Source organism: Streptomyces humidus (genome assembly GCF_014649655.1).
Taxonomy (GTDB): Bacteria; Actinomycetota; Actinomycetes; order Streptomycetales; family Streptomycetaceae; genus Streptomyces; species Streptomyces humidus.
On the sequence record NZ_BMTL01000002.1, the window covers coordinates 57,672 to 114,484 of the forward strand.

Genomic DNA, 56,813 nt, shown 5'->3' on the forward strand with positions numbered 1-56,813 from the left:
GCTCGCCCATGAACCGCTGCCCTGGATCGCCCACCGCGAGGAGACGGGCGGCGCGCCGGGCGCGGAGGGCCGGGGGGAGCTGCTGATCCGGCTGCGCGACGGCCGCCGTCTGCGCGGCCCCCGTTCGGACCCGTACGCGAGCGCCGGCCAGGTGACGCGGGTGTGGCTGGAGGGGACGGCGTACGACGACCCCGCCCGCCTGATGACGGCGCTGGCCGTGCCGCACGGTGCGGGCTTCGCCGCCGAACTCGGCCACAGCGTCGCCTCGGCGGCACTGTCACGGGCCGGGCAGGATCCCCTCGACGTCCCCTCGGCCGATCCGAGGCGGTGGCCGGCGCGGGACTGGGAGTGGGAACAACGGGTCGTCGACGGGCACCCTTACCATCCCAACTGCCGTTCCCGGCCCGGTTTCTCGGTCGCCGAGCAGCTCGCGTACGGGCCGGAGCACCGGCCGGCGGTGCGGTTGGGCCTGCTGCCCGTGCCCGCCGACGAGTGCCTGGTGTCGGGTGGGTGGCCCGAGCATCTGCGCGACGGGACGCGGCTGTTGATCCCGGTGCATCCGTGGCAGGCGGCGCATGTGCTCAAGCGCTCCTGCGCGCAGGGCGTGACGGCGCGTCCGCTGATGTCGCTGCGCACGCTCGCCCTGCCCGGCGGCACGCACGTCAAGACGGCGCTGAGCACCCGCCTGACGTCGTCGGTGCGGGACATCTCCGTCGGCTCCGTGGCCGCCTCGGCGGCCCTGTCCGACTTCGCGCAGAGCCTCGTGCCGCACGCGGAGGGCCTGCTGCACCTGACCCGCGGCCTGGGCGCGGCGACCGCCCGCTCCCCCGACCTGGCGGCGGTGCTGCGCGAGTCGCCGGACGTGTACGGGGCGCCGGGCGAGCACGTCGTGCCGGTGGCGGCCCTCGGCGTGACCGGACTGCCCGCCTCCCCGCTCTGGCTCGCGCGGTTCGCGCGGCTGGCGCTCGGCGTGGGACTGCGGCTGCTGGAGCTGGGCGTGGCGCTGGAGGCGCACGGGCAGAACCTGCTGGTCGTGCTGTCGGCGTCGGGGACCCCGTTGCGGCTGGTCTACCGAGACCTGGCCGACATCCGCGTCAGCCCGGCCCGGCTGGCCCGGCACGGCGTCGCGCTGCCGGACGGCCTGCCCGCCCGGATCCGCACGGACGACGTGACGGCGCTGCGACGCAAGCTGTTCGGCTCCCTGGTGGCCGGTGCGCTGGCCGGGGCGGCGGGCGGCCGCCCGGCCCTGCGGGCAGCCCTGGAGGCGGCCGTGCGGGACCTCCCGCGCACCCCGGACCTGGCGGCCCTGTGCGAGGAGCCGCTGCCGGTGAAGGCGCTGACGCTGATGCGGTTGTCGCCGGGGACCCCCGGGGACCGCTGGGCGTCACTGCCCAACCCGTTGCGAGCGGACGGGAGCTGAGACCCCGTTTTGTGGCGGGGCGCTTTCGGTCAATAGGATCCGCCGATGATCAGAACACAACGGCTGGCGGCGGGCGTCTGCGCCCTGCTCGCCGCGCTCACGGCCGGGCTAGCGTTCCCGGCCGGGGCGGTCGCCGACGAGACCACCGCCACCGCGCCCAAGGTCGACCTGGTCCTCGACGTCAGCGGTTCGATGCGGACGAAGGACATGGACGGCGGGACGCGGATGGCCGCGGCCAAGCAGGCGTTCAACGAGGTGCTGGACGCGACCCCGGAGAACGTCCTGCTCGGCATCCGCACCCTGGGCGCGAACTACCCGGGGGACGACCGCAAGACGGGCTGCAAGGACACCGCGCAGCTCTACCCGGTCGGCCCGCTGGACCGCACCGAGGCCAAGACGGCGGTGGCCACCCTGTCCCCCACCGGCTGGACGCCGATCGGCCCCGCCCTGCTCAAGTCGGCGGACGACCTCGACGGCGGCACCGGCTCCAAGCGGATCGTGCTGATCAGCGACGGCGAGGACACCTGCGCACCGCTCGACCCGTGCGAGGTGGCCCGCGAGATCGCGGCCAAGGGCATCGGCCTGACCATCGACACCCTCGGCCTGGTGCCCAACGTCACGATGCGCCGGCAGCTCAGCTGCATCGCCGAGGCCACCGGCGGCACCTACACCTCGGTGGAGCACACCGACGAACTCACCGACCGGGTCAACCAGTTGGTGGACCGGGCCGCGGACCCCGTGGTGACCCCGGTCGCCACCGAGGGCGCGGCGTCCTGCGCCAAGGCGCCCACGCTGAAGTCGGGCCTGTACACCGACCGCGCGGAGTTCGGCCAGGAGCGCTGGTACAGGGTCGACGTGAAGCCGGGCCAGGAGCTGCGCACCTCGGTGAGCGTGGCGGCCGACCGGACCGTGAACCCCGGCTACGGGGTGCTGCTGCGGGCGGTCACGACGCACGGCCGGGAGATCGTGCGCGGCGAGGCGGCCGGCAACGGCCGGACCGACGTCGTCTCGACCGGTCTGCGCTATCCGAAGGCGGAGAGCGACGACGAGGACGCCCCCGCCGAGACGGTGTGCGTGCAGGTGACCCACTCCTACTCGGCGGCCGCGGGGGTGAAGACCACGCCGGGCATGCCGCTGGAGCTGACGGTGGACCTGGTCGGCGGCCCTTCGCAGGCGAGCGACGTGGCCTCCTTCGGCCTCGGACGCGGCTGGTGGCTGCTGGGCGCCCTGGTGCTCTTCGGCTTCCTGGCGGGTGTGCTGTGGGGCTGGCTGTCACGCTGGCGTGTCGCGGTCTGGAGGACCAACTGATGCGGATCACACGTGTGTCGAGCCGCGCCCTGGCGGCGCTCGGACCGACGGCCGCACTGGCGGCCGGCCTGCTCCTCGGCCCGGCGGTCGCGCCCGCCGTGGCCGACTCCACCCCCTCGGCGAGCCCTTCGGGCGACGGCTCCGCCCCCACCGAGGCCGGCACGTCGTTCCGTACGGCGACGGAGATCGACCAGGGCCGGACGGCCACGGCGAGCGGCTCCGCGGGTGACTACCTGTACTGGTCGTTCCCGGCCGACTCGGGCCAACGCCCCACGGTGAAGGCGACGGTGAAACTGCCGAAGTCCCACACCGCGCAGACCTGGCAGGTCGACGTGTACGACGGGCTGCGCCGCCGTCAGGCCTGTCAGTACGGCGCGCAGACGCGCACCGCCGCGCCGGGCACGGCCTCGGTGGAGCTGGCCTGCGTGCTGCGCACGGTGCGCGCCTGGTCGGAGCCGTGGGCGAACGATCCGCTGCCGGGCACGTACTACGTCCGGCTGACGGCCCTCGGCCTCACGGCGGCCGACCTGGGCCTGCCGGTCGGCGCCGAACTGCGGGTGGACTCCGCGGACATCGGCGGATCCGCCGCCGTCGACGGGTCGCTGGCCCAGCCGCTGGTCCCCGGCATCGCGGTCACGTCCGGAGGAAAGAAGGACGACTCGTCGGCCTCCGCCGTCCTGTCGAGCACAGAGCCCGACGACGGCTGGTCGTCCGGCTGGTGGTCCGACCGCTGGGTGTGGACCGCGATCGGCGCCGTCCTGGCCGCCCTGGCCGGCATCGGCGGATACACGCTGACCCGCGGACAGGGACGACCCCGGCACGTGCCGCCGGGCGCCTGACGCCCGCGGCCTGACGACCACAGTCCGACAACCACTGTGTGAAGACCGCAGCCTGACGACCACAGCCTGACGCTCCGTCACGCTGCTCACCGGAGAAAAGCGGCAGGGCCCGCCACCCCGTGGCGGGCCCTGCGCCGTCGGCGCCGGCCGAGCCGCACCCGGCTCCGGGGCGCGCGGCGCTCAGGCCTCCCGCAGCTCCTTGGCCAGGGGGCCGTCGCCGCTCACCTCGATCCGCCCGGAGCGCACCGCGTCGAGCACCGTCAACGTCCCCTGTGCGACGGCGGTGCAGGTGTCGGCGCCGAGGTCGAGCCGTGCGTCCGGCTCCACGGGCGCGGGCCCGTAGCCGTACACCGGGCCGTCCTCGGCGCCGACGAACAGATGGAAGTCGCCCTCGTCGAGGCGGACTTCGACGACGCCCTCGCCCTTCAGCCCGCGCGCCAGGGGCAGCGCGAACCAGTGCGCGCGCAGCGCGTCGGTGGGCCGTCGCTCGCCGAGCTCGCCCTCGCCCCACGCCCCCAGCGCCTGCAGCACGGGCAGCAACTCCGCTCCGCGTCGCGTGAGTTCGTACACGGAGGCCGCTCCCGGCGGGGGCAGCCGACGCCTGGTGGTCAGCCCGTCGCGCTCCATGTCCTTCAGCCGTGAGGCGAGTACGTCCGTGCTCACGCCCGGCAGGTCGGCGTGCAGATCGGTGTAGCGGCGCGGGCCGGCGAGCAGCTCCCGGACGATCAGCAGGGTCCAGCGGTCGCCCACCACGTCGAGGGCGCGGGCGGCGGAACAGTACTGGTCGTAGCTTCGGCGAGGTGACATGGCACGCAGTCTAGACATGTCGTTGGACTTTCCAAGCTGGAACTTGGTAAAACCAAGCAACACATCAACCGGAGGGGCGAGCGCGCATGGAGTTCCGGCAGTCGAACAAGCTGAGCGAGGTCTGTTACGAGATCCGCGGCCCGGTGATCGAGCACGCCGACGCGCTGGAGGCGGCGGGTCACAGCGTCCTGCGCCTGAACACCGGCAACCCCGCGCTGTTCGGCTTCGAGGCGCCGGAGGAGATCCTCCAGGACATGATCCGGATGCTTCCCCAGGCGCACGGATACACCGACTCGCGCGGCATCCTCTCGGCCCGCCGCGCGGTGGCGGGGCGCTACCAGGCACTGGGCCTGGAGGTCGACGTCGACGACGTCTTCCTCGGCAACGGCATCTCCGAGCTGATCTCCATGGCCGTCCAGGCGCTGGTCGAGGACGGCGACGAGATCCTCATCCCCGCACCCGACTTCCCCCTCTGGACGGCCGTCACGACCCTCGCCGGCGGCAAGGCGGTCCACTATCTCTGCGACGAGCAGGCCGACTGGTACCCGGACCTGGACGACATGGCGTCGAAGATCACCGACCGCACCAAGGCCGTGGTGATCATCAACCCGAACAACCCCACCGGCGCGGTCTACCCGAAGGAGATCATCGAGGGCATCCTCGACCTCGCCCGCCGGCACGGCCTGATGGTCTTCGCCGACGAGATCTACGACCGGATCCTCTACGACGACGCCGTGCACCACTCGGTCGCCGCGCTCGCCCCCGACCTGGTCGTCCTGACGTTCTGCGGCCTGTCGAAGACCTACCGGGTCGCCGGGTTCCGCTCGGGCTGGCTGGTGGTCACCGGGCCGAGGCAGCACGCCAGGAACTATCTGGAGGGCCTGACCATGCTGGCCTCCATGCGGCTGTGCGCCAACGCGCCCGCGCAGTACGCCGTCCAGGCCGCGCTCGGCGGCCGCCAGTCGATCCACGAACTGACCGCGCCCGGCGGCCGCCTGCACGAACAGCGCACCGTCGCCTGGGAGAAGCTCAACGAGATCCCCGGCGTGTCCTGCGTGAAGCCGAAGGGCTCGCTGTACGCGTTCCCCCGCCTCGACCCCAAGGTCCACAAGATCCACGACGACGAGAAGTTCGTCCTGGACCTGCTGCTGCGGGAGAAGATCCAGGTCGTCCAGGGCACCGGCTTCAACTGGCCGGCCCCCGACCACTTCCGCATCCTGACCCTCCCGCACGCGGACGACCTGGAGGCGGCGATCGGACGGATCGGCCGGTTCCTGAGCGGATACCGGCAGTAGCGGCGGGGGAAGCGGAACGCCCGCGACCGAGGGCGGACGCCGTGTACGGACACGGCTCGGCGACCGCCGGAACGTCCTGCCTGGTCACCGAAGGGCTGCGACCTCATAACAGCTTGAATCGTCCACGACAAAGGGATGGTTTTTCGCCACTCTGACCTGATCAAATGGAGATCACACAAACGCAATCCCTGGGGGGACGAGAAGCATGCATTGGTACGTGGACGTACTGAAGAAGTACGCGGTGTTCAGCGGACGCGCGCGCCGGCAGGAATACTGGATGTTCACCCTGTTCAACGTCATCGTCGCCGTCGTACTGGCGATCGTCGGCGCTGTCATCGGTTCGAACGTCCTGAACATCATCTACACCCTCGCCGTGCTGCTGCCCGGCCTGGGCGTCGCGGTCCGCCGCCTGCACGACACCGGCAAGTCCGGCTGGTGGCTGCTCATCGGCCTGATCCCGCTGGTCGGCGCGATCATCCTGATCGTCTTCCTCGCCAGCGAGGGCAAGCGCGAGCCCAACCAGTACGGCCCCGACCCGAAGCTGGCCCCGGCCGCCTACTGAGGCCGCACGGCTCACGAGGCCCGCCGGGACTCCCGGCGGGCCTTCGCCGTGTCCGCGCCAGTGCGCCACGACGCCTAACCTGTCGGTCATGGGTGATCTCTTCCTCGTCCGGCACGGCGAGACCTCCTGGTCGCGTTCCGGACGGCACACCGGGTCGACGGACGTCCCGCTGACCGACCGCGGCCGCGCCCAGGCGCGTGCCCTGGTGCCACTGATCCGCTCGCACCGGATCGGGGCCGTGCTCGTCAGCCCGCTGCAGCGGGCGCGGGAGACGGCGGAGCTGATCGGGCTGCACGAGGTCCAGCTCGACCCGGACCTGCGCGAGTGGGACTACGGCGGCTACGAGGGCGTCACGACCGCCGAGATCCAGCGCACCAGACCGGACTGGTTCCTGTTCACGGACGGGGTGACGCCCGGGCCGCCCGAGCACCCCGGGGAGACGCCCGAGCAGGTCGGGGAGCGGGCCGACCGGGTGCTGGCCCGGGCCGACGCGGCGCTCGCCGACAGCGAGGGGTGCGTGGTGCTGGTGGCGCACGGGCACTTCCTGCGGGTGCTCACCGCCCGCCGGCTCGGACTGCCCCCGTCGGCTGGGGCGCTGTTCCAGCTCGCGACGGGGACGCTGTGCCGACTGGGCACGGAGCACGGGCGGCCGGTGATCGCCTCCTGGAATGTCAGACCCCCGACGTAGCCTCGGACGCACCGGGGCGAACGGCCCGTCGCCGGGAGGGAGCACGCCGTGACACGACCGCCGACCGCCGCGCAGCGGCGGGTGATCGACGCCGCCGATCCGGTCTCCGGGCGGCTGCGGGGCACGCAGGCGCAGCTCGCGGCGCTGGTCCGACGCGGCCTCGCGTTCCGGCACCCCCGCCCGCCGCACGACCACTTCCTGACCCCGGCGGGCCACCGGGTACGGGAGGCCCCGCCCGAGCCGCCGGCCGGCGCGGCGAAGGCCGACGCCCCGGCAGGGGGCGCGGACAGCGGCGTGTTCGCCGCGCGCGTCGGCGGCGAGGAGGACGCCGGGGCGGCCGGCCCCGCCCGGCTCCGCGAGGTGCACAGCGCCTGGCAGGGCCTGCTGGAGCTGCGCCGGATGACCAACCCGGACGGGGAGACGGGCCGGCCCTGCGGCTGGGAGCGCGCGCATCTCGTACGGGCGGCCGCCCTCGCGCTGGAGGCGGCCGGCCACCGCCCCGCCGGACCCGGGGGGACCGACGGCTACCGGGTGCGGGCGACCCCGCAGCCGGAGGCGGTCGCCGTGCACGGGCCGGACGAGGCGACGCTGCGGGCCTGCGCGGCGACGCTGGAGACGGCGGGCTGGCAGAGCGGGCAGCACACCGACCCCCGCACGAGAGCGCGCTATCTGCTGGCTTCCCCCCGCCGGACGTGAAGGGCGTGCCAAGATCGATGCCCGGCGTGCCAAGATCGATGCCCGGAGCATCGATACTCGTCGAGGAGAAGGGGAGACCGTGAGCGATCCGTTTTCCGTCCGGGTCACCGTCCGGGGATACGAGACCGACGTGCAGGGACACCTCAACCAGAGCGTGTACATCAACTACGCGGAGCACGCCCGCTGGTCGCTCCTGCAGGCGGCGGGCATCACCCAGGCGGAGCTGATCGGCAAGGGCGTGGGACCGGTCGCCCTGGAGACCACCATCCGCTACCGGCGCGAACTCCTCGCCGGGGACGAGGTCGACGTGTCGTGCGCCTTCGAGTGGAGCGGCGGCAAGACGTTCCGCATCCAGCAGACCGTCACCAAGGCGGACGGCACGGTCGCCGCGGAACTCACCGCCGTCGGAGGTCTGCTGGACCTGACGGAACGCCGAATGGTGGCCAACCCGCAGGACGTCTTCAATGAACTGGCCTCGGATCCGGGCCTGTTCGGCCTGTAGCCGTCGGCAGAACGGCCGGGGCGGTGCCGGGACACGCGGTGACGCGTGCCCCGGCGCCCGCGCCCGGACGATGGCCGTCGCCTCGCCCGGAGCTCTCGGGCCCGCTCAGCCCTGCGCGGCTGTCCGCGCCAGCCGCTGCGCCTGTGCCCGGGTCGAGCGGGCGACGGCGTCCTCGTCGACGTACAACAGCCGTCCGTCCTCGACGATCTGACGGCCGTTCACGAAAGAGGCGGTGACGGGGGCGGCCGCACCGAGGACCAGGGCCGCCACGGGGTCGGCTATGGAGGCGTGGGCGAGGGTGTCCAGCTTCCACAGCACCAGGTCGGCCAGCTTGCCCGGCTCCAGGGAACCGGTCTCGCGGGACCGGCCCAGGACCTGGGCCCCCCCGAAGGTGCCCAGGCGCAGCGCCTGACGGACGTTCAGGGCGGCTTCCCGGTGCGGGCCGAGGCGGTTGATGAGCAGGGCGTTGCGCAGCTCGGTGTGGAGTTCGCCGGACTCGTTGGACGCCGTCCCGTCGACGCCGAGGCCGACCGGGACGCCGGCCGCCAGCATGTCGGGGACCCGGGCGATGCCGGCGGCCAGCCGCGCGTTGGACGAGGGGCAGTGGGCGACGCCCGTCCCGGTGCGGGCGAACGCCTCGATGTCGGAATCGTTCATGTGGACGCAGTGCGCCATCCACACGTCCTCGCCGAGCCAGCCGGTGGACTCGAAGTAGTCGGTCGGGCCCATGCCGAACATCTCGTGGCAGAACTTCTCCTCCTCCACGGTCTCCGAACCGTGGGTGTGCAGCCGCACGCCGAGCCGGCGGGCCAGCTCTGCTCCCTGGCGCAGCAGTTCGGTGGAGACCGAGAACGGCGAGCAGGGAGCGACGGCGACCTGGGTCATCGCGTCGAAGGAGGCGTCGTGATGCCGGCGGACGGTCTCCTCGGTGGCGGCGAGGGCGTCCTCGAGGGTCTCCACGGCGAAGTCCGGGGGCAGGCCGCCGTCCTTCTCGCCGCGGTCCATGGAACCGCGGGCGAGGGTGAAGCGCACGCCGACGTCGCGGGCGGCGCCGATGATCGCACCGGACAGGTCGCCGGAGCCCCGGGGAAAGACGTAGTGGTGGTCCATGGCGGTGGTGACGCCGCCACGGGCCATCATGGCCAGGGAGCCCTCGGCGGCCGCGCGGACCATCTCCTCGTCGATGCGCGCCCAGGTCGGATAGAGGGCGACGAGCCAGTCGAAGAGGTTGTGGTCGGTGGCCAGGCCCCGGGTGATCCACTGGTAGAAGTGGTGGTGGGTGTTGACCAGGCCGGGGGTGACCAGGTGCCCGGCGGCGTCGATGCGGCGCTCGACGTTCTCCAGGCCCCGGGGCGCCGGGCCCGCGCCGAGCGACTCGATGCGGTTGCCCGCGAGGACGACGTGTCCGTTCGCGTGCTCGGTGTCCTGGGCGTCGACGGTCGCGATCGCGCAGTTCTCGATGACGGTGCGCCGGTCTGCTGCCATGGTTTCGTCCTTTTCCCTCGGTGGACCCGGGTGGAGCGGGCACGGCGGGACCCCGGAGGTGTCGAGTGCGGCGGCCGGGAGGCGGGGTCCGGCCGCGGATGCCGGAATGAGGTGGAGGGGAGGTGTCGGTCAGAGGTTGGTGAGATCCACCGGTATCCGCGCCTGGCAGCCGTTCCGCAGGACGGTGGCCTCGATCAGCCCGTAGGGCCGGTCGGCGGCGAAGTAGACGGCTCCGTCGGCGGTGTCGTTCGTCAGCCCGAACGGCTTCAGGTCGACGAGGAAGTGGTGCTTGTTGGGGAGCGAGAAGCGCACCTCGTCGATCTCGTCGCGGTGGTCGACGATCCGCGCGCCCATGGCGTAGAGGGTCTGCTGGAGGGAGAGCGAGTACGTCTCGGCGAAGGCCAGCAGCAGGTGCTTCTTCACCTGGGCGTACGACTCGTCCCAGTCGGGGGCCTGCTGGGCGTCGTCCGTCCAGTTGAAGCGCCAGCGGGCGGCCACCTCGGTCGCCAGGATCCGGTCGTGCGCCTCGGGCAGGGTCGTGTACTCGTCCTTGACGAAACCCCGGAACTCGGAGTTCGTCGAGTTCATGACGGTGAGGTCCTTGAGCCCGGAGACGACCTCCCAGGACGAGCCGTCGTAGGTGATCTGCGCCAGACGGGTCTCCTGGCCGCGGCGGACGAAGGAGTGCTCGTCCGTGCCGGGCGTCTCGATCCGCTCCCAGGCGTACTCCTCGACCCGGATCCGCGCGGTCGTGATGGCGTCCTGGGAGGTCACGAAGTGACGGGCGAGACGGATGCCGAACTGCTCGGCGGATGCGATGCCGTGCTCCTTGGCGAACGCGTACACCGTGTTCTTGGTGGTGTCGGTCGGCAGGACGTGGGCGTTGGAGCCGGAGTAGTGGACCTCGTCCATGTCGCCGCTCAGCGCGACGGACACGTTGAGGTCCTTGATGTGATGGGTGTCGCCGTCCCGCGTGATCCTGACGACCCGGTTCTCGGCCTTGCCGTACTGGTTCTGCCCCAGCATCACCGGGCGGGCGGGGCGTGAGGTGTCGGTCATGTCTCTGCTAGCTCCCTCGGTATACGGAGTAGCCGAACGGGTTGAGCAGCAGCGGAACGTGGTAGTGCTCGCCCGGCGCGACGGCGAACGTGACCGTCACCTCCGGGAAGAACACCCCGCCGGCACCGCTGTCCCGATTCGCGGGGGCGTCCTGCTGCGCATCGGCTCGCTGGTTCTCACGGTGCTCGAAATACGCCTCCACGGCGAAGTCGAGCCGAACATGGGTGGTCCCCTCCGGCAGCGCCGGCAGGTCCTTGCAGCGGCCGTCCGCGTCGGTCGCCGAGCCGCCGAGCGCCTGCCAGTCGGCGTCCTGGCCGCCGCGGGCCGTGAGCCGGACGGCGACTCCCCGGGCGGGGCGGCCGACGGAGGTGTCCAGGATGTGCGTGGACACCGATGCGGGAGTGCTGGCGCTCACGGTGTTCTCAGTCCTCTCCGACGAGTCGCGCGAGACGGATACGGTTGATCTTGCCCAGTTCGGAGCGGACGATCTCCCGCTCCCGCTCCGGCGCGTTGCCGATCCGCTCCTCGGCCGCGTCGCGCATCTGCTCGCCCGTGCGGCCGGTGGCGCAGATCAGGAAGACATGGCCGAACTTCTCCTGGTAGGCCAGGTTCAGTTCGAGCATGTCCGCCCTGAGCCGCTCGGAGGCTCCGGCCATGCCGCCCTGCTCGCGCGTCGAGGCCGGGTCGCCGGGTCTCGGGCGGCCGATGGGCGGATGTCCGGCCATCGCCTCCGCCAGGTCCGCGGCGGTCAGTCGGGCCATGGCCGCGTCGCCGGCCTCGTACAGCGCGTCGAGAGTGGCGTAGGGGCGGGCCGCGAGCAGTCGGTCCGCCCACGCCGTGGAGGCGCACACCTCGTGGAGCGCGGCGCGGGCCGCGGACTCCTCGAGTGCGTTGAACCGGGCCAGGCCCGGGAGCGGGGAAGTCGACGTCACGGGAGCCTCCGTGGCCGCGGAGAACGGCCGTCGTGCTTGAGCGGACTGCGGCCAGCTAACGCCCCCGCCCGTCACTGCGTCAACACTTTGTTGAAAATTACCGAGGAGGGGGCGGGGCGGGAGGGGGCGGGGCTGGATGCGGCTGGACAGGGCTGGGGAACGAGGCGGGCGGAGAAGGAGGTGGCTGGAGAACACGTCGGCCGCACTCCCGGCGATCCATCACCCGCACCCGCGGCCGCGCCGATGTCGCGCCCGGGCCGCATCCGGGCCGCATCCGGGTCTGCACCCCGTCCGCGCCCGCTTGGGCACCGGTCTCGGCCTCCGCTTCGGCTTGGGCTTCGGCTTCGGCTTCGGCTTCGGCTTCGGCCTGGGCTTCCGCCGGAACGCGTGGGCGGTCAGGCGCCCTTCTCGCGATTGAGGTAGTTGTAGACCGTGAAGCGGCTCACCCCGAGCGCGCTCGCCACGGTCTCCACACCGTGGCGCACGGAGAAGGCGCCGCGCGCCTCGAGTATCCGCACGACCTCCTGCTTCTCCTTGCGGTCCAGATCGGCCAGGGGTCTGCCCGTCCTGCGCTCCATCGCGGCCAGGATGTGGTCGAGGGAGTCGGCGAGCTGCGGCAGACGCACGGCCACGGACTCCACGCCCTCCCAGATCAGGACGACGTCCTCGGCACCCGCCTCGTCCGGCGGGAGCATCTCCCCGCCCATCGCGTCGACCAGCGGCTTCACGGCCGCGATGAAGGCCGCGTCGCCGCCGGCGCTCACCGCTCCTCCCCGACGACGTTGACCTGGAGCGAGATACGGGTGGCGCCGGCCCCGAGGGACTCGCGCAGCAGGGCGTCCACGGTGGCGAGCACCGCGTCGGCGGCACCCTCGGCGGTGTTGCCGAAAGGTCCGACGTCCACCGCGTCCAGGTCGGCCCGCTCGATCACCTCACGGGCGGCCAGGGCGTGCGCGGGGGCCTCGTCGAGGTCGAAGGGCTCGGTGGTGAACTCCACTTTCAGTCGCATCGCGCCCACACCTTCCTGAACGGGTCCCGGCCGTCGCTGCCCGGACCCCGACCTTAACCGACCGGGCGGACGGTCGGACGGGAGAGCCGGACGCCCTCGGGCGGGCGATCGACGGCCCGCGGCACAGCTCACCGGCCTCGACTTCCGCGCGGGACGCCTGCCGGGCCCGACCGCGGTGCCCCGCCGGTGTCCGGTACAGCGTCCGGTCCGGAGTCCGAGCGGTTCCGCGCCGGCACCGAGGTGGCCGCGGGCTTGGCGCAGTCCGTGGGCGGCGGGGCGTGCAAGGCCCTCCACGGCAACCGCGTCCAGGGCGTGGAACCCGCCGAGCAGGACGCGCTCGCGCCGGAGAACCGGGTCCTCGCGGCTTGCGCCGCCGACCGCGTCGGCCTCCCCTTCACGGGAGCGGGGCCCACCGCCCCCGTGTCGGTGGGCCCCGCCGTGAGGACAATGTGCCCTACTCCCGGGGCGGTTGCAGCCCGCTGAACAACGTTTCAGAGGTTGATTTGAGGTTGGCGCGCCTTCCCGCCGTCCGTCCGCCCGGGCGCCCTACCGCTCCTCAGGGAGCCGGTCGTGCTCCTGGGACAGCCCGGGCCAGTCGTCGGGGCCGCCGCCCTGCCAGTCGATGAGGTCGCTCTCCTCCACCTCGATCCGGTCCAGGTCGGCCAGGCGCAGGATCTCCACGACGTCGTCGAGGTGCGAGGCGAGGCCGAGCACGGCATCACCGGAGGTGACTCTGCGGGAACCGTCCAGAGCCGGGGGGTGGACCACGATGTGCGGGGGTCGCGTCAGATCGCCCATGCCCCCAGCGTCCTGCGGACGGACCGGATGCGCACGTCGGACGCGATCCGCGGACCGGCCGTGCGGGCGCCTCGGCCGGGCGAATGTGTCGGCCGGGCGGGCGTCTCGGCCGGGCGAGTGCGGCTGCGGTCGCTGCCCTCTCCTTCATTTCTGCATAACGGAACTCCACTTTCGCCACGTTGAAACAAGGCGCGAGTGGGCGCGCAAAGGTCGTCAAGAGACGGACAAGCGGGGGCCGGAGGAGGACGATGGGGGCCATGTCCGAGAGCGTGCCGGTGCGCTGCCCGGCCTGTCGCCGCGAGCGCCTCTACACCGTGCCGTCCTACCCCTGTGCGTGCGGTTCACCGGTGACGCCGGTGCTCGACCGGCGAACGGCGCCGGCGGCCGTCGCCCACCGGGCGTGGGACGACGAATGGATCGTCCTGGGCTGCCGCGCCTGCGGCCGCCGTGCCCAGTGGCCGCGGCCCGAACTGGGCTGCGCCTGCGGGAGCGTGCTGCGGATCCCGGTGTCCGACCGCCCCGCCGAGCCCGCACCGGCGCAGGAACCCGGACAGGGACGCGCCCCCGAGCCGGAGTCCGGACCTGAGCCTGAGCCCCGACCAGAGCCTGCGCCCGGGCCTGAGCCTGAGCCCGGACCTGAGCCTGAGCCCGGGCAGGAGGCCGCGCCCGGACCTGAGCCTGAGCCCGGGCAGGAGGCCGCGCCCGGGTCGGAGACGGCGGTGACCGCCCCCAGACCGCACCCGCGCGTCTTCCGGCCCGTCTCCATCCGTACCGCGCGGGACGCGGTGACGGCCGCCGCTCTGTATCTGGGCTGGCTGGGGCACGGGGATGTCCGGCGTGCCGACCAGCGGCCCACTTCCGGCATCGGCCTCGCCGCCCGGGGACTCCTGGCCCAGGTGGACCCGAGCGTGCACCCGGCCTCGCTGCGGGACGTGGAGTGCCTGTGGCTGACGGCGATGACGGAGTCCGCCGAGTGCGTGTACTTCTCCCTGGCCGGCTACGCCGACGACGCCAGGGTCCGCGCCGACCAGCTGTCTGTGCCCCTGTTCGTGCTGGACCTCACCGGCGCCCCGCAGCCGCTCAACGCGACGGCCCATGCCCTCGCCACCGCAGGCGTCCGGGACGCGCCGGACGTGCGGGACGATCCCGGCGGCCGGGACGTCCGCGGCCAGCGGCGACGGACGCCGCCGCAGGAGTCCTAGTCCGGGCGTTCCCGCCGTGCGGGCCCGTCCTGAAGGGCGTACTTCTCGCGCAGTTCGATCTTGCGCACCTTCCCCGAGACGGTCATCGGGAAGGCGTCGAGGATCTGCAGCCTGCTCGGGATCTTGAAGTGCGCCAGGCGGCCCTCGCAGAACGCGCGCAGCTCCTCGAGCGTCAGGGGGTCCGCCGGGTCGGCCGGGATCACACAGGCGAGGACCTCCTCGCCGTACTTCTCGTGCGGGACCCCGACGACCTGGACGTCCCTGATCTTCGCGTGGCTGTAGAGGAACTCCTCGATCTCGCGCGGGTAGACGTTCTCCCCGCCCCTGATGATCATGTCCTTGATGCGGCCGACGATCTCCACGTAACCGTCCTCCCGCATCACCGCCAGGTCCCCGGTGTGCATCCAGCGGCCCGCGTCGATGACTTCGGCGGTCTTCTCGGGCTCGTTCCAGTAACCGAGCATCACGCTGTAACCGCGGGTGCACAGCTCGCCGGGGAAGCCTCGCGGACGGGTCACACCGTCCACCGGGTCCACGACCTTCACCTCGATGTGCGGCAGCACGCTGCCGACGGTGCCGGTGCGGTGCTCCAGGTCGTCCTCCCGGCGGGTCTGGGTCGAGACGGGTGAGGTCTCGGTCATGCCGTAACAGATCGACACCTGCGCCATGTTCATCTCGGCGACGACGCGCTTCATCACCTCGGCCGGGCAGGGCGAGCCCGCCATGATGCCGGTGCGCAGCGAGGAGAGGTCGTAGGAGGCGAAGTCGGGGAGGTTCAACTCGGCGATGAACATGGTCGGGACGCCGTACAGCGACGTGCATCTCTCCTGCTGGACCGCCTCCAGCGTGGCCTTCGGGTCGAAGGACGCAGCCGGGATGACGACGCAGGCGCCGTGCGAGGTGGCCGCGAGGTTTCCCAGCACCATGCCGAAGCAGTGGTAGAAGGGCACCGGAACGCAGACCCGGTCGTACTCGCTGTAGGCGAGCGACTCGCCCACGAAGTAACCGTTGTTGAGAATGTTGTGGTGGGAGAGGGTGGCGCCCTTGGGGAAGCCCGTCGTTCCCGACGTGTACTGGATGTTGATGGGGTCGTCGCAGGACAGCTCGTTTCTGCGCGTCCAGAAGTCCTCGTGGAGGTCGGGCGTTCCGCGTCGCAGCAACGCGTCCCAGCTCGGATCCCCGATGTAAACGGTTTCGCGCAGGTGCGGACACCTGCTGCGCACCTGCTCGACCATCGCCCGGTAGTCGCTCGTCCGGTGGCTGAGCGAGGCGAACAGCACGGAGATTGGGCCTGGTTGAGGACGTACTCGACCTCGTGCGTGCGGTAGGCGGGGTTGATGTTCACCATGATCGCGCCGATGCGGGCGGTGGCGTACTGGACCAGCACCCACTCGGGGCAGTTGACCGCCCAGACGCCCACCCGGTCGCCCTTGGCTACCCCGTCGGCGAGCAGCGCGTACGCCAGCCGGTCGACGTCCGCGACGAATGCGGCGTACGTCCAGCGCCGCCCGGAGGGCACGTCGACCAGGGCCTCGCGGTCCGGCCAGGCGGCCACCGCCCGGTCCAGGTCGGCCCCGATCGTGTCCCCGAGCAGACCCGTCGTGCTCGTCCCGTGGGCGTACGCCGGACTGCGACCGGATGCGTACGCCGAGCCGTGACCGGGCGCGTACGCCGAGCCGCTTTCCGGCGTGGGGGGCGAGCCGCTCAACGGAAGTCCTCCTCGCGGTACTCGTCCGCCGAACCCGCCGCCGTGGCCTCGCGCAGCTCGATCCGGCGGATCTTGCCGCTGACCGTCTTGGGCAGCGGCGCGAACTCCAGGCGCCGCAGGCGCTTGTAAGGGGCGAGGACCTGGCGGGAGTGCTCGAAGAGCACCTTCGCGGTGTCCGGTCCCGGCTCCCAGCCCTCGGCGAGGACGATGTAGGCCTTGGGCACGGCGAGGCGCAGGTCGTCCGGGGCCGGGACGACGGCCGCCTCGGCGACCGCCTCGTGCTCCAGCAGCGCGCTCTCCAGCTCGAAGGGGCTGATCTTGTAGTCGGAGGCCTTGAAGACGTCGTCGGCCCGGCCGACGTAGGTGAGGTAACCGTTTTCGTCCCGGCTGCCGATGTCCCCGGTGCGGTAGTAGCCGCCGGCCATCGCCTCCGCCGTACGGTCGGCGTCGCCGTGGTAGCCGGTCATCAGGCCCACCGGACGGGCGGACAGGTCCAGTGCGATCTCGCCCTCCCGGGCGCCCGGCGCGCCCGAGACGGCGTCCAGGAGCTCCACCCGGTAGCCCGGGCTCGGCCGTCCCATGGAGCCGGCCTTCAGTTCCTGGCCGGGGCTGTTGGCGATCTGCACGGCGGTCTCGGTCTGGCCGAAGCCGTCCCGGACGGTGACGCCCCAGGCGCGCCTTACCTGTTCGATGACCTCGGGGTTGAGGGGCTCGCCCGCGGCGACGGCCTCGCGGGGCGGAGTGCGCAGTTGGGTGAGGTCGGCCTGGATGAGCATGCGCCAGACGGTCGGCGGGGCGCAGAACGTCGTCACGCCCGCCCGGTCCATCTCCGTCATGAGACGGGCCGGGTCGAAGCGGGTGTAGTTGTGGATGAAAACGGTTGCTTCGGCGTTCCAGGGGGCGAAGAGATTGGACCAGGCGTGCTTGGCCCAGCCGGGCGAGGAGATGTTGAGGTGCACGTCGTGGGGCTTGAGCCCGATCCAGTACATCGTGGCCAGATGCCCGACCGGGTACGAGGTGTGGGTGTGCTCCACCAGCTTCGGGCGGGCGGTCGTGCCGGACGTGAAGTAGAGCATGAGCGGGTCGTCGGCGAGGGTCGGGCCGTCGGGCGTGAAGTCGGCCGAGGCGCTGTAAGCGTCTTCGTAACGGTGCCAGCCCGCGGGTGCGCCGCCGACCGCGATGCGGGTGTAGTCCCCCGGGACCTCGTCGAACTTGCCGGCGTCCTCGGAGCGGACGAGGACGTGCCGCACCCGGCCGCGTTCGACGCGGTCGGCGAGGTCGGCGGGGCCGAGCAGCGGGGTGGCCGGGATGACGACGGCGCGCAGCTTCATGGCGGCCAGCGCGGTCTCCCACAGTTCCGCCTGGTTGCCGAGCATGACGAGGATCCGGTCCTCGGCGGCGACGCCGCGGGCGCGCAGCCAGTTCGCGGCCCGGTCCGAACGCTCCGACAGCTCGGCGAAACTGAGACGCGTTTCGGAACCGTCTTCTTCGACGATGTGCAGGGCGGTGCGCCCGTTGCCCTCGGCGATGGCGTCGAACCAGTCCAGGGCCCAGTTGAAGCGCTCGGGCCGGGGCCACTCGAAACGCTCGTAAGCGGTTGTGTAGTCCTCGCGGTGCTCCAGCAGGAAGTCGCGGGCTGCACGGAAGAGCTCCGTCGCCGTCGTCATCGATCTCTCCTTGGTCTCTTTGCTCTCTTTGCTCGGTCTCTCTGCCCGCTCGCCGGCCTCGGGGACGCGCTCGACAGCGGCGCGCCCCTGCGGCACACTCCCGTGGCGCCGGACCATTGCCGGGCGGCTCTCTGCCATCGTGTAATCCGTGATGCAGGTCTCACCACCCCCGAACGGGGGTGTGCGGCACAACGCCGGGCGGAAAGGGCGACAACGTGGCAGCAGACGCGGCCGGAACGGCTCAGATCGGCGGGGCGCTGGTGCGGCTGCGGCGGGCGACCGGACTGCCGGTCGCCTTCGGCGGGCTGGTGGAGCCGGGGCGGCAGCGGATGCGGATCAGCGAGTTCAGCGGGGCGGCCGGGCTCGCTCTGCGCGGGGTGGCGGTGATCCCGGGAAACGGTCTGGGCGGCAAGGCGGTGGCGCTGGCCCGGCCGTGCGCGGTGACCGACTACTCCCTGTCCCGGCAGATCAGTCACGAATACGACGCGGCCGTCGCCGAGGAGGGGCTGCGCTCGGTGCTGGCGATCCCGGTGGTGGTGCGGCGCCGGGTGCGCGGGGTGCTGTACGGCGCCCTGCGCTCGGCCCAGCCGCTGGGGGAGCGCACGCTGACGGCGGCCGTGCAGGCCGCGCGGGACGTGGAGCAGGCGCTGGTGGTCCAGGACGAGGCGCGCGATCTGCTCGCGGCGGCCGAGGTGCGCGCGGCGGCCGCCGGGTCCGGCCGGGGCGGCGGGGCGGCCGCCGGGTGGGAGCAGGTCCGCGAGGCGCACGCCGCGCTGCGCGCGCTGGCCCCGCGGATCGCCGACCCGGTGCTGCGGGCGGAGCTCCTCGACGCCTGCGGGCTGCTCGCCCCGGGGGCGCCCCGGGAGCCGGAGCGGCAGCCGGTCGTCCTGGCTCCGCGTGAGCTGGACGTGCTGGCGTGCGTGGCGGCGGGGGCGACGAACGCCGCGGCCGCCGAGCGGCTGGGGCTGCGCGCGGAGACGGTCAAGGGCTATCTCAGGTCGGCGATGCGCAGGCTGGGCGCGCACACCCGGGGAGAGGCGGTGGTCGCGGCCCGCAGGGCGGGTCTGCTGCCGTAGGCCACCGATCACCGGCCACCGGCCACCGGCGTCACCGGCACCACCTCCCGCGACGCCTGCCACGCACCCCGCGGGGGCGGCTCGGTCGGCCCGCGGCGCGTACCCGGCGGAGTGCCGGCGAGGAGCGATCACATCAAGCCAGGGAGCCCCCTCACGACAAGCGATTATTCACTCACCGTCACCATGAATTTCCCTGTACGTCACGTTGTTATATCCCTCACCACGCCGCGCCTCCGAATTTCAAAGAGTCGTTGCCTAGAATTTGGCCCGGACACGACACTCGGAGGGGAGCGGTGACCGTGCGACGGGACTTCAAGGAGCCTGCCAGATGCCGCCCCGACCTGGTCATCGGCAGGGACGAGCTGTACACGGCCGCCCGCGAGCAGCTGACCCGCGGCGGCAGTGTGCTGCTGCACGGCCCGGCCGGAATAGGAAAGTCGACCGTGCTGCGGGCATTGGCCGCGGATTACGGCGACGCGGCTCGCACCGTGCTGCGCTGCTCGGCGACCGAGTCCGAATCACACCTGCCGTTCCTGGCCCTGGCGGACCTCTTCGGTCTGGTCCTGGACGAGATCTCGGACAAGCTGCCCGCGGCCCAGCGCACCGCCCTGGAGTCCGCGCTGACCGGCCGCGGCGAGTCGACTCTGCAGCGCGACGGCCTCGCGCTGCGGCTGGCCGTCCTGTCGGCCCTGCGCGCGCTGGCCGCGGCGGGCCCGGTCCTGCTCGTCGCCGACGACCTCCAGTGGCTGGACTCGGCCAGCGCCGAACTCCTCGGGTTCGCCGCGCGCCGTCTCGGCGACACCCCCGTCCAGCTGCTCTGCGCCGTCCGCACCGAGGGCCAGGAGTACGACCGCCATCTTCGCGCGTCCCCGCCCGACACCCTCGCCGTCCGCCTCAACCCGCTCTCCCGCGCCCAGGTCTCCGCGCTGCTCGACCACCGCGGCTACACCGACCTGCCCCGCTCGACGATGCGGGAGATCCACCGCACCAGCGGCGGCAACCCCCTGTTCGCCCTGGAACTGGGCCGCGCACTCGGCGAGAGCACCACCCCGCCCCGGCCGGGCGAGCCGCTGCCGGTGCCGACCTCGCTGCGCGCCCTGGTGCTCAGCCGCCTCGACATGCTCTCCCCCGAGGCCCGGCGGACCCTGCTGGTGGCCAGCGCGGGCGCCCGCCCCACGCTGGCCCTGCTGCACGCGGCCGGGCGGGAGAACGCCGAGGCGGAGACCGCCCGGGCCGCCGAGCTCGGACTGCTGGCGACCGAGCCCGAGGGGCCCGCCGTGCGGTTCGCGCACCCGCTGATCTCCGCGGCGCTGTACGCGGAGGCCCCCGCGCAGGAGCGCCGGGCCGCGCACGCCGCGCTGTCCACCGCCGCCTCCGACCCCATCGAGCGGGCCCGCAACCTCGCTCTGGCCACCACCGGCACCGACCCCGAGGTGGCCGCCCGGCTCGCCGAGGCCGCCGCGCTGTCCCGCGACCGGGGCGCCCCCTCGGTCGCCGCCTCGCTCGGGCTGCTGGCCGCCCGGCACACCCCGCCGGACGGCACGCCCGCCCCGGACCGGCACCGCCTCCAGGCCGCCGAGGACGCGATCACCGCCGGCGAGGTGGACCTCGCCCGGGACATCGCGCGCGAGGTGCTGACCCGGGCCACCGTGCCCGCCGACCGGATCCGCGCGTGGGAGGTGGTCATCGAGGCCGCCGGGCAGGCGCTCGGCGACGTCGACGCCGTCTTCCCGCAGGCCCTGGCCGACGCCGGCGACGACCCCCGGCTGCTCGCCCTGGTCCGCTACCACCTGGCCTGGCGCAAGCTGATCGTCGAGGGCGACTTCTCCGAGGCGCGGCAGGAGGCGGCGAACGCGGCGGAGCTGGCCGCCCGCGGGGGCGACCGGCGCACCGAGCTGATGGCGCTGTCCTTCCAGTCGTCCACCGAGACCCTGATGGGTCACCCGAACGCGCCCGCCACCATCAAGCGGGCGATGACGGAGCCTCAGGACCCGTATGTGGCCTGCCATCACAACGGGGTCGGCGCCGCCAGGTTCCGCTGGCTGATGATGAGCGACCAGCTGGCCGAGGCCCGTTCGACCATCACCGCCCTGCTGCGCGAGGTGCGCCGGCGCGGCATGGTCGAGAGCGAGGTGCACTTCCAGCGCTTCCTCGCCGAGACGGAACTGCGCTCCGGGCACTGCGGACGCGCCCTGGACCTGGCCCGCGAGAGTCTGCGGCTGGCCCGCGACTCCGGCATCGGCCTGGGCGCCTCCGCGATGCTGGCCTCCCTCGCCGAGGCATCCGGCGGCGACGTCGACCGGGCGCTGGCGCTGGCCCGGGAGGCGGCCGGGCGCGCCGGGGAGGACGGCGACCAGATGTACCTCTCGCGCGCGCTGGCCGCGCTGGGCCACGCCCAGCTGGTGGCCGGGGACGCGGCGGGCGCGGTCGGCTCGCTGCGCCGGGTGAGGGAGCTGGAGGCCGGACTGCGCATCACCGACCCGGCGCGCGGCCGCTGGCAGGGCGACCTCGCGGAGGCGCTGGTGCTGGTCGGCGAGCCGGGCGAGGCCCAGGACGTCATCGACGTGACGCGTGAGCACGCGCTGCGGCTGGACCGGGAGAGCGTGCTGGCCGTGCTGGACCGCTCGGAGGCGATGGTGCGGGCGGCGCTCGGCGACCACGAGGCGGCGCTCTCCCGGCTGACGTCCGTTCAGGACCGGCTCGCCAAGCTGGGGTACGGCCTGGAGGAGGCGCGGGCGGCGTTCGCGCTGGCCCGGCTGCGCACCCTGCGGCCGGGGACGGGACCGGGGCCGACGTCGTACGACGAGGCGGCGCGGCTGTTCCGGCGGTGCCGGGCGCTGCCCTGGCTGCGTCAGGTGGACGAGGCCGCCGCGGAGGGCGCGGCCGCCCAGCGCCTGGTCGTCGTCCGGCAGCAGCCACCGTCCGACGTGCTGGAGGGGCTGGCGGCGATGGAGCGTCAGGTCGCCGCGCTCGTCATGGAGGGCGCGACCAACCGGGAGATCGCCGCGCGCCTGTTCATCAGCGTCAAGACGGTCGAGGCGACGCTGACCCGGGTCTACCGCAAGCTGGGGATCCGCTCGCGGGTGGACATCGTCCGTCTGGCCGCCGGACGTCACGCGAAGTGAGGAATTCGCGGGACAGGACTCCCGCAGCGGCTACCTACCCTTAGTGGGTTTCTCTGGGTTCTGCGCCGCGCGCGGCGGGCGCACCGAGCGGTTCCCGGGCGACGGCCGCGGCCGCGCCCGTGGGCCCGCCGGGATGACCGAGGGTTTTCCCTGCCCCAACTCCCTTAGGGGGTTCCCTCATTGGGGCAAGCGGTGGCCGAGCCCTAGCGTGAGGGACGTGCCGCTCGCCCGGGCACACGGGGGCCGGTCCCGCGGCCCCCGTGCCCACCCCCACACCCGCGCGACTCCACCGGCTCTCTCCATCGAGGAGTTCCATGCTCGGGCTCAACCGCGTGAAGAAGAACGCAGCCGTGGTCGCGGCGACCGCCGTCGCGGCGGCGACGGCACTGCTCAGCGCCCCCACCGCTGTCGCAGCGCCGCAGCCGGTCGTGGGCGGCACCACGACGACGACCACGGCGTACCCGTTCATGATGCAGATCACCGACGCCTCACAGAACCAGTTCTGCGGCGGGACGCTCGTCTCGGCGACCAAGGTGGTCACGGCCGCCCACTGCATGGTCGGCGAGACCACGAGCAGCGTGCGTGTCGTCGGGGGGCGCACGTACCTGAGCGGCGCCGACGGCACGGTCCGCCGGGTGAGCAGGATCTGGATCGACCCGGAGTACACGGACGCCACCGACGGCGACGACGTGGCCGTCCTGACCCTGTCGACGTCGATGCCGTACGCCACGGCGTCGTACGTCTCCCCGTCGCAGACCGGGGTGTACGCGGCCGGCACCACCGCCCGCGTCCTCGGCTGGGGCGCCACCTCGGAGAACGGCAGCTCCTCCGAGCAGCTGCGGACCGCGACCGTGCCGGTCGTGTCCGACGCGAGCTGCGAGAGCTCCTACGGTTCGGACTTCGTCCGGACCGACATGGTTTGCGCCGGATTCGCTTCCGGCGGCACAGACACCTGCCAGGGCGACAGCGGCGGTCCCCTGCTCATCGGGGGCGTCCTGGCAGGGATCACTTCTTGGGGCGAGGGCTGCGCGGAGGCCGGTCACCCGGGTGTGTACACCCGGCTGACCACCTTCTCGAGCCTGGTGACCGCGCAGGTCACCTCGTAGCCGGCGCACGGCCGGCCCCGAAGAACGCCTGAGGGCCCCCACCCGTCCGGGGACTCTCAGGGAACGATCAGGGGGCGCTGCGAGCCTCCACGAGCGGCCCGCAGCGCCTCCTCTCCACTCCCCCGCCGGGCCCGGCGGGGGCTTCCCGCGTGAAGCCCGCGACGTTCAGGGCGCGACGGCCCTCACCCGGCCGAAGCGGATGTCGCGGGGCTCCCCCGCATACAGCACGGACAGCATCCGCTCGCCCTCCGCGGCGACGTCCCGGCGCTGCGCCGCGGTGAGGGCGGCGAAGGTCTCGACGACCAGGGCGTCCGGCTCCGTTCTCCACACCCCCGCGAGGAAGCCGTCGACGAGGAGGGTGCGGTGGGCCTGGTTGCCCTGCCGGCTGCGGCCCAGGTACTCCGGCGGGACGACCCGCGCGCGGTCGGCGTGGGAGAGGAGCAGGTTGTCGTACTCGGGGAGGAAGCGGGGCGGGGCCGGGGTGTCGGGGTCGGGGCGGGGGGCGTCGGGGAGGTCGAAGAGTTCGACGCCCCGCTCGTCGCGGAAGACGAGCAACCGGGGCCGCAGCCGTTCGAAGGCCGGGCGCAGCCGGGTCAGTCCGGCCCAGGTCTGCATGTCCTTGACGGAGGCCGGGCCGAAGGCGGCCAGGTAGCGCAGGACGACGTCCTCGGGCGCGGGCGCGGGTCCGGCGGCGCGGCCGAGCCAGTGTTCGGCGGTGGTGAGGGCGACCTGCCCGCTCCTGCCCCACAGTCCGCGCGGGGTGACCTGGACCAGGGGCAGGCCGCACCGGGCGGCGACGGCGAGGGCGGAGGGGTCGGCGTCGGGCCATACGGCCCGGAGGGCTTCGCGCAGTTGCGCCATCGTGCGCGGCTCGGCCTCCACGAGGTCGCGGGCCAGCGCGGCGAGGCGTTCGAGGTCGACGCCGTCGAGGCCCTTGCGGAAGTACGTCAGCTCGCGGTCGCGGGCGGGCTGCACGAACGGGCGCAGGGTCAGGCAGTCGTCCGCGGTGTGGGTGTGGATGGTGGAGCGCATGCTGACGATGCGGACGGCCTCACGGCGGGCCATCAGGGCCGACAGCGCCTCCGGGACGAAGCCTTCGAGGCGGGCGGCGAGCGCGTGGTAAGGGGGTTTGACGTTCTGCGCCTGCAGCCCGAGGAGATGGTGCACGGCGGCTCCCGCCGACAGGGGCGAGCGACGCAGCAGCAGCTGCCGGCCGAGAGTGGCCCGGTTGAGGGCACGCACGCCGAGCACGGGGGCCGCCGGGGACGTCGTCTTCGTCATGAACGGCAACCTAGCGGTGATCGAGGACAGTATCTGTCCTACAGCACTCTGCGGACGGGGCCGGGCCCCCGCGTCGACGCCGTATGCCCCCTATATCCTGCTTGGTGATCGGCCTCCCCGGCGGCCGGTCCGGTGACCGGCTCGGTGACCGGCCCGTCGGCGGGCTCCGCGACCGGTCCGGTGACCGGCTCGAGGACCAGCCCCGTGACCGGTCCGGTGACCGGCCGGGATCGGACGACGTCCGCAACGACCGCAGTCTCGACCGAGAGGCAGCCGCGATGCCCGAGCGCCCCATGAAGCCCGTCTGGCGCCGCAACCCGCCCGCACCCGCGCCGGGGGCGCTGCCGCCGCGCCCGTCGGCGACGCCGTCCGCGGACCCGTCCGGGACGGCCGGCGTCGTCAGGGCCGTCCTGTACCGGGACGGCGTCCGGGTCGTCGCCCCGGACACGCTCGCGGAGACCTACCGGGCGCTGCGCGAGCAGCCGGCGGGCATGGCGTGGATCGGGCTGGCCCGCCCGACCGAGGACGAACTGCGCTCCCTGTCCGCCGAGTTCGACCTGCACCCGCTCGCCGTCGAGGACGCGAAGGAGGCTCATCAACGGCCGAAGCTGGAGCGCTACGGCGAGACCCTGTTCGTCGTCCTGCGGGCCGCCCGCTACCTGGACGCGCCCGAGGAGATCGACTTCGCCGAGCTGCACGTGTTCGTCGGCCCCGACTTCGTCATCACCGTCCGGCACGGCGCGGCGCCCGACCTGTCGGCGGTGCGCCGGCGCATGGAGGAGTCCCCGGAGCTGCTGAGGCTCGGCCCGGAGGCGGTCCTGTACGCGATCCTGGACGCGGTGGTCGACGACTACGCGCCGGTCGTGTCGGGCGTGCAGAACGACATCGACGAGATCGAGACCGAGGTGTTCCGCGGCGACCCGGAGGTCTCCCGCCGGATCTACGAACTCTCCCGCGAGATGGTGGAGTTCCAGCGCGCCACCCGCCCGCTGGTCGGAATGCTGCACGGTCTGATGGCCGGGTTCTCCAAGTACGGCACGGACGACGAGCTCCAGCGCTACCTGCGCGACGTCGCCGACCACGTCACGCACACCAGCGAACGCGTCGACGGGTTCCGCCAGGCCCTCACCGAGATCCTCACGGTGAACGCGACCCTCGTCACCCAGCAGCAGAACGCGGAGATGCGGGCGCTGGCGGAGGCCGGGTTCGAGCAGAACGAGGAGGTCAAGAAGATCTCGTCCTGGGCGGCCATCCTGTTCGCGCCGACGCTGGTGGGGACGATCTACGGGATGAACTTCACGCACATGCCGGAGCTGCGCTGGGTGTTCGGCTATCCCTTCGCGATCGCCCTGATGGCGGTGGTGTGCACCGGCCTGTACTTCGTCTTCAAACGGCGGGACTGGCTCTGAACGGCCGGCTCTGAACGACCGGGTCGCTCGGCGCACGGCTCGGCGGGCGCCGAGCGGCCGACCCGCTCGCGCGCCGCCCCGCGGTCACGGGCTCTCCTCGCCCTGGGCGATCTCGACCCGGTGGTGGAAGTCGGCCACGCCGGCCGTCCCGGCGGCGACGGACAGGACCGTGCAGGCCACCAGGAGCGACGCGGTACGGCGCGTGGCACGGGAGCGCCCCCGGGACGGTTCGAGCAGGGCGGCGACGCGCCGGGGCACCGGACCGGTCGTCGCCGCGGGCGCGAAGGCCGGGCGGGTGGTCGGCGAGGCCTGACCGGCGAGGGCGGCGCGGGCGATGGCCGTGGCGGTCAGCCGCCGGTCGCCGACGACTTCCGCGGCGGCCTCGTCGGCGGCACGTTCGGCGGCGAGCCGGATGGCGTCGCGGGTGGCGCGCAGAGCGGGATGGCCGTGGGCGGCGAGCTCGGCCGCGGCCAGGAAGTAGTGGTGGCCGGACCGGTTGTGGGCGCGTTCGTGCGCGAACAGGGCCTCGCGTTCGGCCGGGCCGAGACTGCGCAGCATGCCGGTGGTGACGACGATGCGGTGGGGCCGTCCGGGAAGGGCGTACGCGTCCGGGTGGGGCGAGTCGATCACGCACAGGTCGCCGGCGGCGGGGCGACGGCCAGCCTGCGTGCGGGCGGTGCGGAAGGCGCGGGTCTGCCGCAGCGCCGAGCGTACGAGGGTCCACGCGCTGAGCGTGAGCACCCCGGTGGCCGCCGTGGCCGCGGGGAGGACGACATGGTCCGCGGGGGTGCGCAGCGGGTGGACGAGCTCGCCGAGGGCGGCGAACGCGGGAAGGGTGAGCAGCCCGGTCAGGATCAGGGCCCCGAGGGCGGCGACACAGGCCCCCGCCAGCGCCAGGGCCGAGGCGGTGAGGACCCACAGCGCCGTCGCGGGGGCCAGGCGGTCGGCGGCGCGGCGGGCCAGGGGCGGCGCGAGGAAGGGCACGAGCAGCGGCACGAGCAGCAGGGCGGTCACCGCTCGTCCCCTTCGAGGAGGCGGCGCAGGTACTGCTCGTCGCCGGGGCTGAGCTGGGCGACGAAGCGGGCCAGGACCGTCTCCCGGTCGGCGTCGCGGTCGAGCTCGGAGTGCATGCGCCGGGCCGTCAGGCCGGGAGCGTCCTGCACGGGGAAGTAGGCGTAGCCGCGGCCCTGCCGCTCACGGCTGACGACGCCCTTCTCGTGCAGCCGGGTCAATATCGTCGCCACCGTGGTCCGCGCCAGACCGGAACCGAGTTCGGTCTGCACCAGGCCGGGCGTGAGCGGGGCCCCGGCTGCCCACAGCGCCGCCATGACGGCGGCCTCGAGCTCGCCGGCCGGCCGCCTCTCGTCCCGCGCATCGGCATCGGTCATGGGAACGTTCCTCACTCCGCCATCGTCTACAGTGCAGTAGACCGTCTACATGATTGTAGTCAGTCGCCGGATGCCGCCACGCCAGCGTTGCGCCATGTCCGGCGGTCCGCAAGAAGGATGAGGGGGCTCCCGACGATGACCACAGCCATGCATCTATCGTCGCAGCTCGCGGTCGACGTGCTGGATGCCCGGTCACTGCTGTCCGCCTTCGGCGTGCTGGGCGTGGGCGTGGTGCTGTTCGCCGAGACCGGGCTGCTGATCGGCTTCTTCCTGCCCGGCGACTCGCTGCTGGTCACGGCCGGCCTGCTGTGCACGGGCGCCGCCGACCGCGGCCTGAAGCTGTCGCTCGCCCCGCTGCTGGTGGCCGCGGCGGCGGGGGCGCTGGCGGGCGCGCAGTGCGGATATCTCCTGGGCCGCAGAGCGGGCGGCACGCTGCTGGCCCGCAGCCGCTCGGCCCGACTGCACGAGGGGGCGCGACACGCGGACGAGCTCCTGGAGCGCTACGGCTACGCCAAGGCGATCTTTCTGGCCCGGTTCGTTCCGGTGGTGCGCACGGTCCTGAACCCGATGGCCGGGGCCCTGCGGGTACCGGTGCGGACGTTCACCGTGTGGCAGGTGACCGGCGGGCTGGTGTGGAGCATGGGCCTGACGCTGGCCGGATACGCGCTGGGCTCCTCCGTGCCGAACGTGGACCGGTATCTGCTGCCGATCGTCGCGGTGATCGTGGCCGTGTCGCTGATCCCGGTCGCCTCCGAGCTGCACCGCTCACGCCGGGCCGCGAAGGCGAAGGCTGCGGCTGCGGCTGCGGCTGCGGCTGCGACGAAGGGGGCACGCGAATGACGCCCGCCCTCGCCGGCCCGTCGGCCGGCGGCTGCCCGGTGAGCGGCTCCCCGGTGAGCGGCTCCCCGGTGAGCGGCTGCCCGGTGAGCGGCTCCCCGGTGAGCGGCTGCCCGGTGAGCGGCTGCCCGAGCAGGAAGGCGCCGGCCGACGGCGCCTCGATCGACGGCGAGGCCTGTACCGACGTGGCGCATCCGGCCCGGCACGCTCCGGGGCGGCCGCACGGCACGGCGCCGGCCGTGCCGATGCACGAGCACGCGTTCACCCTGTTCGGCGCGCTCATGACGTACGACCGGTGGCGCGCCCGACGGGTGGGCCCCGCCGCGTTCACGACGGCGCCCACCGGGCTGCTCGCCATGTCCTCGCCGCGGCGCGGGCGGGCGCAGGCCCCGGTCCCGCGGCCTGTCGCCGCCCGCCTGCGCCCGCTGCCGGCGGTGATCCCGTGAAACGCGGCGACCTCGCCGAACTGGCCGTCGGCTGCGGCCTCGGCGCCTGGGTGGCGTTCGGCGTGCTCACCATGGTCGTGGTGGGTCACGACGGCGCGCCGCTGTTCACGGACGCCTCGCTCGCCTCCTGGTCCGTCGGCCACCGGCCGGACGTGGCGGTGGCGTTCGTCCGCGGGGTGACCGCCACCGGTACCGGTGTCGTCCCGTTCGCGCTGGCCGTGCTGGCCGGGCTCGTCGCGGGACGCACCCCGCGTCGGCGCGCCGCGGCCGTCGCCCTCTGCCTGGTCTGCCTGGGAGCGGGCCAGGCGCTGCGCTACGCGGTGGTGACGCTCGTCGCCCGGCCCCGGCCGCCCCTGGCGGACTGGGCGACGCACGCCTCGTGGTGGGCTTTCCCGTCCGGCCACGCCACCACGTCCGCTCTCGCCGCGGGGCTGCTGGTCATCGCCCTGCGCATCCGCGCCCCGCACGGCTGGAGCGTGCTCGCCCTGGGCATCGGCTGCTGGGGCGTGCTGGTCGGGCTGAGCCGCGTCTACCTCGGGGTGCACTGGTTCACCGACGTCGTCGGCGGCTGGCTCTTCGCCCTCGGCTGGCTGAGCCTGTGCCTGGGCGCCGCGGCCCGGTGGCTGCCGGAGAGATGGAGCCCGGAGGGGACAGGGCCGACGGGCGCGACGGACACGACTGCGCCGTGAGCCCAACCCCTCGGGCTCACCCTCTCGGGGGTACCTCCCGGGGGTGCAGGTGGAGAGTGCGGCTCGAACGGCGAGCCGCAAGGCCACCCCACCACGGTCGCGCGGACAGGGCCCCGTTCCCGATCACGGTCCGGATCCCGGTCACGTCCCGGGCGCCGATGAGCCCGTCGGCAGCCAGGGTCGAGACCACCCATACGCTCGGACAGAACGGGCAGGTCAGCAGCTCGTCTCTCCCCGGTCCTACGCGTCTTCCTGGTCGTGCCGGCAGAGACGCACCTCCAGGTGGCCGTCCACCATCCGGGTGTCGAAGGCGGGCTGGGGCGCGGTGGCCGGCCCGCGTACGTTCCAGCCGTCCGAGAGCCTGAACACGCTGCCGTGCCAGGGGCATGCGACGCACCCGTCCGCGATCGTGCCCTCGGACAGGGGCCCGGCCAGGTGGCTGCACCGGTCGGCCAGCGCGTGGACCTCCCCGTCCGGCTGGTGCACCACCACGATCGGCACGTCGTCCACGATGCACCGTACCGCCCGGCCGACGGGGAAGTCGGCCGCCCCGCCGACGCGGTGCCAGCCCTCGCCGACGAGGTGCGCGACCTCCTCCGCGTGGTTGGCGCCCGAGGCCTGCCGGTAGGCCAGATGGCCGCCCAGCATGCCGCCGACTCCCACCGCCGTCAGCCCCAGGAACCCGAAGGTCCGCCCCGCCGCCGCGCGCCCCCTGAGCCGGCAGACGAGGGAGGCCGCGTACAGACCGACGGCGGTCGTGTTGGCCACGGCGTGCACCAGCCCGACGCGCTGCTGCTCGTGGTGCAGTTCCGCCCAGTCGGCCGCGCCGGTCAGGGCGGCGGGCACGGCCGCCGCCAGTCCGACGCCCACGAGGACGCCCGCGCCGCGGGAGCGGCCGGGCAGCAGATCCAGCACCGCCGCGGACAGCCAGCTGCCGACGGGCACCTGCACCAGCAGCGGATGCACCGGGTGGCCCAGCCACCTGCCGTGCAGCACGTCCCGGCCGCGTCCCAGCGGCAGGGCGCGGACACCCGCGGCGAGCGCGTCGATGACCGCGTCGGCCCGGGGATCACGTTCGAGGCGGTCCAGCAGTCGCTGCGCTCGGTTCTGTCCTGACCGGGGGCTAGGAGACACAGTGCTCATGAGCAGCCGGGTCCCCCTCAGCTCCCACGGCAAACGAACCGTCGACGGCAGCAGCGGACCGACGCACGGGGGCCGTTCCCGGCCCCTCCGTCGGCGACCCGACGTCGCGACCCAGCATCGGGGCGCGGCTACCGACACGGCGCGCGGAACCGTCGCCGTGCGAGGAGCGACGGCACCGACGGACCGCGGACCGCGGAACCGCCACCCGGACGCACCGTGGACGGTGTGCTCAGCGCAGCGAACGCACCGACGGCCGCCCCGGCCACGCGACGTGGGCGGGGCGGGTAGCCCGCCGATCCGGACGAAGTCGTCGCCGGCAGGTGCACAGTGCTTCCGGCGTGGCACCTGCTTCCCCATGGAGTGGATGCGACAGGCGGTCCTGCCGGTCCGGCGCTCCGTCGGCGCGGCCGTGCCGGCGGTGCGGCGGGCGTGGGCAGGACCGGGCCGTGAGCGGGATCTGGCGGTGCAGGCGGGCAAAGCGGCGCTGGCCGCCTGGGTCGCGTGGGCGGTCGTGGGCTGGTGGCTGGCCGCGCCGATGGCGTTCGTGGCCCCGTGGGTCGCGGTCGTGCTGGTGGAGTCGACGGTGTACCGGTCGGTCGCGCACGGGCTGCAGCAGCTCGCCGCGATCGCGGTGGGGACGGCGGTGGCCACCGCCGTGGCGCTGCTGCTGGACGGCACGATGATCACGATGGCCCTGGTCCTTCCGGCCGTGCTGCTGCTGGGGCAGTGGCGGCGGCTGGGAAGCCAGGGCGTCTACGCCGCCACCGGTGCGCTGTTCGTGCTGACCGGTGGCCCGGTGACGGTCGCCGCGTCGGCCGCGCGCATCGCGGAGGCCGTATTCGGCGCGGTGGTCGGCGTGGCCGTCAACGTGCTGATCCGGCCTCCGGTGTATCTGCGCGACGCCCGCGCCGCGCTGGAGGACGCGGCCGCAGAGGCGCAGGAGATCCTCGACGCGGTGGCCGACGGTCTGACCGGCGGCGAGTGGGACGGCCTGCCGGTCGGGGAATGGCACGAGCGCGCCCTGCGTCTGGGCCGCCTGGTCGACCAGGCCCGTTCGGCGATCGGCTGGAGCCGGGAGAGCCTGCGCGGCAACCCGCGGGGACGCCGTGCCCGTCCGCGTCTTCCGGGTGACGACGCGCACGCGGACGCGCTGGGCGTGCTCGAGTACGTCGCCCTGCACACGGCGGGCGTGACCCGGACGGTACGGGAGATCGCGGAGAGCGGGAGGGCGGCCCGGCCGGCCCCGGGCCTCACACGGGCGTACGCCGAGTTCCTGCGTCACACCGCGCGTGCCGTCCGGCTGTACGGCGGGACCCTGGCCGCTCCGGGGGTCCCGGGCGGCCACGACGACGCCGCGGAGGAACTGCGCGAGGCGGTCACCGGGCTGCAGCGCACGCTCGACGACTTCCGCCGGGGCCTTCCGGGGGCCGTGCCCGACGACCCGGACGCTTTGGTGACCTACGGGACGCTGCTGGCCCAGGCACACCGCCTGGCCGATCTGCTCGCCCAGGACTGACGGATCCGCCCCGCGGGCAACGTGAGGAGCCCCGGCCGGAGTTCCGGCCCGGAGTTCGGCCGAGTTCCGGCCGGGCCCTGGTGGCGCCCTGGTGGGGAACCCTGGTTCAAAGCCCTGCCGGGTGGAACCCGGGTCCGGCACGAGCGTGCCCCGTCGACCCGCAGGAGGTCTCCGGCCGGCCGACTTGCCCGGCCCTCGGCCCCCGGACTCTCGGACCCACGGCTCCCCGGACCCTCTGTAGGTTCCGCAGTGCCGTGAGCAGTGGGCTCAGCGCTTTCGTTCGTTCCGCGCGAGATGGGCACTGTTTCGTGCGGCTGATCATGAGCAGAATGGTGCTGGCGAGGGCGGGTCATAGTTACGCTCTGTGGTTGCGCACTTTTGCGGTTGGATGGGTTCTGCGACAAGAGTGATGCCTCAGCGGGAGGGCGAATGGGATGCATCAATGGTCGCGAGAAGGGCCGGTTACCCTAACCGGCGATCGTCGGCTATGTTGCCCCGCGCGCTCGGCGCAGGAGGGTGCCGCCGTGCGGCCGCACGGCCTTTCCACCTGCAGTTCGCCGTTATCCCGCACAAGCGGCTCATGGTGGCCGAGCTCTTGCAGCACGCGGAGCAGCGTCGCGTCACTGGCCACCGAGGGTGGGGACTCCGACGCGGGCAGACCTTGGCGTGGTGTGGCCGCGTTCCAGGAGGAGCGGTACGAGGGTGACGGTGCAGGGGGTAGGCCCTCCGCCCGCCGTAGGTGACGGGAGGTTATCCGGCCGGGGAACCGGCCGCTTCGGGGGCCGCGGTCGTGTCTGGGGAGCAGCGGATGATGGTGCTGGCTTTCCCCAGGTCCAGGGTCCGCATCACCGATGGGGTACTGCGGCCAGGTCCATTCCTCTGGGTCTCTTTTCCGCGCTCAGCTCGCTCGGCGGTTCGGAGCGATCAGAACGGTCCGGGACCGGGGTGATCGTCCGAGCCGGAGCCCGAAACAGCTGATCAGGCCAGTCTTTGACCGGGCTGCATGTTTGTTGGCAAGCGTCGCCGACGTTGCCGGGTTACGGAACGCACGTTCAGCAGAACGCCCGACTGGTTGCCCAGCCGGGCGTTCTGCTTCCCGGGCTGCCGCCGGGCGGTGTCTCACGTGCTGTGGGTACCGCCGGTGCGGGGTGTTTACCAGCCTGCCTTGGCGGTGTTGTAGGACGCGCGGCAGGCGGGGTCGGCGGCCGTGGTGGAGAGCTTGGTCATGACTTCCGTCCAGACCTTCTTGGCCAGCTTCTCCTGCGCCGCGTACTCGGCGGGGACCTCCGGGGCGTGCTTCTTGACCGTCGCGAGGGTGGCGACGGCCCACTTGTTGCAGGCCGGGGCGGCGGCGTTGCGGTAGCGGTTGTCGAGTTCGGTGGTCACGGCGGGGCCGTTGGTGACGGCCCACTTGTTCCAGGTCGCGCACGCGGGCTCGGTGAGCAGGGCTTGCTCTTCCTCGCTCAGGTTGCCCACGGCTGCCAGGAAGGCGTTCCACGGCTCGTCGGGAATGGCGTAGCGGGTGGTGGGGAACTTCTCCCCGGTCTTGAAGATCGCCTCCTGGCAGGCGGGCGGCAGGGGGGCTGCTTGGAGGCTGGCGCCCTTGGTCTGGAACTGGGAGGTGTTCAGGACAGGTCCGGACTGGGCGTTCGCCTGCGTGGGCGTCGTGGCGAAGGAGCACGCGCCCAGGAGCGCCGCGGAGAGGACCGTTGCGGCAACGGCGGGGCGCTTGAGGATACGGGTGGGGTTCATAGCGGTCAGCAGGCTCCTTTACGAGAAGGACAGGGGGCGAGCGCTGGCCCGGTACAGACCACTGCTCGATCAAAGAACGCCGACCAGCCCTCACAGGACACGAAAGATCACCCGGTGGAGACGTGTTCGGCGACTGCGAGTGGTGGCTGGGCCGCCCATGTGCCCTCTTCGCGGCGAACCTCACGTTGGTGAGGCCGCGCCCCGTGACTGTGCTGTGCGGTTCTAGCGGTGGCTTGCGATGTGGGCGTCCTGGTCGAGTTCCGCGGGCTGCGGCACAAGGACCGCGCCGAAACGTCGGGAGCGGTGGGTGTATTCGGTCACGGCCTGCCACAGGTCACGGCGGTCGATGTCGGGCCAGAGTTTGTCCGTGAAGAGGAGCTCGGCGTAGGCGGTGTGCCAGGGCAGGAAGTTGGAGATGCGCTGTTCGCCGCCGGTGCGCCACAGGAGGTCGACGTCGGGCAGGTCACCCAGGGGCAGATGGGAGCGAAGCAGGTGTTCCGACACCCTGGTGCCCTCGAGCTGTCCGGTGCGTGCGGCGCCAGCCAGGGAGTCGGCGGCCTGAGTGAGTTCGCTGCGACCGCCGTAGTTGAGGCAGAACGTCAGAGTGAGACCGGTGCGATCTTCGGTGGCCGTTTCGTTGGTGCGCAGGAGGTCGACGAAGTCGCTGGGCAGGCCGTCGGGGAGCCCGGCCCAGCGGATCCGTACGTCGTGGCGCAGGAAGTCTCCGGACTCCAGCTGTTCCCGTGCGAACGTCAGCAGCTTGTCGATCTCCTGCGACGGGCGCTTCTCCAAGTTCTCGGTGGACAGCAGGTACACGGTCAGGTGGGAGAGCCCTATTTCCAGCGCGCCGTGGACGACGTCGACGAGCATCTCCCCTCCGGTCTTGTGGCCGTCGCTGCGTGGGAGGCCGCGTGCAGTGGCCCAGCGGCCGTTGCCGTCCATGATGATCGCGACATGCCGCGGCATGTGCTCGGCCGGGAGAGCCGGCGGGCGGGCTCCACCGGCGTGCGGTTCGGGTGGTTGCAGGAGCTCGGAGGAAGCGGCCCGGGGAGCGGGGAGCACCGGGCGGGTCGGCGGGGGCGCGGTGCGTAGTTCGGGGAGTGGAAAGAGGCGCCAGGTGATGGCTGCGAGGAGCCGGCCGGGGCCGGTGATGCGCAGGCGGACGGCGAGAGTCGGACGGGCGGCATGTTGCAGCAGTGTGGGCCCGGCTTTTTCGGCGGCGTGCAGGCGGGCGCGGTAGAGAGTGCAGCCTGTGCGCAGGACGACGGCGGGGCCGGGCGGCAGACCGGTCCAGAGCTGCGGTTGGTCCAGCCAGGTGCGGGCCGTGTCCAGGAGGTGGCTGATCAGTGCCTGGACGGCGGGGGTCCAGCGGCGTTGGAGGAGGTCTGTCTCGCGGGCGCCGAAGCGGTGCAGTTCCTCTGCGGGAAGGGTGATGTCGCCGCGGCTGAGGTCGTCGGCGAGGTCGGTCAGTGAGTCGGTGAGGAACAGGCCGTCCGACAGCCGCTGGTAGGCGTCCAGGCGGGTGAGGTGGAGAGGGATGTCGAGGCCGGCGTGTCGCAGCATCGTCAGGCACAGCAGCAGGAAGGGCACATTGGTGTCCTTGCTGCGGGTCCGCCACTGCTGCCAGGATGCCGCGGCCGGAGCGGTCCGCAGGGCGTCTTTCTCAAGGGCCGTGAAGGTGACGTCGAAGGCGTCGGCCTTCAGGTTCCAGCACCACATGGTGTGCACCAGCGCCTGGCGCACCGGGTCTTGGCTGGTGCCCTGCCGCAGGTCGGTGTCCAGGGCTTCGCGCCATGCCCGCAGCCGCTGGGAACCGTCGCCCTCGGTGGTGTCGGCCAGGTCGTCGGCAAGGCAGTGCGCGGCGAAAAGGGCCCAGCATGCCGGACGCAGAGCAGAAGGCATCAGCTGCAGACACCAGAACTCCTCGGCCCTGGTGGTCCGCAGATAATCGTGACACGCCTTGTACGCGGCTTTCAGCTGCGGGTCGTGGATCTCGGCCTGCGCGCAGTCGGCAGCGAACACGGTGCTCCTTGGGTGGAAGAGGGGACCTGGCCGGTCACCGCGGACCGGGTGCGCCGACGGAAGGCGAGCAGGCTGAGAAGGGCCGCACCGGCGAACCAGGCCAGCTGCACGCCCAGGCAGCTCAGGAGAACGGAGTGGGAGAAACCGGCGGCGGAAGCGGACTGCATGGCGCCGTAGGAAGGCAGCAGACGCACCAAGGCGGTGTCGGCTCCTTTGCTGGCGATAGGATTTTGCAGCGCGAGGTCGATGACGCTGATCATCACGACGAGGAAGATGCCCTCCAGCTCGCGGCGCACCACCGTGCCCAGGGCGACGCCCACGGCCCCGTAGGTCATGGCCGCGCTGAACAGCGAAACGGCCAGCAGCACGGGCTGGCGGGGTGACCAGTACACGCACATGACGACCGTGGCGTAGAGGCTGACGACGGCCGAGGCCAGAACGAGGGAGGCGACCTTTGCCAGCAGCAGCTGGGGGCGGGGGTAGCCGGCCATGGCCAGCCGCCGGTCGAAGGTTCCCGAACTGAAGGTGGCCGAGAACATCGCGAACCCGACGATCAGCGTCACCGCGTTCAGCGCACCGCTGATCTGCGTGAGCTCGTTACCGCGGGCGATGAGGTTCTGACCGGTGGCCCAAAGCCGGAACGACACCCGCACGTCCACGATCATGAACTGCCCCAGCGAGATCCACAGAGGCACGAACAGGATCACCAGCGCCATGGCGAACTGGTTGCGCACATGCTCGATCAGCGCGAACCGTGTGGCGATGACGAACCGGACCAGGGAAGGGCTCACGACGCCACCGCCGCCCCGGCGCGCAGCACGCCCTCCTCCAGGCGCCACAGGACGTCCAGCCGATCCACGTCGTAGGCGAGATGCGAGACCACGAGCACGGACTGGCCAGCGGCACGTAGCTGAGCGGCCAGCTCCCAAAAACGCAGATACGTGTCCCAGTCGAAGCCCTGGTAGGGCTCGTCCAGCAGCAGCACATCCGGATCGTGCATCAGCGCCAGGGCCAGGTTGAGCTTCTGCCGGGTCCCTCCGCTGAGCACCCCGACCCGCTCCTGCGCGAACTCGGAGAACCGCAACGCCTCCATGATCTCCTCAGCCCGGCACAGGTCCGGCAACGAGTACGCGATCCTGAAGAACTCCAGATGCTGGCGGACGGTGAACGCGTCGTTGAGGTCCACCTGCTGCGGGCAGTACCCGAACCGACCCTCATGCCGCACCACCCCACGATCGGGCCGCAGCTCACCGGCGAGAATCTTCAACAGCGTGGACTTCCCCGCACCGTTCTCCCCGACGATGCCGACCAGCGCGCCACGCGGCAGCTCGACGTCCACCCCGCGCAGCACCGCCCGGCTGCCGTAGGCGTGATGGATACCTGCCACCTTCATCAACGCCCCCTGTGGTCGAACCCGTCTTCTACCAAGAACGCCACAGACAGCCAATGGTCACGCCGGACGGCAGATACACAGGTCGTACCTGCGTACGACCAGGACCTACCGTGCTCCAGACGCTTGGCGTCGGATCCAGGCCGCGCCGCGTAGCGCGGCCCAGCCAAGGGGCGGGGAAGGACTTCGAGACCTGTCCGTCCCGCGTTCCGCACGAACAGACGATGCGCGACTGGCCACTGTTCGCGGCGGCCGGCTCGGCCCCAGGGCGTCAGGCGCGATCAGACCGCATCTGGGCGATCCGGGCCGGGTGGTTGGGACCGCTCGTGGTCGAGACGCTGTAGCAGTAGCTGTGCTTCGTCGAGCAGGGCCTGGCCGCGTGCCGTCAGGGCGACCGGCCGTTTGCGGTGGTTGAAGATCGCGAAGCCCGCAGCCGTCTCCAGCTTCTTCAGACGCCCGTTGAGGGAGGTTCGGGGGATGCCGAGCGTGAGTGCCGCCGCGCGGCGGGTGCGATACCCGGGAAGCAGCAGGGCAGTCCGTAGTTCTTCCAGTGCGCCCGCGCGCGTGCTGATCCGTTCCATGTCCGGCGACAGCGGGACGCCGAGGCCGACGAAGGGGCTGGGCTGCCACGCTGGGGGCGCACTGTGGCCAGCCGCGTGGCGGGGAATCTCCCACGCGTCGAGGAGCTGTGAGACGTTCGTATCGGGTGCGGCCAGTTCGCGGGCGATGTCCGCCACCGTCCTGCCCTTGTCGTGGTACTCGGTACGAAGCCATGCCAGGTCGACGGATCGCTTCAGTTCGCCCGGTGCGCGGCGCGGGCGCAGCGGGATGTTCGCCTGCTGCAGCGCGGTCTTGACGATCGACGGGGTGCATCCGGCGAGTTCGGCGGTCTGCCGCTGTTGCAGGCGCTGCCGCTGGTAGAGATCGCGCAGCTGGTCGGGTACCAGGTAGCCCTGCCGCGGCGGGCGGGGGTAGTTGCCTTTGTTGTGTGGGCGGGTCTGGGCGCTCAGACGGCGGTTCTCCATCAGCAGGCGCAGTTGGTGCACCGTGAGGCCGAGCGTCTGGGCGACGTCCCGGGCGGTGGAGTCGGGGGTCAGCAGTGCGCGGACGCACTCAGTGGGGATGTCGACGAGCGGCTGGGGCGGAGCGATGTCATCGAGCCAGTGTGCCGGCGGCTCCCACGTCACCGGCTCGTCGGTGACATGGTGGGCGGCGAGGTTGCGGTGCGCCTGCTCGTCGAGGAAGGCGAGGATCTCCGGGTGCGTCCGGTAGGCGAAGCGGTGTGTCCAGTCGGGTGCGTGGTTACCGGGCAGCGGGTCGGCCCCGAGCAGCAGCCGCCGCAGTTGCCAGCGCAGCCGTTCCAGGTGAACTCGTTGGAACTGCCGGGTGCCCAGGCTCTTACAGAGACGCCAGTGGGCGTTCTCATCGAGGAGCAACGGATTCATCTCGTCGGCGAACAGGGCCCGGCGGCGTGCGTAGTCGATCGGTACCTCGTGCGCGTCGAGAACGCGTGCGTAGTGCACCAGGATGCTGCAGATGTGATCGGCGTCGACGAATGCCAGCAGCGACTCCAGGTTGCTGCGGAACTGCGGGTTGCCCATGATCCGTGCGGCCTGGCGGTGCCCGGCCGGGCCGCCGGGGATGAGCATGAGGCTCGCGCAGGCTCGTCGGATGCCCGCGATCCGCGGCTGGTTCGGGCTCTTGGGCGGCAGCAGCCGCAGCGTCCAGGACGGCCAGAGCATCCCGGGCGTCTTGGACGCCCGCACAGTGATGTCGGCCTCGTTCAGGTGGGGCTCGGCGGGCTCGGCGGTGGCGGTGCCGTAGCGCAGACGGGCCTTGAGGGTGAGTTGCGGATCGGACGCTGCCAGGATGCGCCTGACGACGCGCGGGCCCGCGGACGTCCAGTTGCGCAGATACCGTGTCGGATGCTCGCGCAGCTCGCCGGTCTCCTTCTCGGGCGAGAGGCACATCCACGCGAAGACCTCGTCGACGAGGGGATGGTCGGGGTCGGTGGCGATGGCGGCAAGGGCGGTCCCGATCGCGACGTTGCGCGCGTCATGAACCTCCCACGACGCCTCGTCCCCGCCGAGGGCCCGTCCGCAAGCGTGGACGATGTCCAGGGCGACGGCGGGGACGTCCTCGGGGCGGATGCGGATGCCGCGCAGAGCTCTACGGCCCAGATACGACAGCTCACCGGCCCGCTCCAGCGCCGCAGGGCTGTGGTGATCGGCCATGACCGTCGCGTCCACATGGGCCTGGGCGAGCAGGACCGCCCCGCCGACGCGGAGGCCGACCGCGGGAGCCTTCGTCAGCTCGAACCCGCAGCGCGTCCCGCGCCCGCCGCGGTCGGTCAGGGCGCGGCAGGCTTCCGGGCGGGGCAGCATGCGGTGGTTCCCGCCACTGGCCACCGGTGGGTGCTTGCCGCAGGCCGGGCAGTGCTCCAGGAGCAGCAGGTTGTGCCGCGTGCAGGCGAAGGCCCAGCCCAGGCGCCAGTGCAGCTGCCACCGCCACTGGTCGTCTGCCAGGCAGGCGGGGCAGTAACGCGAGGTGGTGCCGTAGACCCGCCAGTGGGCCGGCGCCGTCAGACGCCGGGTCTGGGCAGCGATGCGCACCAGGGAGCCGTCGAAGCGCTCCAGAGTCATCGACCGCAGCTGCTCGACCTCGACGCCGGTGCGGGCCTGGAGCAGGCCGGCCTCGTCGTCGTTGAGGCGGCGCACCATCCGGCGCAAGGCGGCGTGCGACAGGCCCAGGTAATCGGCGAAGTCCACAGTGTGCGTGCGCAGTCGGTGCGCGTACCGCTCCAGCCAACTGTCCAGTGCCTCCCCGGGGGACGGCGCGACGAACAGGGGGATGCGCTCATCCGTCCAGGTGCTCACGCCGACCTCTTCTTCCGGCCGGCCTGGCGGGTGGGACGGGTGGTCAGCAGACCGGCCGTGATCGCGGCCTGCAGTTCCTTGCGGGCCTGTTCGGCGGCGGCGTCGTTCTTCACCATGTTCATCAGCTCCTCATCCAGGCGCTCGGCGCCGGTGCGGATCGCGCGCAGGCAGCCGCGGTTGATCAGCGCCATGAGAGAGGCGAAGTGGCCGGTGGAGCGGGCGAAGAGGTAGTCCGAGAGGTCCTCGGCGAGCATGCCGGGATGGGCGTCGGCGAGGACGAGCTTGTGCTCGATCGTCTTGAGTAACAGGCGCCACTGATGGCGGCCCTCGTCGTCATCGACCTGGAAGGGCGGCAGCGTCAGCGCGGTGGTGCGGCGCCCGAACTGGGCGAGCGGGCTGTTCTTCGGTTCGAAGCCCTCGTGCAGGATGCCGCGCTCCTGGACGCCGACGCCGACGTAGATCAGGGTGAGGGGGAAGACGTTGGAGAGGTACTTCAGCTGGTTGGCCATGCGGACGGAGTTGGACTTGCTGCCGGCCAGGAAGTGGATGTCGTCGATGATCATGGCGACGGTCTTCATCGACAGCACGGCGTCCACGGCCCGCTCGGCCAGCGTGTCGGCGTCCCCCTTGACGGGCAGCCCGTAGAACCGGCAGATCGCCGCGTTCAGACCGCGGATCTGCGTATTGCCGCTCAGCGCGATGTAGATCACCGGCACCCGCCGGTCCCCGGCCAGTGTGGTCGCCCCGCGCAGCCTCACCTGGCGGCGGAACAGATCGCAGCCGTAGGCGCGCACCGCCGTGCTCTTACCGAGCCCCGGATGGGCATCGACCAGGGCGGCCGGCTTGGTCTTGTCGCCGTCCTGCCGATTCGACTCGATAATCTCGCGCAGGTCCGCATGCAGAGCCAGGAGCTGTGGCGTGTCGATGGGGCCGATGTTGGCGTGCCAGACCTCCCGGCCATCGTTGTACATCAACAGATCCCGCGGCGACAGTCCGGCGAGTTCTGCCCGGGTGAGCCGCTCGGGCTGGATGCGGTCCGGGCCGTTGACCTCCTGCAGCCAGCCCGGAAGGCGGGTGGGCGAATACTGGCGGTCGTCGCCCTCGAACAGCCAGGGACTGTCGGCCGTACTCAACGGCTCCCCCAGACGTCGGCGTAGTACTCATCCTCATCGACCAGGCCAGCGCTCTCCTCGTCTGCCGGGGCTGCCTCACACTCCTCGTCCTCGTCGTCGTCCCCGCCCAGGTCCTCACCCACAGGCGCGACCACCTGCAACTCCGGTGCCGGCCCACGGCCGGCTCCCGCGTCCGGCGAGCTGAGCGCTGCCAGACGGCGCACGGAGGGGAGCTCGGCGATCGCGTCGGCTTCGGGGTCGCCTTCGCCGACCAGCCGCCGACGGTCCTGCGACAGGCGCACGGCCATACGTCGCTCGGCCCGGTCCACGGTCAGCCCGGCACCCCAGCGTTCCAGCAACTCGATCAGCGCGCGCTTGGTGTCCGGGAAACGATGCGTGCTGGCCGCGATCCGGCGTGCGTACTTCAACGCTTCCAGGCTGGCAGGCCCGTTCAGGGCCGGGGCGTGCTCCCAGGCCAGGGTGTGCCACAGGTGAGACTGCTTCGGATCCTGGAAGTAGATCTTCCTGATGTCGGCGCGATCCACGGCGAGGGGCCATTTCCCGGCGTGTTCGCCGCGGTGCGGGCTGATCCGATTGCGGTAGTCGTCGAGCCCCGCGCCGTTGTAGCGGAGCCCGTTGATCTCCATCCCGTAGTGGTGGATGGGGCGCCACTCCTCTTCCAGGAACTCGAACGCGAGGCTCGGCCTGGACGGGATGCGCAAGGGCCCCGCCCGGTTCACACCGTGCTCGAACATCTCCAGCGGGCTCAGCTTCAGACCCGGGACTTCCGGGACTGTCAGCCCTCGGTGATGCCGCCTGTGATAGATCAAAGTGATCCACTCACGGATGATCATCTCAAGCTCGTCCAGAAAGAAGTACGCCTCGGCCTCACCTTCTCCCCCCGGCTGTGCACATCCGGCCCCTTGTAGCCCGGAAGTGCAGCCAGAAGCCCCTGGTTCAGCGTTTTGAACCACCGCTCCACCGGTTTGTCGGTCGGCGTATGGGGGCGAGCCGGCTGCAGCGAGATGTCGAGCTTCGCGCTGACGCTCGCGATGTGGTTCGAGACGTAGATCCGGCCGTGGTCATAGATGATCGTCTCCGCCGCGACCGCGGGCAGCAGCGGCTGCCCGTGCGCGTCCACCAGCTTCTGCGCGTCGAACACCACCGTGGATGGAACCCCGCAGTACGGGAGCGGCTCGCCCGTTGAAGCAGACGGCACCTCCCGCGGTCGGATCGTCTCGAACAGGACACCGGCCACGTCGGTCGACTTCGTCGATACCGGCGTCAGACGCAACCCGGTGATCACCTTGCTGTAGAGGTCCATGGCGACGGTGAGTTCGCACTGCACCCACCGGCAGGTCACCGGCTCCATTGCGAAGACATCCAGGCTGTTGGTGTCCAGCACGACGTACTCACCCGGTCGCGTCGCCCGCAGCTTGCCGAAGACCCCCTGGGGACGGTTCGCGATGGACCGCTTCCCCTTCGTACTGCCCTGGAACGCGTTCGTCCCCCGACCGAGTTCCTTCAGCAGTGCATAGCCCGTGGTCTGCTTCGGAATGCTCACCTCATCACTGCCGTACTTCTTAGCCAGCCGTTCTTCGATCTCCATCAGCACCAGGCCACGAACCGGGCGGCTGGACTTCTCCAAGCTCCCGATGACCGTGCGTGCCATCTCCAACCAGCGCGGATCGGCCCGGTCCAGCACGCCTTTGGGCTGGCGCTTGCTCACCAGCCCGGCCGGCCCGTCCCGCTCGACCTTGGACACCCATCGCCGGACCGTTGCCGGGTCGACTCCCAGCTCGGTGGCCTTTGCCCGGTACCGGTGCATCAAAGGCATCCCTGGCGCATAGTCCGGCCGCGGCTCACCCTCCAAAGCCAACTCGGAAGAACCGAGTTGAAAGCCGAAGCGAACTTCCTGCACATGCCGAAACCGAACGGTGAGCGCGTCGTCCTCCGCACTACTGAGACCGCCCAGCAACGCTGCGGCCGCCGGCTCCGCAGGCGAGGTCTCCACCAGGAACTCGGTAGAGGGGTGAGCCAGCAACACCGACAAGTCGACCTGCCGCCACGTGGGGCGGCCCTCCGCCGACATCTGCTGAAGGAGGATGCGGCGGCCCTCGATCTCCGCGATCGTGAACTGCTCGCCGTCATAGACGAGTGGCAGACCAGTCCGCAGAGTCGTTGTCCAGGCGTTCACAGTGACCTCCGCAGGACCCAGTCGCCACTCAGCGGACGGGACAAATCAGTGGTCAGCCGCCCAGACCACACCAGCGCCAAGAGCGCTGGTCGCGCCTCGTGGTCCGGGCGCTCAGCTGCCAGCCGTCGCTCGGCGACACCGAGTCGGTCACCGTCCTGCACGCTTTCCCAAGCGCGCTCGATCTCGGCCTCCGGCACCACGCCCGGGCGACGGTAGGCCGCCAGGAACCGGACGTTCTCCAAGACCACCCGGTCCGCGCCGGACCAGATCTCGTACTCCCAACCGTGCCGTTCGACCAGGTCACCCGGCCAAGCCAGCGCCTCCGCAATCTCGGGGTCCGTGAGCCGGTCTGCAGGCTTGACGTTCACCACCCGCACCGCTCCCGACTCCATGATCAGCAAGAAGTCCGGCACGTGCCGACGTACTCGATCGCCTACCCGAGCGGTCAGGTGACACGGCTGGGCATGGATCCCCCGCACGGCAGGATCCATGTCGGCCAGGAGAAGCCGTGCCAGCTCCAAGCGGCTCTCATACACCACCGGGCCAGCCATCGTTGCCGACGAGTACCGCCCTGAGTAGTGCGCTTGGCCGTGGACGGAGCGAAACTTCCGCCAGGGAACTGACCATGTGAAATCCGCCAACCGCAGGTCTTTGAACGGGACCTGGCGCACCGACGCGTCGTCGTAACGCACCGACGCCATCGGCTGCTTGTACTTCCCGCGGACCCGGGCTGGACTCGAAATGGCCATAGGCCGGAAGCTAGTTACCGTGCGGAGTCAGTGCGCACAGATCCCTGGAATTGCGCATCCGGTGCGCATCTCACGGGTACAGTGTGCATCGGTTCGCGGAACCTACACCCTCGGCGCCGGGGCGCCGGCCGACCCGGTGCGTAGGCGTCAAGGGAAGCGAACAGCCGCTCCGGCCGTCCTCCGCGTCCTCGATCCTCTCCAGCGGCCGACGGGCCAGGACCAGGCCAGAGCCAGGGCCAGAGCCGGTTGAGTATGCTCGCCGTCATGTCCACGGCAGCCACTCCCGGCCGCCGATCCGCAGGCCCCCGCAAGAGCGGTCCGACCACCCGAGAGCAGCGAGACGAGCACCGTGACCAGCTACGACTACGAGAAGGACGGCGCGGCCATCTATCGCCAGTCCTTCGCCACCATCCGTGCGGAGGCGGACCTCGCGGGCTTCCCCGCAGACGTCGGACAGGTGGCGGTCCGGATGATCCACGCCTGCGGAATGGTCGATCTCGTCCGCGACCTCGCCTACACGCCCGGTGTGGTGGCCCGAGCCCGTGAGGCCCTGCGGGCCGGCGCGCCCGTCTTCACGGACGTCCGGATGGTGACCGGCGGGGTGACCCGCAGTCGGCTCCCCGCCGGCAACGACGTGCTCTGCACGCTGTCCGATCCGGCCGTCCCCGCTCTGGCCGCGCGGCTCGGCACCACGCGCAGCGCCGCAGCGCTGGAGCTGTGGCGGGACCGGCTGGCGGGTTCGGTCGTCGCCATAGGCAACGCGCCGACCGCCCTCTTCCGTCTCCTGGAGATGATCGAGGAAGGCGCACCCCGGCCCGCCGCCGTGATCGGTGTGCCGGTCGGGTTCGTCGGGGCGGCCGAGTCCAAAGAGGCCCTGGTCGCCGCCCCGTCCGGGCTGGAGTATCTGACGGTGCGCGGGCGCCGGGGCGGCAGTGCCATGGCCGCCGCCGCCGTGAACGCGCTCGCCTGCGAGGAGGAGTGAGCGACGGAGCGGGTTGAACCGTCGGCGGGGCGCGAGGCAGGTGGAACGTCAGCAGCGGCGCGAGGCTGGACGGCATCGAGGAGCCCGCGCGGGGACCGGTCGGACCAGTTGCCGATCAGGCCGGTTTCGTACGTGTCCTATCCCGGTCAGGGATCCGGTCCAGCCATGCTCCGATCCATCGTGCCGCCTCCTGTGGGTCCGGCACGACGGGAACGCCCGCGGGCGCCGGCGGTCTGCGCACCACGACCACGGGCAGCCCCGCCTCCCGGGCGGCGGTCAGCTTCGGCGCGGTGGCCTCACCCCCGCTGTCCTTGGTCACCAGGACGTCGACGCGATGACGGCGCAGCAGCTCGCGCTCCCCGTCGAGGGTGAAGGGGCCCCGGTCGAGCAGCACCTCCATGGCGGACGGGCAGGGCGGCTCGGGCGCTTCGACCGAGCGGACCAGGAACCACAGGTCGTCCAGGCCGGCGAAGGCCGCCAGACTCATCCGTCCGGTGGTGAGGAAGATCCGTCGCCCGAGCGCCGGCAGCAACGCCGCGGCCTCCGCCGGAGAGTTCGCCTCGTGCCGGCGGTCGCCCTCGACGGGCGCCCAGCCGGGGCGCCGCAGCGCGAGCAGCGGGACCTTCACGGCGGCGGCGGCCGCGGCCGCGTGGAAACCGATCGTCCCGGCGAAGGGGTGGGTGGCGTCGACGATCGCGTCGACCGCGTGCTCGCGCAGCCACGCCGTGAGGCCCTCGACCCCGCCGAACCCGCCCACGCGGACCTCACCCGGCGGCAGCCGGGGAGCGGCCACCCGTCCGGCGAGCGAGCTGGTCACCTTCAGGTCCGGCACGGCGCGCAGCAGCTCGGCGAGCCGGCGGGCCTCCGCGGTCCCACCGAGTATCAGTACGTGCACGAGAGTCCGGCTCCGATCATGAGCGGCGGCGGGTCGGGGGCTGGGAGGACGGAGCAAGCGGTAGGAGGGGCCACGCGGGGAGACGCAGGGAGACGCAGGGAGACGCAGGGAGACGGTCCGCGGGGCGACGCGGGACCGGACCATGCGCGCTCCACTCAAGCACACCGGCCCACGGGTACGCGGTCCCCGGTCCGGGGCCGCCGGCCGGAGTGCGGGATCCGGTTCCCGGGGCTCGCACCGCGCTGCCGCCCGGCGGCGGCCGCCTGAACCGGGCTCCGGGCGGCGGGACTCGGACCCGCCGCCCGGACCGGGGGCACAAGGCGCCTGTGGTAGCTTGCCGACGCCGGTCGCCCCCGTGTCCGTACATGCGGGCGCGCTTGACGCGCAGCGGTAAGAGCGGCGGACGGCCCCACCGGCCGCCGACAGCCACCGACCACCTTCGGCTACCGGCCACCTTCGGCCACAGGCCGAGGCCGCTGACCCCTGTCCACCGGCCGCCCACGACCGGGGCGACCTCGCGGCCGGGAACTCCGCGCATCTGCAAGCACCTGGAGGAGCATCACGTGACGAGCCGTGTCACCTTCGTCTCGCCCGCCGTGAACGCGTCGCTGCGTCAGGCCCGTTTCGACGACGGAGGATCGATCGACGCGGGCGGGGCGGCGCGGGCCCGGGCCGCGGCCGGCGCGCTGCCCGCAGGCGCGCGCGTCGTGACGTCGTCCACCGTGCGCTGCCGGGAGACGGCCGCCGCGCTCGGCCTGGGCGCGGCCCGGCCGGCGGGGTCGGCGACGGAACCGGTGGAGCCGCTGGAACCGGTGGAGCCGCTGGAGTTGGCCGGGCTGGACGTGGGGCGCTGGCGCGGACTGACCCTCGCCGAGGTGGGCGCAGCCGAGCCGGAGGCGGTGGCCCGCTGGCTGACCGACCCGGGATCCGCGCCGCACGGCGGGGAGTCCGTCCTGGACCTGTGCGCGCGGGTGTCCCGCTGGCTGGAGTCGTCGTCGGGGGCGGACGGCCGTACCCTCGCCGTGGTCGAGCCGGAGATCGTGCGGGCAGCGGTCGTCCATGTGCTGGGGGCGCCCGCGACAGCCTTCTGGCGGCTCGACGTACCGCCGCTCACGGCCACCTCGATCAGCGGCCGCGACGGTCGCTGGAACCTGCGGCTGGGACATCCGCCGGACTCGGCCGAGGCCTCGTCCGGCGCATCATGACGTCCCGTCAGGTGACGGCGCGACAGGGCCGCTGTCGCAGTCACGCCGACGTGCCGTGTCGACCGTCGACCGCCACGTCGTCCTGTCACGTCGGCCTGTCAGATCGGCCAGTCACGTCGACTGTCGCGGCTGATCGGGTCGACTCCCCTGCCGGGACGGTCAGTTCGGGGCGGCAGCGGGCGTCGTGCCCGCGGACACCGTCGCCGGCCGGGGATTCAGCAGCCGCTCGGCCAGTTCCCCGAAGCCGAGGCCGAAGGCCGCCCACATCGTCACCTGCAGGGCGAGCGAGGAGAGGCGGAACCGCCACAGCAGCGTGGCCGGGAAGTCTCCCGGCACCTCGTTGACGGCGGGCAGGAACCCGTACGCCAGCCCGATCACGGCCACGAAGCCGACGACGGCGACCACGGTGGCGTGCCATGCGCCGAGCCTCGGCGTGAGCCGCTTGCCGACGATCACCGCGGCGACCGCGACGAGGACGCCGAGCACCATCATCAGGAAGTAGAGCGTGGTGCGCTGGGCGATGGTGTCGTGGTCGCCGACCGCGGGCGGGTTGGCCGGGTACTTCAGGAACGGCACGACGTCCACGGTGAGCAGGGCGGCCCCGGACAGCAGCAGCGCCGTGGCCCGGGGGCCGAAGCGTCCGACGCGGCCCAGGGCGAAGCAGTAGGCCAGCGCGGCGATGCCGCCGAAGGCCACCCCGTAGACCAGGACGCCGGTGGCCAGGCCGGCGGTGGACTGCAGGCTGCGGGAGACGAGTTCGACCTCGTGGTGGTGCGCGGGGGTGTGGGACTCCTCGAAGCCGATCGCGCTGTCGACGTTCGGTTCGCCGAGGAAGTACGCCACGACCAGGGCGAGCACGCCGGCCCCCAGGCCGGCGAGCATGCCCCGGACGAGCAGGTTCCTTACCGTTGCGGAATTCATGCGGGTGCGGCGCCCCTCGTCAGTGGCAGGGGAAACCGAGCAGGTGACGGGCGTCGTGCACCCACTCGTGGACGCCCTCGCCGGAGACCACGGACGTGGCGCCCTGCTCGGCGCCCACGAAGTAGAGCATGACCAGCATCAGGACGCCGAAGAAGACGGCCCAGGGGGCGATGTCCCTCAGCGGCAGCTTGGCGGGTACGGCAGGGGTGGTGGCGGTCGGCTGGGCGACGTGCTGCGCCATGGCAGGGCCTCCTCTGGGAGTTCGCGTCCCATCTCGGTGGTGCACAGGACGACGGCCCCGGGTCTGACTCGCGATGCGCCCCCGCTCCGGGCGGCGCATCGATCACAGTGGCGCGACCGTGCCGGATTTCCACCGGCTTCCGTGATCCCGTCGTCGATAACAGAGCGACGGTACCGTGTGTCGCGTCCATGGCCAATACCGCGCCACCTGGGGTGATGCCGTTCTCTGCTGTCGTGTGGCCCGGATCACCCGTCGGCGACGGGCCTGTGGGGGCCGGAGAGGACCCGGTGCGCGGTCGGCGCTCTCCGGCCGGCAGGCGCCGGAGCGGGGGTCCCGTCCCTGGCCCGCGCCCCTGTCCCGCGGCGTGATCCGCGTGGCCGCGTGGCGCGCCGCGCGACCCACTGGTGGGTTCCGGGCGGCCGGTGCCAGAGTCTGGGCCATGGCCATAGACGTCGTAGCCCTCCGGGCCCACTTTCCCTCCCTCTCGCAAGGGTTCGCGTTCTTCGACGGCCCGGGCGGGACGCAGACCCCCGTGCCGGTCGCGGAGGCGATCGTCCGGACCATGACCGGTCCGCTGTCCAACCGCGGGACGGTCAGCACGTCCGAGCGCAACGCCGAGCGGTCCGTCGCCGGGTTCCGGGCCGCCTACGCGGACCTGCTGGGCGTGCCGGCGAGCGGCATCGTGCACGGCCGCAGCGCCACCCAGCTCACCTACGACTTCTCACGGCACCTGGCCAAGGGCTGGCGGGCGGGCGACGAGATCGTCCTGAGCCGGCTGGACCACGACGCGAACGTGCGGCCGTGGATCCAGGCGGCGGAACGCGCCGGGGCCGCCGTCCGCTGGATCGAGATCGACGAGGCGACGACCGGGCTCGACCTCGACTCCTACGAGCGGGCGCTGTCGTCCCGGACGAGGCTGGTCGCGGTGACGGCGGCCTCGAACGTGCTGGGCACCAGGCCGCCCGTGCGCCGGATCGCCGACCGGGCCCACGAGGTCGGCGCCCTGGTCTTCGTCGACGGGGTGCACTACGCCGCGCACCACCTGGTGGACGTGCCGGCGCTGGGGGCCGACCTGTTCGTCTGCTCGCCGTACAAGTTCCTCGGACCGCACTGCGGCGTGCTCGCCGGGTCGCCCGACGTCCTCGAGGCCCTCGCGCCGGACAAGCTGCTGCCGTCCACCGACACCGTGCCGGAACGCTTCGAGTTCGGGACCCTGCCCTACGAGATCCTGGCGGGGGCCACCGCCGCCGTGGACTTCCTGGCCGCGATGGACCCGGGCGGGGAGGGGGACGGGCGCGCGCGGGACGGACACGCGCCGGCCGGGCGCGCGCCGGACGCCGGGAAGCCGGACGACGAGGGGCCGGACGACGAGGGGCCGGACGACGGGGAGCCGGGCGCCTCGCGCAGGGAGCGGCTGAAGCGGTCGCTGCGGTCCCTGCACGTTCACGAGAACGCGTTGCGCTCCAGGGTGGAGGAGGGGCTGCGCGCGCTGGGCGACGCCGTCACCGTCCACTCGAAGGCGCCGGACCGCACCCCCACCGTCCTGATGACCCTGAAGGGCCGGGACGCGCGGGAGGCGCAGGCGCATCTGGCCGCGCGGGGGGTGGTGGCCCCGGCGGGCTCCTTCTACGCGTATGAGGTCTTCGCCGCGCTGAAGCTGCCGGACCCGTCGCTGCGGGTGGGGCTCGCGCCCTACAACGACACGGAGGACGTCGACCGGCTGCTCGACGGGCTGGCCTCGTTCCTGTGAACCGCGTGACACGCGCCGTTCGGCGCCGGGTTCCGTGCGGGACCCGCCGCGACACACGCCGTTCTCCAGACTTGCACGGTTCGTTTTCTTGAATGGTTCGTCTTTATGCCGTAGATTCGACCTCATGACAGCCCCCCGTGCACCGATCACCGCCGAGGAGCTGCGCGGTGCCGGCCTGCGGGTGACGGCCGCCCGTGTCGCACTGCTCGAGACCGTCCGCGAAGGCGACCATCTGGACGTCGAGGCGATCGCCTCCGGCGTCCGCGGCCGCGTGGGCCACATCTCCGTGCAGGCCGTGTACGAGGCCCTGCACGCGCTGACCACCGCAGGCCTGGTGCGCCGTCTGGAGCCGCCGGGCAGCCCGGCCCGCTTCGAGGGGCGCGTCGGGGACAACCACCACCACCTCGTGTGCCGTTCGTGCGGCGTCGTCGTCGACGTCGACTGCGCGGTCGGCCACGCCCCCTGTCTGACCGCTGCCGACGACCGCGGCTTCTCCATAGACGAGGCCGAGGTCATCTACTGGGGCCTGTGCCCCGACTGTTCGTCCGCCCGCAGCACCTGAGCACCCGCAGCGTCCCGACCTGCGGTACGTGAGCATGTGATCCGACCAGTCCAGAAGGATTCCCCCATGACCGAGAACCATGACGCGATCGTGACCGAACAGAAGGCGGCGGAGGCAGGTGGCTGCCCGGTCGCGCACGACCGTGCCCTGCACCCGACCCAGGGCGGCGGAAACCGTCAGTGGTGGCCGGAGCGGCTCAACCTGAAGATCCTCGCGAAGAACCCGGCCGTGGCGAACCCGCTCGGCGAGGACTTCGACTACGCCGCGGCCTTCGGAGCGCTCGACCTCGCCGCCGTGAAGCAGGACATCGCCGAGGTGCTCACCACCTCGCAGGACTGGTGGCCCGCCGACTTCGGCAACTACGGCCCGCTGATGATCCGCATGGCCTGGCACAGCGCGGGCACCTACCGCATCAGCGACGGCCGCGGCGGCGCCGGCGCCGGTCAGCAGCGCTTCGCCCCGCTCAACAGCTGGCCGGACAACGCCAACCTGGACAAGGCCCGCCGCCTGCTCTGGCCGGTCAAGAAGAAGTACGGCCAGTCCATCTCCTGGGCCGACCTCATGATCCTCACCGGCAACGTCGCGCTGGAGCAGATGGGCTTCGAGACCTTCGGCTTCGGCGGCGGCCGCGAGGACGTCTGGGAGGCGGAGGAGGACGTCTACTGGGGTCCCGAGACCACCTGGCTCGACGACCGGCGCTACAGCGGCGACCGTGAGCTGGAGAACCCGCTCGGCGCCGTCCAGATGGGCCTCATCTACGTCAACCCCGAGGGCCCCAACGGCAACCCCGACCCGCTGGCCTCGGCCCGCGACATCCGCGAGACGTTCCGCCGCATGGCGATGAACGACGAGGAGACGGTCGCCCTCATCGCGGGCGGTCACACCTTCGGCAAGACGCACGGCGCGGGCCCCGCGGACCACGTCGGCGACGACCCCGAGGCCGCCTCGCTGGCCGAGCAGGGCCTCGGCTGGAAGAGCAGCTTCGGCACCGGCAAGGGCGGCGACACCATCACCAGCGGCCTGGAGGTCACCTGGACCTCCACGCCGACGCAGTGGAGCAACGGCTTCTTCGACAACCTCTTCGGCTACGAGTGGGAGCTGACCGAGAGCCCGGCCGGCGCCAAGCAGTGGGTCGCCAAGGACGGCGCGGGCGCCGGCACCGTGCCGGACGCGCACGACCCGTCCAAGCGCCACGCGCCGACGATGCTGACGACGGACCTGGCCCTGCGCTTCGACCCGGTCTACGAGCAGATCTCGCGCCGCTTCCACGAGAACCCCGACCAGTTCGCGGACGCCTTCGCCCGCGCCTGGTACAAGCTCACCCACCGCGACCTGGGCCCGAAGTCCCTGTACCTCGGCCCGGAGGTCCCGCAGGAGACCCTGCTGTGGCAGGACCCGCTGCCGCAGGCCGAGGGCGAGGTCATCGGCGCCGAGGACATCGCGGCGCTCAAGGCCAGGCTGCTCGACTCGGGGCTGACCGTCTCGCAGCTGGTGTCCACGGCGTGGGCGTCGGCGTCCTCCTTCCGCGGCAGCGACAAGCGCGGCGGCGCCAACGGCGCCCGCATCCGCCTCGAGCCGCAGCGCGGCTGGGAGGTCAACAACCCGGACGAGCTGGCGCAGGTGCTGCGCGTCCTGGAGGGCGTCCAGGCCGAGTTCAACTCCGGTGCGAAGAAGGTCTCCCTGGCCGACCTGATCGTCCTCGGCGGCGCGGCCGCCGTCGAGAAGGCCGCCAAGGACGCCGGGCACGACGTGGAGGTCCCCTTCACGCCGGGCCGGGTGGACGCCTCGCAGGAGCAGACGGACGTCGAGTCGTTCGCCGCGCTCGAGCCGACCGCCGACGGGTTCCGCAACTACGTCGGCAAGGGCAACCGCCTGCCGGCCGAGTTCCTGCTGCTCGACAAGGCGAACCTGCTGAACCTGAGCGCGCCCGAGACGACGGTCCTCGTCGGCGGCCTGCGCGTGCTGGGCGCCAACCACGCCCAGTCCTCGCACGGCGTGTTCACCGACACCCCCGGCACGCTGACGAACGACTTCTTCGTCAACCTGCTCGACCTCGGCACGACCTGGTCGTCGACGTCCTCGGACCAGACCGTCTTCGAGGGCCGGGACGCCGCCACGGGCGAGGTCAAGTGGACCGGAACCCGCGCCGACCTGGTCTTCGGCTCGAACTCCGAGCTGCGCGCGCTCGCGGAGGTCTACGCGAGCGACGACGCGAAGGAGAAGTTCGTGAACGACTTCGTCGCGGCCTGGGTCAAGGTCTGCGAACTGGACCGGTTCGACCTGGTCTGATCCCGCGACACCTGCACGAGGAGCACCGAACGCCCGGGGCGTCCGGCCCGGTCCACACGACCGAGCCGGACGCCCCGGCGCGTTGCCCGCCCGCCCAAACCATTGACGAGGACATGCAAGCCCCCTATCTTCTGGCCGAAGTTACGAACTGTGTTCGAGATGGCGAACATGGGAACAGGCTGCTTCACGGACAAGGGACGGTCCCTGGACAACACCTGCCGGGATCGGCGCCTCATGCCCACCACCCGACCCTCGCACACCCCGCCCTCGCACACCCTGACCACGCACAACCGGCCCTCGCACAACCGGCCCCCGCACACCCAGCCCCTGGAGAACCCCCTTGAGACGCAACGCCGTTCGGCTGATCCTGGCCGGCCTCGTCGCCCTCGCGGCCGTGCTCACCGGCGTGGCCGCCCCCGCTCAGGCCGCCGCGCCCGACTCACCCGCGGTGACGTACACCAACCCGATCGCCGAGAAGCGCGCCGACCCGCACATCTACAAGCACACCGACGGTTACTACTACTTCACCGCCACCGTCCCCGAGTACGACCGCATCGTGCTGCGCCGGGCGACGACCATCCAGGGCCTGTCCACGGCGCAGGAGGTCACCATCTGGACGAAGCACAGCAGCGGCGTCATGGGCGCCCACATCTGGGCGCCGGAGATCCACTTCATCGACGGCAAGTGGTACGTCTACTTCGCCGCCGGCTCCACCAGTGACGTGTGGGCGATCCGGATGTACGTCCTCGAAGGCTCCGGCGCCAACCCGCTCGCCGCGGCCTGGACCGAGAAGGGCCAGATCAGGACCACCTGGGAGAGCTTCTCCCTCGACTCCACCACGTTCGTCGTGAACGGGGTCCGCTATCTCGCCTGGGCCCAGCGCAACCCGGCGGAGAACAACAACACCAGTCTGTTCATCGCGAAGCTGGCCAACCCCTGGACGATCTCCGGAACTCCGGCGGAGATCTCGCAGCCGACGCTGTCCTGGGAGACCGTGGGCTTCAAGGTCAACGAGGGGCCCGCGGTGATCCAGCACGGCGGCAAGGTCTTCATGACCTACTCGGCGAGCGCGACCGACGCCAACTACTGCCTGGGCATGCTGACCGCCTCCGCGACCGCCGACCTCACCGACCCGGCGTCCTGGGCCAAGGGGTCGCAGCCCGTCTTCCGGACGAACGACGCGACCTCGCAGTACGGCCCCGGCCACAACTCCTTCACGGTCTCCGAGGACGGCAGGTCCGACATCCTCGTCTACCACGACCGGAGCTACAGGGACATCACCGGCGACCCGCTGAACGACCCCAACCGCCGCACCCGCGTGCAGAAGCTGTACTGGAAGGCCGACGGCACACCCGACTTCGGCATCCCGGTGGCCGACGGGGTGACCCCGAAGCGCCTCTCCTCCTACAACTACCCCGACCGGTTCATCCGCCACTGGGACTACCGCGCCCGGATCGAGGCGAACGTCAGCCCGCTCGCCGACTCGCAGTTCCGCGTGGTCCCCGGTCTCGCCGGAACCGGCACGGTCTCCCTGGAGGCGACGGGCTTCCCCGGTTACTACCTGCGGCACAAGAACTCCGAGGTGTGGCTGGAGAAGAACGACGGCACGTCCGGGTTCGCCTCCGACGCGACCTTCTACCAGCAAGCCGGACTCGCCGACGCGGCGGGGATCTCGTACGAGTCGTACAACTACGCGGGCCGTTACATCCGCCACTACAACTACCTGCTCTACGTGCAGACGCCGAGCACCGCGACGGACAAGGGGGACGCGACCTTCTACGCCCAGTGAGCCGCCCGCCGTCGCACGCCCGGGCGAGACACGCGCCGCGGCGGGAGCTCCGTCGGTGCGGAAGCACCGTCGAGGCGGAAGCACCGTCGCGGAACGAGGCTCGGCACAGTGAGGTTCTCGTCACGGCGGGGCCCTCGTGGCGGTGAGGACGGCATGCTGCGGCGCGCCGACGGCACGACGCCGGGACTATACATTGAGCGTATACCTTCTCTGTATAGTCTCGGCATGCCTTCTCCGAGCAGGAAGACGAAGAACAGGGGGGCCGGGTTGCGCGCCGTCGCCGTCTCGGCGGTGACCGCCTGTACCGCTGTCGCGCTCACCGGCTGCGGCGGCGTCGACCCCACACTTCCGAGCAGCGCCCGCGCCCGTCCCGCCGCCACCTCCCAGACCTCTCGCATCGGCGCTGTCGACTGCCGGGAGGTGAAGTGCATCGCCCTCACCTTCGACGCGGGTCCCAGCGAGAACTCCGCCCGCTTGCTGGACATCCTGAGGGAGAAGCAGGTCTCAGCAACGTTTTTCCTGCTGGGCAAGAGACATATCGAGAAGTACCCGGAGCTCGTCAGACGCATGGCAGCCGAGGGGCACGAAGTGGCCAGCCACACGTGGGACCACAAGATCCTCACGCAGATCGAGCCGGACGAGATACGCGAGGAACTCCGGCGTCCCAACGACGCGATAGAGCGCCTCATCGGCCGGCGCCCCACCCTGATGCGGCCGCCGCAGGGCCGCACCGACAAGACCGTGCACGAGATCTCCCGCGAACTCGGCCTCGCCGAAGTGCTGTGGACCGTGACCGCCAAGGACTACACGACGACCGACTCCGCGGTGATCGAGCGCCGGGTCCTCGCACAGGCCGACCGGGACGGCATCATCCTGCTGCACGACCTCTACGACGGAACCGTGCCGGCCGTACCCGGAATCATCGACGCGCTGAAGGAGCGCGGGTTCGTCTTCGTGACGGTGCCCCAGTTGCTTGCGCCCGGGGAAGCGGTGCCCGGGAACGTCTACCGCTGACCGCGGGCCGCCCGGTGAGCCGGGGGCAATCCACAGCCCGCGCGCTCCGGCTGCCTACGATCACCGGGTGGCCCTCTTCCAGCTCGAGCGCACGGTCCCGCTGTCCCCCGACGACGCCTGGCGTCGTCTGACGCGGTGGTCCCGGCACGGCGACGTGGTACCGCTCACCCGCGTCACCGTGCTCACTCCCCCGCCCGACCACGAGGGCACTGTCTTCGTGGCCCGCTCGGGCCTCGGCCCGCTCGCCTTCGACGACCGGATGGAGCTGACCGTGTGGCAGCCGCCGGCCGATGACGCCCCGGGCCGCTGCCGACTGGAGAAACGCGGCCGGGTCGTCCTGGGCTGGGCGGAGATCGAGGTACGGCCGCAACCGGACGGGCGGACCCGCGTGATCTGGCGCGAGGAACTGGACGTGCGCCTGCTGCCGTCCCTCCTCGATCCGCTCCTCGGGGCGGCGGCCCGCGCGGTGTTCGGCCGGGCGGCGGACCGCCTCCTCCGCACCCCGTGACCATGTCCCCGCCCCGCGTGCCAGGGTGGGGACATGACGACGGTGGACGAGTCCGAGGCCCTCGCGGCGGACGCCCTGCGCTGGCTACGGAACACCGCGCGGGACACCGGCGACGGTGGCCTCGGCTGGCCCGTCGCGCCCTCGGACGGTGCGGTCGAGCCGACGCTCTACAACGGCACGGCCGGGGTGGTACCCGTGCTCCTGGAAGCCTGGCGGCACTTCGGCGACGACTCGTACGCCGACACCGCCCTGCGGGCCGCCCGCAGCCTCGCGGACGCCGTCGACGAACACCCCGACGCCTCCCTGTACTTCGGCCTCACCGGCATCGCCGTGGTCCTGCGCGCCGTGCACCGCGACCTCGGCTCGGCAGCGGCCGGCGCCGCGGCGGACCGCGCTCTGGCACGGGTGCGCGCACGCTTCGACGGGACGCGCTGGGGCGACCTGTTCGAGCTGATGGGCGGCAACGCGGGCATCGGACTGGGAGCGCTGCTGTGCGGCGACGCCGATGGGGCGCTCGCCGCCCTGGAGCCTTACTCGCGCACGGCCGAGCCGACGGCGGCGGGCGT

The 56,813-nt window shown here is 72.2% G+C and carries 50 protein-coding genes, 3 pseudogenes and 1 riboswitch (2 of these 54 cut by a window edge); of the genes and pseudogenes, 27 read left to right on the top strand and 26 right to left on the bottom strand.

The annotated features are described in order from the left end of the window. The 3 genes in view from IE239_RS02140 to IE239_RS02150 are tightly spaced (at most 45 nt apart) and all read left to right on the top strand, a layout consistent with a single transcriptional unit that may run on beyond the window. Positions 1 to 1,420 carry the 3' portion of an IucA/IucC family protein gene (locus tag IE239_RS02140; protein ID WP_190147486.1) on the top strand. The gene continues 131 nt to the left of window position 1, outside the view, so 1,420 of the gene's 1,551 nt are visible here — the last part of the coding sequence; its start codon lies beyond the left edge, outside the window; it ends in the stop codon at positions 1,418 to 1,420. Positions 1,421 to 1,465: 45 nt separating this feature from the next. Beyond that, positions 1,466 to 2,728, top strand: a complete 1,263-nt coding sequence (locus tag IE239_RS02145; RefSeq protein ID WP_190147487.1) for a VWA domain-containing protein — start codon at positions 1,466 to 1,468, stop codon at positions 2,726 to 2,728. Next, positions 2,728 to 3,567 (top strand): hypothetical protein, encoded by an 840-nt coding sequence (locus tag IE239_RS02150; protein ID WP_190147488.1) that lies wholly within the window; start codon positions 2,728 to 2,730, stop codon positions 3,565 to 3,567. The genes IE239_RS02145 and IE239_RS02150 overlap by 1 nt, the downstream gene beginning before the upstream one ends. 180 nt (positions 3,568 to 3,747) lie before the next feature. On the opposite strand, the gene IE239_RS02155 is transcribed toward IE239_RS02150, so the two are convergent. Next, a complete protein-coding gene (locus tag IE239_RS02155) occupies positions 3,748 to 4,374 on the bottom strand; it encodes a winged helix-turn-helix transcriptional regulator (protein ID WP_190147489.1) in 627 nt (208 codons plus the stop codon). A gap of 86 nt (positions 4,375 to 4,460) precedes the next feature. Here IE239_RS02155 and IE239_RS02160 point away from each other — a divergent pair, with 86 nt between their 5' ends. From IE239_RS02160 to IE239_RS02180, 5 genes are all read left to right on the top strand, one after another. After that, a complete protein-coding gene (locus IE239_RS02160) occupies positions 4,461 to 5,669 on the top strand; it encodes a pyridoxal phosphate-dependent aminotransferase (RefSeq protein WP_190147490.1) in 1,209 nt (402 codons plus the stop codon). 205 nt (positions 5,670 to 5,874) lie between these two features. Then, positions 5,875 to 6,231 (top strand): DUF805 domain-containing protein, encoded by a 357-nt coding sequence (locus IE239_RS02165; protein WP_190147491.1) that lies wholly within the window; start codon positions 5,875 to 5,877, stop codon positions 6,229 to 6,231. 88 nt (positions 6,232 to 6,319) lie between these two features. Continuing rightward, complete coding sequence (locus IE239_RS02170) at positions 6,320 to 6,919, top strand: histidine phosphatase family protein (RefSeq protein ID WP_190147492.1); 600 nt, start codon at positions 6,320 to 6,322, stop codon at positions 6,917 to 6,919. A 48-nt stretch (positions 6,920 to 6,967) separates the two neighbouring features. Next, positions 6,968 to 7,615, top strand: a complete 648-nt coding sequence (locus IE239_RS02175; RefSeq protein WP_190147493.1) for a hypothetical protein — start codon at positions 6,968 to 6,970, stop codon at positions 7,613 to 7,615. Between the two features lie 79 nt (positions 7,616 to 7,694). Next, on the top strand, positions 7,695 to 8,117 hold the full coding sequence (locus IE239_RS02180; protein ID WP_190147494.1) for an acyl-CoA thioesterase: 423 nt from the start codon (positions 7,695 to 7,697) through the stop codon (positions 8,115 to 8,117). Between the two features lie 105 nt (positions 8,118 to 8,222). Here IE239_RS02180 and IE239_RS02185 read toward each other — a convergent pair whose 3' ends face one another. From IE239_RS02185 to IE239_RS02210, 6 genes are all read right to left on the bottom strand, one after another. After that, complete coding sequence (locus IE239_RS02185; RefSeq protein ID WP_190147495.1) at positions 8,223 to 9,602, bottom strand: 8-oxoguanine deaminase; 1,380 nt, start codon at positions 9,600 to 9,602, stop codon at positions 8,223 to 8,225. 129 nt (positions 9,603 to 9,731) lie between these two features. Beyond that, entirely contained in the window at positions 9,732 to 10,661 is a 930-nt protein-coding gene (gene pucL, locus IE239_RS02190; RefSeq protein ID WP_190147496.1) for a factor-independent urate hydroxylase, read from the bottom strand. Between the two features lie 7 nt (positions 10,662 to 10,668). Then, positions 10,669 to 11,076, bottom strand: coding sequence for a hydroxyisourate hydrolase (uraH, locus tag IE239_RS02195; RefSeq protein ID WP_190147497.1), 408 nt, complete (start codon positions 11,074 to 11,076; stop codon positions 10,669 to 10,671). A 7-nt stretch (positions 11,077 to 11,083) separates the two neighbouring features. Then, complete coding sequence (uraD, locus tag IE239_RS02200; RefSeq protein ID WP_190147498.1) at positions 11,084 to 11,593, bottom strand: 2-oxo-4-hydroxy-4-carboxy-5-ureidoimidazoline decarboxylase; 510 nt, start codon at positions 11,591 to 11,593, stop codon at positions 11,084 to 11,086. Positions 11,594 to 11,988: 395 nt separating this feature from the next. Then, the gene (locus IE239_RS02205; protein ID WP_190147499.1) at positions 11,989 to 12,357 is read right to left on the bottom strand and encodes a helix-turn-helix domain-containing protein; all 369 of its coding nucleotides are present in this window, start codon (positions 12,355 to 12,357) and stop codon (positions 11,989 to 11,991) included. Continuing rightward, complete coding sequence (locus IE239_RS02210; protein WP_190147500.1) at positions 12,354 to 12,602, bottom strand: hypothetical protein; 249 nt, start codon at positions 12,600 to 12,602, stop codon at positions 12,354 to 12,356. The genes IE239_RS02205 and IE239_RS02210 overlap by 4 nt, the downstream gene beginning before the upstream one ends. A gap of 124 nt (positions 12,603 to 12,726) precedes the next feature. Between IE239_RS02210 and IE239_RS41725 the strand changes: the two are divergent. Next, positions 12,727 to 12,989, top strand: a pseudogene (locus IE239_RS41725) (hydroxypyruvate isomerase); the annotation flags it as partial. A gap of 159 nt (positions 12,990 to 13,148) precedes the next feature. Here IE239_RS41725 and IE239_RS02215 read toward each other — a convergent pair. Continuing rightward, positions 13,149 to 13,400 (bottom strand): hypothetical protein, encoded by a 252-nt coding sequence (locus IE239_RS02215; RefSeq protein WP_190147501.1) that lies wholly within the window; start codon positions 13,398 to 13,400, stop codon positions 13,149 to 13,151. A 257-nt stretch (positions 13,401 to 13,657) separates the two neighbouring features. Between IE239_RS02215 and IE239_RS02220 the strand changes: the two are divergent. Further along, positions 13,658 to 14,518 (top strand): annotated as a pseudogene (locus IE239_RS02220) (hypothetical protein); the annotation flags it as partial. Positions 14,519 to 14,598: 80 nt separating this feature from the next. Here the strand turns inward: IE239_RS02220 and IE239_RS02225 are convergent. Together IE239_RS02225 and IE239_RS02230 are read right to left on the bottom strand one after the other, a co-directional pair. After that, positions 14,599 to 16,196: pseudogene (locus IE239_RS02225) on the bottom strand (AMP-binding protein). A gap of 110 nt (positions 16,197 to 16,306) precedes the next feature. After that, a complete protein-coding gene (locus IE239_RS02230; protein ID WP_190147502.1) occupies positions 16,307 to 17,977 on the bottom strand; it encodes an AMP-binding protein in 1,671 nt (556 codons plus the stop codon). A gap of 215 nt (positions 17,978 to 18,192) precedes the next feature. Between IE239_RS02230 and IE239_RS02235 the strand changes: the two genes are divergently transcribed. The 3 genes from IE239_RS02235 to IE239_RS02245 all read left to right on the top strand — a co-directional run bounded on the left by IE239_RS02235 (position 18,193) and on the right by IE239_RS02245 (position 23,284). Continuing rightward, complete coding sequence (locus IE239_RS02235) at positions 18,193 to 19,053, top strand: helix-turn-helix transcriptional regulator (RefSeq protein WP_190147503.1); 861 nt, start codon at positions 18,193 to 18,195, stop codon at positions 19,051 to 19,053. Between the two features lie 293 nt (positions 19,054 to 19,346). After that, a complete protein-coding gene (locus tag IE239_RS02240; RefSeq protein ID WP_190147504.1) occupies positions 19,347 to 22,178 on the top strand; it encodes a helix-turn-helix transcriptional regulator in 2,832 nt (943 codons plus the stop codon). 314 nt (positions 22,179 to 22,492) lie between these two features. Beyond that, the gene (locus IE239_RS02245; RefSeq protein WP_190147505.1) at positions 22,493 to 23,284 is read left to right on the top strand and encodes a S1 family peptidase; all 792 of its coding nucleotides are present in this window, start codon (positions 22,493 to 22,495) and stop codon (positions 23,282 to 23,284) included. Between the two features lie 165 nt (positions 23,285 to 23,449). Here IE239_RS02245 and IE239_RS02250 read toward each other — a convergent pair whose 3' ends face one another. Then, entirely contained in the window at positions 23,450 to 24,565 is a 1,116-nt protein-coding gene (locus IE239_RS02250) for a winged helix DNA-binding domain-containing protein (protein ID WP_190147506.1), read from the bottom strand. 278 nt (positions 24,566 to 24,843) lie between these two features. On the opposite strand from IE239_RS02250, the gene IE239_RS02255 reads away from it, so the two are divergent. Continuing rightward, on the top strand, positions 24,844 to 25,974 hold the full coding sequence (locus IE239_RS02255; protein ID WP_229877752.1) for a magnesium and cobalt transport protein CorA: 1,131 nt from the start codon (positions 24,844 to 24,846) through the stop codon (positions 25,972 to 25,974). 84 nt (positions 25,975 to 26,058) lie between these two features. On the opposite strand, the gene IE239_RS02260 is transcribed toward IE239_RS02255, so the two are convergent. Both IE239_RS02260 and IE239_RS02265 read right to left on the bottom strand, forming a co-directional pair. Then, on the bottom strand, positions 26,059 to 26,988 hold the full coding sequence (locus tag IE239_RS02260; protein WP_190147507.1) for a M48 family metalloprotease: 930 nt from the start codon (positions 26,986 to 26,988) through the stop codon (positions 26,059 to 26,061). Then, positions 26,985 to 27,362, bottom strand: a complete 378-nt coding sequence (locus tag IE239_RS02265) for a BlaI/MecI/CopY family transcriptional regulator (protein ID WP_190147508.1) — start codon at positions 27,360 to 27,362, stop codon at positions 26,985 to 26,987. The genes IE239_RS02260 and IE239_RS02265 overlap by 4 nt, the downstream gene beginning before the upstream one ends. Before the next feature lie 135 nt (positions 27,363 to 27,497). Between IE239_RS02265 and IE239_RS02270 the strand changes: the two genes are divergently transcribed. From IE239_RS02270 to IE239_RS02280, 3 genes are read left to right on the top strand one after another with little or no spacing between them, the layout of a single operon-like run. Then, positions 27,498 to 28,202: a DedA family protein gene (locus tag IE239_RS02270; protein WP_190147509.1), complete on the top strand. Its 705-nt coding sequence runs from the start codon at positions 27,498 to 27,500 to the stop codon at positions 28,200 to 28,202. Further along, complete coding sequence (locus IE239_RS02275) at positions 28,199 to 28,645, top strand: hypothetical protein (protein WP_190147510.1); 447 nt, start codon at positions 28,199 to 28,201, stop codon at positions 28,643 to 28,645. Before IE239_RS02270 ends, IE239_RS02275 begins: the two co-directional genes overlap by 4 nt. After that, entirely contained in the window at positions 28,642 to 29,334 is a 693-nt protein-coding gene (locus IE239_RS02280; RefSeq protein ID WP_190147511.1) for a phosphatase PAP2 family protein, read from the top strand. The genes IE239_RS02275 and IE239_RS02280 overlap by 4 nt, the downstream gene beginning before the upstream one ends. Positions 29,335 to 29,574: 240 nt before the next feature. Here the strand turns inward: IE239_RS02280 and IE239_RS02285 are convergent, their stop codons facing one another. Next, positions 29,575 to 30,477 (bottom strand): Rieske (2Fe-2S) protein, encoded by a 903-nt coding sequence (locus tag IE239_RS02285; RefSeq protein ID WP_190147512.1) that lies wholly within the window; start codon positions 30,475 to 30,477, stop codon positions 29,575 to 29,577. Between the two features lie 355 nt (positions 30,478 to 30,832). Between IE239_RS02285 and IE239_RS02290 the strand changes: the two genes are divergently transcribed. Further along, positions 30,833 to 31,993 (top strand): aromatic acid exporter family protein, encoded by a 1,161-nt coding sequence (locus IE239_RS02290; RefSeq protein WP_190147513.1) that lies wholly within the window; start codon positions 30,833 to 30,835, stop codon positions 31,991 to 31,993. A 1,152-nt stretch (positions 31,994 to 33,145) separates the two neighbouring features. On the opposite strand, the gene IE239_RS02295 is transcribed toward IE239_RS02290, so the two are convergent. The 9 genes from IE239_RS02295 to IE239_RS02325 form a co-directional block, all read right to left on the bottom strand. Beyond that, positions 33,146 to 33,745, bottom strand: a complete 600-nt coding sequence (locus tag IE239_RS02295; protein ID WP_190147514.1) for a hypothetical protein — start codon at positions 33,743 to 33,745, stop codon at positions 33,146 to 33,148. A gap of 222 nt (positions 33,746 to 33,967) precedes the next feature. After that, positions 33,968 to 35,767, bottom strand: coding sequence for a polyprenyl diphosphate synthase (gene uppS, locus IE239_RS02300; protein WP_229877706.1), 1,800 nt, complete (start codon positions 35,765 to 35,767; stop codon positions 33,968 to 33,970). Next, entirely contained in the window at positions 35,719 to 36,558 is an 840-nt protein-coding gene (locus tag IE239_RS41730; protein WP_229877708.1) for an ABC transporter permease, read from the bottom strand. Before IE239_RS41730 ends, uppS begins: the two co-directional genes overlap by 49 nt. Continuing rightward, complete coding sequence (locus IE239_RS02305; RefSeq protein ID WP_190147515.1) at positions 36,555 to 37,160, bottom strand: ABC transporter ATP-binding protein; 606 nt, start codon at positions 37,158 to 37,160, stop codon at positions 36,555 to 36,557. The genes IE239_RS41730 and IE239_RS02305 overlap by 4 nt, the downstream gene beginning before the upstream one ends. 278 nt (positions 37,161 to 37,438) lie before the next feature. After that, positions 37,439 to 40,033 carry a TniQ family protein gene (locus IE239_RS02310; RefSeq protein WP_190147516.1) on the bottom strand — a complete coding sequence of 865 codons (2,595 nt, stop codon included), beginning with the start codon at positions 40,031 to 40,033 and terminating at the stop codon, positions 37,439 to 37,441. Then, positions 40,030 to 41,166, bottom strand: coding sequence for an AAA family ATPase (locus tag IE239_RS02315; protein WP_190147517.1), 1,137 nt, complete (start codon positions 41,164 to 41,166; stop codon positions 40,030 to 40,032). The genes IE239_RS02310 and IE239_RS02315 overlap by 4 nt, the downstream gene beginning before the upstream one ends. Further along, on the bottom strand, positions 41,163 to 41,999 hold the full coding sequence (locus IE239_RS41735; RefSeq protein WP_229877709.1) for a hypothetical protein: 837 nt from the start codon (positions 41,997 to 41,999) through the stop codon (positions 41,163 to 41,165). Before IE239_RS41735 ends, IE239_RS02315 begins: the two co-directional genes overlap by 4 nt. Further along, the gene (locus IE239_RS41740; RefSeq protein WP_229877711.1) at positions 41,996 to 43,342 is read right to left on the bottom strand and encodes a COG3415 family protein; all 1,347 of its coding nucleotides are present in this window, start codon (positions 43,340 to 43,342) and stop codon (positions 41,996 to 41,998) included. The genes IE239_RS41735 and IE239_RS41740 overlap by 4 nt, the downstream gene beginning before the upstream one ends. Continuing rightward, the gene (locus IE239_RS02325) at positions 43,339 to 44,091 is read right to left on the bottom strand and encodes a TnsA-like heteromeric transposase endonuclease subunit (RefSeq protein ID WP_229877713.1); all 753 of its coding nucleotides are present in this window, start codon (positions 44,089 to 44,091) and stop codon (positions 43,339 to 43,341) included. Before IE239_RS02325 ends, IE239_RS41740 begins: the two co-directional genes overlap by 4 nt. 349 nt (positions 44,092 to 44,440) lie before the next feature. Between IE239_RS02325 and IE239_RS02330 the strand changes: the two genes are divergently transcribed. After that, positions 44,441 to 45,073, top strand: coding sequence for a precorrin-8X methylmutase (locus IE239_RS02330; RefSeq protein ID WP_190147518.1), 633 nt, complete (start codon positions 44,441 to 44,443; stop codon positions 45,071 to 45,073). A 115-nt stretch (positions 45,074 to 45,188) separates the two neighbouring features. Here the strand turns inward: IE239_RS02330 and IE239_RS02335 are convergent, their stop codons facing one another. Further along, complete coding sequence (locus IE239_RS02335; RefSeq protein WP_190147519.1) at positions 45,189 to 45,968, bottom strand: cobalt-precorrin-6A reductase; 780 nt, start codon at positions 45,966 to 45,968, stop codon at positions 45,189 to 45,191. 563 nt (positions 45,969 to 46,531) lie between these two features. Between IE239_RS02335 and IE239_RS02340 the strand changes: the two genes are divergently transcribed. Continuing rightward, on the top strand, positions 46,532 to 47,173 hold the full coding sequence (locus IE239_RS02340) for a histidine phosphatase family protein (RefSeq protein ID WP_190147520.1): 642 nt from the start codon (positions 46,532 to 46,534) through the stop codon (positions 47,171 to 47,173). A 159-nt stretch (positions 47,174 to 47,332) separates the two neighbouring features. Here IE239_RS02340 and IE239_RS02345 read toward each other — a convergent pair whose 3' ends face one another. Further along, positions 47,333 to 48,094, bottom strand: coding sequence for a CbtA family protein (locus IE239_RS02345; protein ID WP_190147521.1), 762 nt, complete (start codon positions 48,092 to 48,094; stop codon positions 47,333 to 47,335). Positions 48,095 to 48,113: 19 nt separating this feature from the next. Further along, positions 48,114 to 48,335 (bottom strand): CbtB domain-containing protein, encoded by a 222-nt coding sequence (locus tag IE239_RS02350; protein ID WP_190147522.1) that lies wholly within the window; start codon positions 48,333 to 48,335, stop codon positions 48,114 to 48,116. 36 nt (positions 48,336 to 48,371) lie between these two features. Continuing rightward, positions 48,372 to 48,529, bottom strand: a riboswitch (cobalamin riboswitch). A gap of 245 nt (positions 48,530 to 48,774) precedes the next feature. Here IE239_RS02350 and IE239_RS02355 point away from each other — a divergent pair. The 7 genes from IE239_RS02355 to IE239_RS02385 all read left to right on the top strand — a co-directional run. After that, positions 48,775 to 50,085 carry an aminotransferase class V-fold PLP-dependent enzyme gene (locus IE239_RS02355; protein ID WP_190147523.1) on the top strand — a complete coding sequence of 437 codons (1,311 nt, stop codon included), beginning with the start codon at positions 48,775 to 48,777 and terminating at the stop codon, positions 50,083 to 50,085. A gap of 124 nt (positions 50,086 to 50,209) precedes the next feature. After that, positions 50,210 to 50,647, top strand: coding sequence for a Fur family transcriptional regulator (locus IE239_RS02360; RefSeq protein WP_190147524.1), 438 nt, complete (start codon positions 50,210 to 50,212; stop codon positions 50,645 to 50,647). Positions 50,648 to 50,713: 66 nt separating this feature from the next. After that, on the top strand, positions 50,714 to 52,936 hold the full coding sequence (gene katG, locus IE239_RS02365) for a catalase/peroxidase HPI (protein WP_190147525.1): 2,223 nt from the start codon (positions 50,714 to 50,716) through the stop codon (positions 52,934 to 52,936). A 340-nt stretch (positions 52,937 to 53,276) separates the two neighbouring features. After that, positions 53,277 to 54,725, top strand: a complete 1,449-nt coding sequence (locus IE239_RS02370; protein WP_190147526.1) for a family 43 glycosylhydrolase — start codon at positions 53,277 to 53,279, stop codon at positions 54,723 to 54,725. A 225-nt stretch (positions 54,726 to 54,950) separates the two neighbouring features. Beyond that, the gene (locus IE239_RS02375) at positions 54,951 to 55,739 is read left to right on the top strand and encodes a polysaccharide deacetylase family protein (protein WP_190147527.1); all 789 of its coding nucleotides are present in this window, start codon (positions 54,951 to 54,953) and stop codon (positions 55,737 to 55,739) included. 67 nt (positions 55,740 to 55,806) lie between these two features. Next, positions 55,807 to 56,247 carry an SRPBCC family protein gene (locus tag IE239_RS02380; RefSeq protein ID WP_190147528.1) on the top strand — a complete coding sequence of 147 codons (441 nt, stop codon included), beginning with the start codon at positions 55,807 to 55,809 and terminating at the stop codon, positions 56,245 to 56,247. A 33-nt stretch (positions 56,248 to 56,280) separates the two neighbouring features. Next, positions 56,281 to 56,813, top strand: partial view of a lanthionine synthetase LanC family protein gene (locus tag IE239_RS02385; protein WP_190147529.1) — the start only. It continues 766 nt past the right edge of the window; the window shows 533 of its 1,299 coding nt (coding positions 1-533); it begins with the start codon at positions 56,281 to 56,283; its stop codon lies beyond the right edge, outside the window.

What these genes read in the sequence shown, in the direction of transcription:
- IE239_RS02345 (WP_190147521.1), bottom strand. Translation starts at nt 48,094, where the DNA reads ATGAATTCCGCAACGGTAAGGAACCTGCTCGTCCGGGGCATGCTCGCC.
- IE239_RS02160 (WP_190147490.1), top strand. Translation starts at nt 4,461, where the DNA reads ATGGAGTTCCGGCAGTCGAACAAGCTGAGCGAGGTCTGTTACGAGATC.
- IE239_RS02210 (WP_190147500.1), bottom strand. Translation starts at nt 12,602, where the DNA reads ATGCGACTGAAAGTGGAGTTCACCACCGAGCCCTTCGACCTCGACGAG.
- IE239_RS41735 (WP_229877709.1), bottom strand. Translation starts at nt 41,999, where the DNA reads ATGATCATCCGTGAGTGGATCACTTTGATCTATCACAGGCGGCATCAC.
- IE239_RS02245 (WP_190147505.1), top strand. Translation starts at nt 22,493, where the DNA reads ATGCTCGGGCTCAACCGCGTGAAGAAGAACGCAGCCGTGGTCGCGGCG.
- IE239_RS02255 (WP_229877752.1), top strand. Translation starts at nt 24,844, where the DNA reads ATGCCCGAGCGCCCCATGAAGCCCGTCTGGCGCCGCAACCCGCCCGCA.
- IE239_RS02215 (WP_190147501.1), bottom strand. Translation starts at nt 13,400, where the DNA reads ATGGGCGATCTGACGCGACCCCCGCACATCGTGGTCCACCCCCCGGCT.
- IE239_RS02265 (WP_190147508.1), bottom strand. Translation starts at nt 27,362, where the DNA reads ATGACCGATGCCGATGCGCGGGACGAGAGGCGGCCGGCCGGCGAGCTC.
- IE239_RS02155 (WP_190147489.1), bottom strand. Translation starts at nt 4,374, where the DNA reads ATGTCACCTCGCCGAAGCTACGACCAGTACTGTTCCGCCGCCCGCGCC.
- IE239_RS02150 (WP_190147488.1), top strand. Translation starts at nt 2,728, where the DNA reads ATGCGGATCACACGTGTGTCGAGCCGCGCCCTGGCGGCGCTCGGACCG.
- IE239_RS02350 (WP_190147522.1), bottom strand. Translation starts at nt 48,335, where the DNA reads ATGGCGCAGCACGTCGCCCAGCCGACCGCCACCACCCCTGCCGTACCC.
- IE239_RS02290 (WP_190147513.1), top strand. Translation starts at nt 30,833, where the DNA reads ATGGAGTGGATGCGACAGGCGGTCCTGCCGGTCCGGCGCTCCGTCGGC.
- IE239_RS02185 (WP_190147495.1), bottom strand. Translation starts at nt 9,602, where the DNA reads ATGGCAGCAGACCGGCGCACCGTCATCGAGAACTGCGCGATCGCGACC.
- IE239_RS02145 (WP_190147487.1), top strand. Translation starts at nt 1,466, where the DNA reads ATGATCAGAACACAACGGCTGGCGGCGGGCGTCTGCGCCCTGCTCGCC.
- IE239_RS02165 (WP_190147491.1), top strand. Translation starts at nt 5,875, where the DNA reads ATGCATTGGTACGTGGACGTACTGAAGAAGTACGCGGTGTTCAGCGGA.
- IE239_RS02170 (WP_190147492.1), top strand. Translation starts at nt 6,320, where the DNA reads ATGGGTGATCTCTTCCTCGTCCGGCACGGCGAGACCTCCTGGTCGCGT.
- IE239_RS02305 (WP_190147515.1), bottom strand. Translation starts at nt 37,160, where the DNA reads ATGAAGGTGGCAGGTATCCATCACGCCTACGGCAGCCGGGCGGTGCTG.
- IE239_RS02355 (WP_190147523.1), top strand. Translation starts at nt 48,775, where the DNA reads ATGGCCATAGACGTCGTAGCCCTCCGGGCCCACTTTCCCTCCCTCTCG.
- IE239_RS02250 (WP_190147506.1), bottom strand. Translation starts at nt 24,565, where the DNA reads ATGACGAAGACGACGTCCCCGGCGGCCCCCGTGCTCGGCGTGCGTGCC.
- IE239_RS02285 (WP_190147512.1), bottom strand. Translation starts at nt 30,477, where the DNA reads ATGAGCACTGTGTCTCCTAGCCCCCGGTCAGGACAGAACCGAGCGCAG.
- IE239_RS02295 (WP_190147514.1), bottom strand. Translation starts at nt 33,745, where the DNA reads ATGAACCCCACCCGTATCCTCAAGCGCCCCGCCGTTGCCGCAACGGTC.
- IE239_RS02375 (WP_190147527.1), top strand. Translation starts at nt 54,951, where the DNA reads ATGCCTTCTCCGAGCAGGAAGACGAAGAACAGGGGGGCCGGGTTGCGC.
- IE239_RS02360 (WP_190147524.1), top strand. Translation starts at nt 50,210, where the DNA reads ATGACAGCCCCCCGTGCACCGATCACCGCCGAGGAGCTGCGCGGTGCC.
- pucL (WP_190147496.1), bottom strand. Translation starts at nt 10,661, where the DNA reads ATGACCGACACCTCACGCCCCGCCCGCCCGGTGATGCTGGGGCAGAAC.
- IE239_RS02230 (WP_190147502.1), bottom strand. Translation starts at nt 17,977, where the DNA reads ATGACGACGGCGACGGAGCTCTTCCGTGCAGCCCGCGACTTCCTGCTG.
- IE239_RS02275 (WP_190147510.1), top strand. Translation starts at nt 28,199, where the DNA reads ATGACGCCCGCCCTCGCCGGCCCGTCGGCCGGCGGCTGCCCGGTGAGC.
- katG (WP_190147525.1), top strand. Translation starts at nt 50,714, where the DNA reads ATGACCGAGAACCATGACGCGATCGTGACCGAACAGAAGGCGGCGGAG.
- IE239_RS02325 (WP_229877713.1), bottom strand. Translation starts at nt 44,091, where the DNA reads ATGGCCATTTCGAGTCCAGCCCGGGTCCGCGGGAAGTACAAGCAGCCG.
- IE239_RS02270 (WP_190147509.1), top strand. Translation starts at nt 27,498, where the DNA reads ATGACCACAGCCATGCATCTATCGTCGCAGCTCGCGGTCGACGTGCTG.